Origin of the sequence: Arthrobacter sp. cf158 (assembly GCF_900106835.1) — a bacterium.
GTDB lineage: Bacteria > Actinomycetota > Actinomycetes > Actinomycetales > Micrococcaceae > Arthrobacter.
Map to the genome: position 1 here is coordinate 230687 of NZ_FNNR01000007.1, position 57671 is coordinate 288357.

Sequence of the window (57671 nt, forward strand, 5' to 3'; positions counted from 1 at the left end):
ACTCGGTCAACCTGCAGGCGTTCGACCTGGTGATCCTGCTGGTTCTCGGCGCCCTCGGGTTCATGATGCGGCGGTTCGGACTCCCGGTCCTGCCGCTGATCCTCGGCGTGATCCTGGGGCCGCGCATCGAAGGCCAGCTCCGCAAGACGCTGCAGTTGAGCGCGGGCGATCCCGCCGGTCTCTTCAGCGAGCCCATCGCGATTGTGGTCTACATCATCGTGGCGATCATCCTGGCGTGGCCGTTCATCTTCAAGCTCATCCGCCGCAATGGTCCTGCGAAGAAACCCCTGCTCCCCGCCAACTCGGGCGCTGCAGACTACAGCGACTGAACCATCCACTTCCAGCACAAACAGGAGAAACCATGACCATCGTGGTGGGATACGTCCCCACACCTGAAGGCGAAGCGGCACTGACGCAGGCCATCGCCGAGGCCAAGAAAAGCAACGACACACTGCTGGTCATCAACTCGTCCAAGGGCGACGCCCTGGTGGATAACCGGTACGCCCAGGAACCGGATATCCAAAGCATCGAGGAGCGCCTCGCCGAGCACGGCATCCAGCACATCATCAAGCAACCGGTCCGCGGGCACGATGCAGCAGCTGAGGTCCTGGACGCCGCCGACGAGAATGAAGCCAACTTGATTGTCATCGGCCTTCGCCGCCGCAGCCCGGTAGGCAAGCTCATCATGGGCAGTGTCTCCCAGCGGATCCTGCTCGAAGCTGACTGCCCGGTGCTCGCGGTCAAAGCGGACTAACTTCCAGAAAGCGCGACGGCGGCTGGTCACCCGGGTGACCAGCCGCCGTCGTACGTTTTGTCCGGGTCAGCTGGCGGGCAGCTGGTTGTCACGGAGCCAACTTTCGACGGCGGCCCCTCCTTGGTTGACTTCCTCACCACGTACGGCGAGCCCCTGCCCCACCGTGGCTCCCCGGCACGATTCGGCATAGTCCCGCTCCGTGGAGCCCAGGCCACTCACGGCGTACGTCACCACAGGGTGGACCGTCTTACCTGCGAAATCCAGCCCCTCCGTGAACGTGGCCATGATCATCGGGGCACGGCTGCCCCAGATGCCGCTTGCCAGAAGTACGGTGTCGTATTGATCAATGGAGGGAAGGGCATTGGCGATGGCGGGGCGTGCGTCGGAGTCCTGTTCCAGCGAATTCCGCGCGACGGTTTCCCCGTAGTCAAACGGATAAGGGTCAGTGGCTTCGATCCGGTAGACGTCACAGGAGATGCGGGACCTGATCATCCCGGCCAGGACTTCGGTGTTGCCGACCTCGAGGTTGATTCGGTCGCCGTAGTAATAGTTCTCGCCGGCCCGCGAGAAGAAGGCGAGCAGGACCCGCTTGCCTGTGGTTCCCTGCTGCGACGTTCCCTGCTGCGACGGCTGACATCCGGCGGCTCCGGTGGCAAGCACGCCGCCTGCCGCTCCCGCAAGGGCGGTGCGCATGAGAGTGCGACGGTCCAGGGCTGGAATTGGGCTAATGACTCGGTGCACTCGTGTCCTTTCGCAGATGGGTCCTGGTTCAAGGGAACCAGCCACGTCATCGCCGCGGGAGTGCCTGCTGTGAGGTGTACTGCCAGTTCCTGCTTCGCCGTGAACCAGTTTTCGTCCAGCTAATGCCCTTAAGATTCGTTCTTAGGGGCATTACCTGTACAAAAACTCGCAAGGGGACCACGTGACTGAGACCATACGCACCGCAACAACGCACGACGCCGGGAAGCTGGCTGAGCTTGCCGCCGTCACCTTCCCGCTGGCCTGCCCGCCGGGTGCCTCTCCTGCTGATATCCAGGCCCACATCGGGAAAACGCTGAGCGAGGCCAACTTTGTGGACTACCTCGCCGACGCGAACATCACCATCCTGGTGCTCGACGACGACGGGCAGCTGAACGGGTACACGCTCCTGGTTGCCAAGCCGGCAAGCGATCCCGACGTCGCCTCCGTCCTCTCGGCACTCCCCTCAACGGAGCTCAGCAAATGCTACGTCCACCCCGAGCACCACGGACAAGGGGCAGCATCGCGGCTCATGCAGGCTTCACTGGCCCATGCAGCGGACAAGGGCGCGGCCGGGGTATGGCTCGGCGTGAACAGCGAGAATGCCAAGGCCATCCGCTTCTACGAGAAGAGCGGCTTCCAGCGGGTAGGAACAAAGTCGTTCAAGCTCGGCAACACGGTGGAACACGACTTCGTCATGGAGTACGAGCTCTAAGACGCTAGCCGAACAGGTCTCCCGTCAGCGGCGGCCGGGGGTCACTCCGCAGCTCCAGTCCGGCAGGAAGTCCGGTGACTGTCCCGGACGAACCGGAGGCCTGAAGGGTGATCCTCGAGCGCCCCAACAGCACGTTGTCGGCGCGGAAGGACCCATAAGCATCGGGCAGGATTGGCGCCAAGTGCAGGACGTTCCGAGTGAAGTCGGGGTCGAACCTGAGCAGGATCCTGGCGAGTTGGATCGGCGCCGCAGCAGCCCACGCCTGGGGGGAACACGCCGTCGGGTACGGAACCGGCTCCGAAAAGTCTGAACGGTCAAAGCCGCAGAAGAGCTCAGGGAGCTGACCGCCAAAGTGTTCGGCGGCGTCGAACAATCCGCTCGCAACCCGGCTGGCTTCCTTGACGAAGCCGTACCGCATGAGTCCTGTGGCCACCAGGGCAGTATCGTGCGGCCAGACCGAGCCGTTGTGATAGCTGACGGGGTTGTACGCCCCCATGTCCGACCCCAGGGTGCGGATGCCCCAGCCGGTGAACATCTCCGGTGACATGAGCCGCTCCGCCACCAGCGGCGCCTTGTCCTCGTCCACAATGCCCACCCACAGGCAGTGCCCCATGTTGGAGGTGCAGGAGTCCACTGGCTTCTTGTCCTTATCCAGCGCCAGCGCGAAATAGCCCTTGTCCGGGAGCCAGAACGCCTCGTTGAAGGCGGCTTTCAGCGCTGCGGCGCGGTCTGCGCAACGGCGTTCGACGGCGGTATCACCCGCCGCCCGCGCCAGCAGCGACCGTCCCACGTAGGCCGCGTAAGCGTAGGCCTGCACCTCGCAGAGTGCCATGGGGGTCTCCGCCATGCGGCCGTCAGCGAAGTTGATGCCGTCCCAGGAGTCCTTCCATCCCTGGTTCACCAGCCCGTGCTTGTTGGACCGTTGGTACTCAATGAATCCATCGCCGTCCCGGTCGCCGTATTTCTCCATCCACTCGATGGCCCGGTCCGCGTGCGGGAGAAGGGAGTCGATGATGTCCGCACCGAGCCCCCACCTGCTGAGCTCGCCGAGCGTGGACACGAACAAGGGTGTCGCGTCAGCGGTCCCGTAGTAAGCGGTGCCGCCCAAGGCAAGTCCTGCGGTGACTCCAAGCCGCACTTCGTGGGGGATGCGTCCGGGTTCTTCTTCAGAGTTGGCATCTACCTTGGTCCCTTGCAGCGCTGCCAACGTCTGCAAGGTTCCGGCGGCCAGATTGGGATCCACCATGAGTGACATATAGGAGGCCAACAGCGAGTCACGGCCGAACAGTGCCATGAACCAGGGAGCGCCGGCCGCGACGGCGGCACGGCCCGGGTGTGCGGGGTCGAAGATCCGCAGGGAGCCCAGGTCCCGTTGGCTGCGTTCCAGGACGTCCTCCACATTGGTATCCGTCACTGCTATCCGGGGAACGTGCTCTTCCCATTCCACATGGCGGCGGACGCCCGGGGTGTGATGCAGCGGGGTGGTCTCGGTAAAGGGATCGTTGGGTCCCTCGCCGTTGGTCAGCGGGAGGGCGATGATGCTGGTGGACCATTGGCTGCGCGCCGGGATGATGACGTGGAATGCCAATCCGTCCTTGGACACCTTGGCACCGGAGGCCCGGAATGACACTCCCCTGCGTTGACCCGTGGCGTGGACCGACTCGATGTGCAGTTCTTTCTTGTGCGCCGTTGTTACCGCTGGCGAAGATTTGCCCGTCCTGCCGCCCTTGACGTCGAAGAGGTCCGCCAGGTCGGCATCGAGCAACAACTCAAGGTGGCAGGGAGCTTCCTGCGATGAGTAGTTCCTGATGGTGATGTCGTCCCGCAGCCCTGACCCGACGTGCCGTTGGTGCTGAACCACCAGCGGGCTGTCGAACCTGCCATCAGTGGAGCACGCCCGGCCCACGTATTCGGCTTGGAATGCCGTGGGGTTGCGGGCCACCAGCGGTTCCCGCAACGCCCCGTTGACCCGCAGGATCCAACGGGACACTATCCGGGTGTCCTGGTAGTAGGCACCCTGGGAACCGCCGCCGTGGATGTCGCCGGAATGCGAGGAGATACAGAAGGAGGAACCTTCGACGACGGTGACGGCACCCAGTTCTGACGCGCCGGCTTCGGTGTCTTCATTCCAGGCGGTCATGTCACACTGAACCTTCTTCCACCAGCGTCCCGGCTGGTTGTCTCGGGTTGTTCAATCACAGGTTGTTCGATCACTAGTTGTTTGATCACAGGTTGATGGGAGCTTGCCTCTGATTCTGGTGCACGTCGGCGTCGTCGGAAAGGCCTTTGACGTTGAACTGATCGATGACCGCGGAATAGAGCCTGAGGTGGTCTGCGGCCATTCGTGCAGCGTTGAAGTATTCGTCCACTGATCGCCGGCAGTCAGCACGGTTGAGGGTGCGGGCCGCGTTGACAAGATGGGCGAGTTGGTCCGTCCCACCCAGGTATCCGGTGACGCCATCGGTGATGATTTCCGGCGCCGCTCCCATGCGGGTGGCTACCACCGGTGTGCCGGTGGCCAAGGCCTCGATCATCACCAGCCCGAACGGTTCATGCCATTGGAGGGGGTTGAGCAAAACGGTCGCTTCACCCATCAGCTGGAACTTCTCCGGATCGGACAGTTCACCCAGGAACTCCTCGTTGGGGCCCAGCATCGGTTCAATCACCTCACCGAAGAACTGCTTCTCCTCGGGGGCGTGCATCTTGGCTGCAATCCGCAGGGGCATTCCGGCCGCCCGGGCAACATCGATCGCTTCAAGGAGCCCTTTGTCGGGACACATCCGGCCCACAAAGCACGCATATCCACCCTGTCCTGCACCTACGGAGACGGTGGAAGGATCAAGGCCGTGGTGGATCACCGCTGCTATGGGCAGCTCGGGGACCCGGCTGTGCTGGTCGTGGGAGATGGCAAGCACAGCAGTGTCCGGGGCCATGTCGCGGTACAGCTCAATGGCCCGCGGAAACAGCGGTCCATGGATGGTGGTAACCACTGGCACGCAGGGTGGTCTATGCGCGTAGAGGGGACCCACAAGAGTGTGGTCGTGGATGATGTCAACGTCATGAAGTCCCCGGTAGGCCTTGATCACGTGGGCCAGCTCGCTGAGGCTGCTCCCCAGTTCTTCGGGTCTGCTGGCTTCGAAGCCTGGAAGGTGTGGAACGGGGCAGCTGCTGTCCGCGGTGGTGGCCAGGAGAACCTCATGTCCCGCGTCCACCAATGCCCGCGCCAGGGCGTCCACAACGCGTTCGGTTCCGCCGTATCGTTCCGGTGGGACGGTAAACCAGGGTCCAACAATGAGTCCTATGCGCACGTTGTCAGCCTCCGCGCAAAACCCCCAGTCCGAGGGCTGGCTTCATAACCCTTTCCAAGGGTATGGGGCTGTCCCCGGGAGGGCAACGGGTGATGAAAATAACAGCCGTGTAAGGAATGGCCGGCCCGCTCACCCGGTTGGAGAAAGCATGAAGATTGAGATCTGGTCAGACGTCGCGTGTCCTTGGTGCTACATCGGCAAGCGCCGTTTCGAGACCGCCCTGGCACAGTTCCCGCACCGCGATTCCGTGGAGATCGAGTGGAAGAGTTACCAGCTGGACCCCACCGTCCCGGAGCACTATGACGGCACGGAGCTGGACTACCTGAGCAACCGCAAGGGCATGGCTCCGGAGCAGGTCAAGCAGATGTTCGCCCACGTCACGGAGACGGCAAAGGGCGAAGGCCTGGACTACCACTTCGACAAGGTGGTGGTGGCCAACAGCTTCACCGCTCACCGCCTCATCCACCTCGCCGCTGCCCACGGCCGCCAGGACGCCGTCAAGGAGCAGCTGCTCAGCGACCACTTTGAGCACGGCAAGGACATCGGCAACCAGGACTACCTCACCGGACTCGGCGCCGCACTGGACCTCCCGGAAGATGAAGTGGCTGAACTCTTCACCTCGGACAAATACACCGAGGAGGTCAACCAGGACATCAACGAGGCCCGCGCCATCGGCGTCACCGGCGTCCCGTTCTTCGTCATTGACCGCAAGTACGGCATCTCCGGCGCCCAGCCCGCAGATCTCTTCAGCGAGGCCCTGAACCAGGCATGGCAGGAAGCAAACCCGCTGATCCCGGTGGGCGCCTCTGACGCTGAGGCCTGCGGCCCTGACGGCTGCGCGGTCTAAGCAGCCCCCGCCGTCGGGCCTTCCCGATTGCAGGCATAAAGCACGCCAAAGGCGGGCAGCTTCCCCAGCTGCCCGCCTTTCGCGTACGGCGTTAGCCCTTCACCACGTCAAGCTCGACGACGGCCCAGGACAATGCGGGAAGCGTCAGGCGGAGTTCGGAGCCAGTCACCTTCACACCGTCCAGAGCGGTCAGGCCAACGCGGCCCGGCTGACCCTGGCTGTTGATGGTCAAACGGTCGCCACCCTCGGGGATTTCCAGGACCTCGGCGCGGATCACCTGGCGGGCGTCGAAACCACGCAAGGCAACCTCGACGTCGGCGGCTTCTTCCAGCCCGCGGTTGGCAAAGAACAGTGCCAGCCTGCCCGTTTCTTCATTCCAGGTTGCGCTGACGTCCACCAGATCGGTGTCTCCAAAGCGGCTGTTCGAGTACTTGTCCGAGTCCACCGAGAGCCGCAGGATCTGGCCCTTGGCGAGCTCGGCCATGCGCGCGAACGGGTGGAAAATGGTCTGCTTCCACGCCGGGCCGTTCTCCTCGGACAAGATGGGCGCAATGACGTTGACCAGCTGCGCCTGGTTGGCGATTTTCACGCGGTCACCGTGGCGCAGCAGCGAGTTGAGCAGCGTTCCCACCACCACGGCGTCGGTCACGTTGTACTTGTCCTCGATCACGCGGGGGTGCTCACGCCAGCCGGCCTTGGCCACGTTGTGCGGCTGATCCTCGGTATCCAGGCCGCGCTGGTACCAAACGTTCCACTCATCGAAGGACAGGTTGATGTGCTTCTTGTGCTTGCCCTTGGCCCGGACGGCGTCCGCGGTGGCGATCACTGACTCAATGAAGTAGTCGGTGTCGACGGCGGAGGCCAGGAAGCTGCCGACGTCGCCGTCGTGCTCCTGGTAGTAGGCGTGGAGGGACACGTAATCCACTTCGTCATAGGTGTGGGTGAGGACGGTCTGCTCCCACGCACCGAACGTTGGCATCGAAGAGCTGGAACTGCCGCAGGCCACCAACTCCAGCGTGGGGTCAACGAACCGCATGGCCTTGGCAGCTTCCTGTGCCAGGCGTCCGTATTCGTCGGCGGTTTTGTGGCCGATCTGCCACGGCCCGTCCAACTCGTTGCCCAAGCACCAGAGCTTGATGTTGAACGGGTCCTTGTGGCCGTTCTTGGCACGGAGGTCTGACAGATAGGTTCCGCCGGGGTGGTTGGCGTACTCCACGATCTCGCGGGCAGCGTCCACTCCCCTGGTGCCCAGGTTGATGGCTTCCATGATTTCCGTGCCGGCCTGCTTGGACCAGTCCACAAACTCGTGCAGGCCAAAGGCGTTGGTCTCCACGGTGTGCCAGGCCCCGTCCAAGCGGCGCGGCCGGTTTTCCACGGGGCCAATCCCGTCTTCCCAGTTGTAGCCGGAGACGAAGTTGCCGCCGGGGTACCGGATCACGGTGGCGCCGAGTTCCTTCACGAGCTTCATGACGTCCTGCCGGAAACCGTTCTCGTCGGCCTCCGGGTGCCCGGGTTCGTAGATGCCGGTGTAAACACAGCGGCCCATGTGCTCCACGAAGGAGCCGAAGAGTCGTCGGGGTACCTCGCCAATGGTGAAGTCGCGGTCGAGGGTGATGCGTGCGCGGGACATGTATCTCCTTGGTTGTGTTCTGAAACTTTGGTTGACAAAAGAGGCGGCCGGTCAGGTTCCGGCAAGTCCCGTCGTCGCGACGCCTTTGATGATTTGGCGCTGGAAGAACAGGAAGACGACAATCAGCGGCAGTGCCGCAAGCAGGGCGGACGCCATGTTCTGCGCGTACTGGATGCCGTAGGCGCTCTTGATGGTCTGCAATCCGACCGGGAGGGTCAGCAGGTTGCCGTCGTTGGTGGCGATGAACGGCCAGAGGAAGTTGTTCCAGGCGCCGATGAACACAAAGATCGCGACGGCGGCCAGGATGGGCCGGGACAACGGCAGGATGATTTGGGTGAAGATCCGCAAGCGGCTGGCACCGTCCATCACGGCGGCTTCCTCGAGTTCACGCGGGATCTGGTCGAAGAACTTCTTCAGCACGAACACCATGGCCGGGTGGATGACCTGCGGCAGGATGATGGCCCACGAGGTATCGATCAGGTTCAGCGCCAGCATTTGGTAGAACAACGGGATGATCATCACGGGCGGCGGGATGATGATGGACGCGATGATCACCGTCATCAGCACCTTCTTGCCCTTGAAGTCGATCCTGGAGAGCGCGTACGCAACCAGCGCCGAAATCACCAGCGTGATGGCCGTGATAGCTGCCGAGGTGTAGAGCGAGTTCCACGTCCAGAGCGGGATGTTGCCGTCCTGGAACACCTTGACGAACGCTTCAGGTGTGAAGCCCGACGGCGGCAGCCAGGTGACGTCCGGGGCCGCGGCATCCGTCTCGGTCTTGAAAGCGGTGGCCGTGGCCCACGCGAACGGGATCAGCCAGAGCACGGCAATGAAGGCTGCGACGGCGATGGCCGCGATCCGGCCTACCGTCAGCTTCTTGCGAGGTTGGCGGATCGTGAGGCTATCTGCTGTGGTGGCATGTGGTGCGGGACGGGTCAGGGTAGGGATTGCCATGGTTATGCACTCCTGCGGCGGGTGATGACGAACTGCATGACCGAGATGACCACGATCAGTCCGAAGAAGATGTAGGAGATGGCTGCCGAGTAACCCAGCCGGTAACCGGTGAACCCGGTTTCGAAGATGTACTGGACCACGGGCCGGGTGGATCCCCCGGGGCCGCCTGCGGTCATCTGGTACACCTGATCGAAGATCTTCAAGGACGCCAGGATCTGCAGCAGCACGATCATGACGGTGGTGGGGGTGAGCTGCGGCAGGGTGATGGAGAAGAACTGCCGCCAGGCGCCTGCGCCATCGAGAGATGCTGCCTCATAGTGCTGGGCCGGAATGTTCTGCATCGCGGCCAGGTAGAGCAGGAAGTTGAAGCCCACGGTCCACCAGAGCGTGGCGATGACGATCGCCCACATGGCCACGTTGGGATCATTGAGCCAGGCAACCCTTGGGAGGCCGATTCCTGTCAGGAACTCATTGATCAGGCCAAGCTGAGGGTTGTACATCCAGGTGAAGAACAAGGAAACCACCGTGGAAGCCAGCAGGTACGGCGCAAAGTAGGACAGTCGCCACAGCCACTGGGCCGGCAGCCCGATATTGAGCAGCGCGGCCATGACCAACGCGACGAGGACCAACGGGACCGTGCTGATCACCGTGAAGTAGAGGGTGTTGCCCAGGGAACGCCACATATCGGCGTCGGCCAGGGCTTCGGCATAGTTCGCGAAGCCGATCAGGCTGTCGTTTGCGCCGGTGAGGGACTTGCCCTTGAGGCTCATGTAGAAGCCGTAGACGATGGGCCACACCAGGAAAACAAGGAAGAAGGCAAGGAACGGGGCGGCGAATCCCCAGCCGCTCAGGTTGCTCCGGGTGCGGCTGGTGGGTTTGCGGAGAGTCTCCGGCCTGGGCCGGGACAGCGTAGAGGTACTCATTCAAGAACTCCTTTGGTCACTCGGTACAAGGGCCGGTTAGACCGGGTTGGGACGGGAGAGGAGGGTGTTGGTGCGTTGTTCGAAGGCATCCCATCCTGCAGCTGCCTTGTCCCTTCCCAGAAGGACGTTCTGGACGTTCTCCGCGAAGTAGGTTTGCCAGTCCGAGCCCGAACCGCTGAACCAGGATTCGGGATCGTAGGCGATGATGTCCGCCGCGTTGGCGTAGTGAATCTGGGGCGTGAGTTCGCGGTAGGCCTGTGACTGGACCACGGGCTGGTATCCGGGGATGTGTCCGGCCTCAGCCCAGGACAGCGATCCTTTGAGGACATCGGTGACGAACTTGTAGACGTCCCTGCGTTTGTCCTCGTTCAGCGTCAGTTGGCGCGGGAGGACAAAGGAATGCGAGTCCGCATAGGAGGCAGGTGTCCCGTACAGCGTGGGAATGGTGGCCGCATCAACGGGTATTCCGGCCTTCTTCATGGTGGGCAGTTCCCACACCCCGCTGAACAGCATGCCCGATCCGCCGCGGGCAAACTCCGCGATGCCCGTACTGATATCCCCCGCCTGGGCGGCGATGGTGTCATCAAAGAGGGAGGCCATGAACTCCAGCGACTCAATGGCCGCTTCCCGGTCCACCTTCATGGGCTGTCCCGGCGTCAGCTCCATGTCAACACCGTGCTGCTTGTAAAGGGTGTAGAACAGGCGCCACATTTGCGAACCGCTGCCGAGGTACCCGAAGGAGAGTCCGTGGGCCTTGGTGACCTTCTGCATTTCCAAAGCCATGGCTTTGAACTCTTCCGGCGAGCCCACCTCCTGAAGCTGACCGTTGGTCCCCAGGACACCCGCTTTGCCGGCCACGTCAGTGTTGTAGAACATGACGAACGGGTGGGAATCCAGTGCGATGGAGAAGACCTTGCCGTTGTGCTGGCTTTTCTCCCAAATTCTGGGGGCAAAGTCCGCAGCGGTGACTCCGTTTTCCGCCAGCAAATCAAGGTCCCACGGCTCAATGAGTCCTCCCGGCGCGTAGCCAGGGACCCGGCTGGCGTGCATGATGGCCACCTCCGGCGGGCGGCCTCCCGCCGATGCCATGGCCAGTTTGGTGTAGTACGGCGGCCCCCAGGCGAGCACTGTGGGGTGCACCTTGAATCCGGGGGTGGCCTGGTTGGCTGCGTTGATCATGGCCTGCATCTTGATGCCATCGCCGCCGGACAGGAGGTGCCAAAAATCAATATCCTGCACGGAGGCAGCCTGCGCGGCGCCTCCGCAGCCGGTGAGGCCTGCGGCCAGGAGTCCTCCTCCAAGGAGGGCTGATCCTGTCATTAACTGTCTCCGGGACAACTGTTTCCCGGTCAAAGATTCAAACTGCTTCACCCGTCACTCCTTTGGATGGGTCCGCTGAAAGGTCACTGCTGTGTTGCTCAAATCCGGCTCCGGCGCGTCCCGCACTGGGGCTGATGGTGGGCCCTGGGGTGACGCAGGTCTCACATTACATCGATGTAATAGGCGGAGCAAGAGAAAATTGTTAGCGCACACAATTTGATCGATGACTCTCGGCTCAAGCTTTCGGCCGCAACAAGCTAAGCCCGCGTGCTGTCCCGTTCAACGATGCTGAAATCAACGCTGACTACCCGCTGGGCGGAGCCCCTGTCCCCCATGCGTTCGGTCAGCAGGCGCAGAGCCTCCCTGGCGATGGTGCGTTTGTCGAAAGAGACAGTGGTCAGGGATGGAACCGCATAACGACCATCCGCAATGTCGTCAAAACCTGCCACTGCAATGTCCTCAGGAACGCGCAAGCCCCGCTTCCAGAGCACACTGAGGGCACCAATAGCCATGGAATCGGTGAAGCAGAACAAGGCCTCGGGAACAGGGTTCTTGTCCAGGAAGGCACCCAGCGCTGTGGCCGCGGTTTCCGGGGTCCACTTCTCACACGGAATCAGCAGCGACTCATCCCGGGGAAGGCCCAGGATCTTTAGCGCATCTTCATACCCCTGGGTGCGCTGAATGGCTGCCGCAGATCCGCGCCCCTGAGTGGTGCCCAGCACGGCGATGCGCCGGCGTCCGGACCTGGCCAGAGCCAGGGTCATCTCCCGCGCGGCCGCAAAGCTGTCCACAAACACGCGGTCAGCCAACTGCTGCGAGACCTCGCCCAGCAGGACCACTGGCGGCAGCGCCACGCCAACCTTCACGGCACTCTCGTCCAGGACCACGGGGTTGAGGATCAGTCCGTCAATGAGGTTGGACCTCGCCCGGGTCATCAGCTCCTGTTCGCGCTGTGGATCCGATCCCGTCTCTTCGATCTGGACGCTCCATCCTTGCTGGTGCGCCACCTCCACAATGTGGTGGGCCACCTCTGCCGAGAAGGGAGTTGCCAGGTCCGGCAGGGCCAGGCCAATGACACCGGAGCGGCCATTGCGCAGGCCTCGGGCGGACAGATTGGGGACGTAATCCAATTCGGCCATGGCCTGCTCCACCCGCTCCCGGGTAGGGCCACTGACTGGCACAATTCCATTCATGACGTTGGAGACCGTCTTGGGCGATACCCCTGCGCGGCGCGCTACGTCCTTGACCGTTGCGCGCAACACGCCCCCTCAATGCACTTGACCGATTTTCCTTGATGCTACGCGAGTTTTTGTCCAGATAATGCCCTCGAAGAGCCCCCTTAAGGGCGTCAGGTGTACAAAAACCCGCGATACTTGGTGACAGATCGCTGTAAAGTGTCTATATGCCCAGGATCACGGCCGCCACGAACGCTGCCCAACGCGCCGAGACCCAACGTCGGATTTTGACCGCGTTTGGAGAGCTCCTCTTCACCCACGGCCTTCCCGGCCTCACCATGACGGACGTCGCCCGCCACGCCGGTGTTGGCCGGACAGCGGTCTACAACTATTACGCAGACATGGAACAGCTGCTCATCGCGTACGCCCTGGATGAGACCGAACGCTTCATTGTTGACCTCCGGGACTCGCTGGCCGCGCTGGGGAATCCTGTAGACCGGTTGGCGCTGTACGTCCGCACCCAGGTAGAGGACCTGAGCCGCCGGCACCTGCCTCCAGGACCGGCAATGGCCGCCGTCCTCTCTCCCGGCTCCTTCGCGAAGCTCGCGGACCACGTTGGCGACCTCAACGTCCTGCTCCAGGACATCCTGCAGGACGGCGTCCAGCAGGGCTACCTTCCGGACATCGACGTCGCCCAGTTGGCGCGGCTCATTCACGGAACGCTCTCGGCCAGTGCCGCACGACGCAACAAAACGCCCGACGGCGAGACTCCCCCGCCTGCCCCGGCCTCCGACGTCGAGGCCCGCACAGAACAAACAGTGCGCTTCATCCAGTTGGGCGCGGGGGCCAGGTTCGATGAGGCGGGCCGGCCTGTCCGGCTGGACGCGCCGGCCCACGACGCGCCGGCCCACGACGCACCGGCACAGGACGCCCCTCACCAAGAAGCCCTGGCCAGCTAGCGTTGCTGCCCTGCCGGGAGCGTGGGAACGATGGGCCACTTGGAGTTGTCCGCGATCCGCAGGTCTTCGCGCGGGCACAGCAGCTTGCCCGGGGTCTGGTCCACCAATTGGGGTTCCACCAAGCCCTCATAGCCCGGCGTGAGGATGACATCCACGGATTCGTCCTCACGGTTGTCCTGGAAGTAATCCGTGCCGGCAAGGTTGCGCTGGACGTTGAACGCTGCAGCCTGCCCCTTGACTCCGGAAACCACCACACCCACTCCCGAGTAGGCAGTATCACTGTTGTCCACCGAGCCCACCTTGAAGCCGCGGGCCGTGAACTGCTCTGCAACGGTGCCTGCCAGTCCCCCTCGGGACGTGGCGTTGAAAACGTTCAGGGCCACGGTCTCGTTGGGGACGTAGTCGAACGTGGTGGTGGGGCAAAGGCTGATGGGGGCCTTGCTGGCGATCGCGGTGGGCACCTTGATCACGCCGTTCATGATGGCCCAGGCACCTACGGCGCCGGCGGCGATCACGCCAACCAGCAGCACCAGGACAATTCCGTGGAACAAGCGGCGCCCGAACCGGCCCTTCGGGGCCCGGGCGTCCTCGGCAAACGTTGCCCTCAGTTCCGGCCCTGTGACCACATGGTGGCCGTGGAGCTGCGTCACATCCTTGGGACGCTTACGTTTTTTTGGCGTGGCCGCGTCCTGCTCCGGACCGGCCAGCCTAGCCATCGATCACCAATACACGTGCGTGGATCGCAGTCCTCTGGTGGAGTGCTGTGCGGACGGCCCGGTGGAGCCCGTCCTCGAGGTACATGACCCCCTGGTACTGGACCACGTGCGGAAACAGATCGCCAAAGAATGTTGAGTCTTCTGCCAACAGTGCCTCCAAATCCAGGGTCCTTTTGGTGGTGACAAGTTCGTCGAGGCGGACAGGGCGCGGGGGCAGGGAAGCCCAGTCCCGCGGCGCGGAGTATCCATGGTCAGGGTACGGGCGTCCCTCGCCCACAGCTTTGAAGATCACCCTGCAAGCCTAGGGAAGATGCCGCGCTAACGGAACTTGTGACCCGCGGCACAGGCAGGTTGTAGCCAAAAGGTGACTTACCTTCCTATGGCGTCACAGGCGTCATAGCTGTGAAGGGAACCGCAGGGACTGACAGAATAGGGGCATGACTCAACCGCTCCAAGGTTCCGCCCGGACCTCTGCCCACTCCACGCCCGCGTTGGCGTTGCTGCTGGACGTCGATGGCCCCATCGCCAGCCCTGTGACGCGGGACGTCAAACCGGACATCATTACGGACCTGGTGGCCTTGGCTTCGGCCGGCATCCCCGTCATCTTCAATACGGGCCGCTCGGATGCGTTCATCAGCGAGCAGGTCATGGAACCCATGATTGCCGCCGGAATGCCGGCAAACACCGTCATCCACGCCATTTGCGAGAAGGGCGCGGTCTGGTTCAGCTATACAGCGGAAGGCCCCGGCCCCATCCACGTGGACCACGATCTCGCCGTGCCCACGGCCTATGGGGACGATATCCGCCGGTTGGTTGCCGAGGATTACTCCGCCCACATGTTCTTCGATGAGACCAAGCGCGCCATGGTCTCCGTGGAGCAGCACCTGGAAGTGGCCAGCGCGGACTACCTTGCGGAGCAGAAGCTCTTCGACGCCGATGCCCTGGAGATCATGGGCCGCCACGGCCTGAATGCCGCCATCCTGGACCACCACGTGCCCGAATCCGACGACGCCGCAGACTACCGCCTGGACCCCACCATCATCTCCACGGACATCGAGTCTGTCCGCCTCGGTAAGGACCTCGGCGCCAGCCGCGCGGTTGAACTTCTGGCCGCCCAGGGCATCACCCCGCTCGCTTGGCGGACGGTGGGTGATTCCCGCACGGACTACGCCATGGCAGACTGGCTTCACCACAACGACCACGATGTGAAGCATGTGGACGTCCGGCCCGCAGACGGCGTACCGGTGAAGCCCTACACCATCCTGACGGCAGCTGACCTGGAACTGGCGGACGACGTCATCCATGACGACGCCGGCGGGGCCTTCCTCCGCAGCTGGCGCGAGGCCCTGTCCATCTAAGTTCCTGACCATCCGCACCCCACGATCCCGGAGAAAAAGCCATCACTCAAGCACAGGTCGATCCGATTTACCACGGCAGCCCATCCGTTGAAGAGGACACAATTGCCGAGGCAGTCTCGCCTGCCGTCGTTGCGCATCTTAAGCACAGGTCCGACGTCGTCCGTCACCGCGGGCGCTACGCCCTGGTCAACGCTGATCTCACCCCGCAACAGGCCATGGTGTCCGATCTCCTGGCTGTCCGGGCCGCGTTGGACGCCGCAGGTGTCGATTTCATCCTGGTGCGCGGTAATGACGAGAGGCCGGTCATCGCCGTCGACTGGGAGTCGCGGAAGGTCGTCCGGGAGGCGCTGGTGTCAGCGTTCCGGAATGAGCCCTTCTACTCCATGACCGTGGACGCGAAGAAGAAAACCTCAGTACTGGTGGCTGACGGTGAGCTGAGCGCCAACCGGAAATCCCGCATCTTCCGCCTGTACCGTCCCCGCGTGGAGACCGGTGGCGGACTCTGGTACGGGCCGGCCCTGGGTGTGCAGCTTGAGCTGTGGAGGTTCGAGGGCGATCACCTCGAGCTCCCTGTAGAGAACTCCCTCACCCGCCGCACCATGCTGCGGCAGGATGCGGTGCGCGGCACGGTCCAGCGGCACGGCCTGACATGGCCCACCATCGAGAATATGTTTGCCGATCATGCCAGCGACATCGACTTCGACGTGGATATTGTATTTTCCTGGGTGGATGGCAGCGACCCCGAGTACATCGCCAGACGGCGCGCCCAGCAGGCAGAAACCGTGCTCGGCGAGGGCGACGACCATGAGGCCCGCTTCCGCCAGATCAACGAGCTGAAGTACGCCCTGCGATCAGTCCACATGTTTGCGCCGTGGATCCGGCGGATCTTCATCGCCACGGACTCACCCGCACCTTCCTGGCTGGCTGACCACCCCTCCGTGACCATCGTGCGCAGCGAGGAGTTCTTCGCGGATCCGTCGGTGCTGCCCACCCACAATTCGCAGGCCGTTGAATGCCAGCTCCACCACATCGACGGGCTCTCCGAACACTTCCTGTACTCCAATGACGACATGTTCTTTGGCCGTCCCGTGGGTCCGGATATGTTCTTCACGCCCGGCGGCATCACCAAGTTCATCGAAGCTGATACCCGCATTGGCTTGGGCGACAACGACGCCGAGCGGAGCGGCTTCGAGAATGCGGCGCGCGTCAACCGCAAGCTGCTCTGGGAGCGATTTGGCCGGATCACCACACGGCACCTCGAACACACCGCGGCTCCCCTGCGGCGCAGCGTGGTGGCACGGATGGAAAAGGAGTTCCCGGCAGAATTCGCCAAGACCGCCGGCAGCCGCTTCCGTGCGGCCGACAACATCTCGGTGACCAACTCCTTCTACCACTATTACGCGCTGCTCACCGGGCGTGCCGTCACGCAAACCACCGCCAAGGTCAGGTACGTGGACACCACCATGTGGGCGGGACTTCATTACCTGCCCAAGCTTTTGGCCAAGCGTCACATGGACTTCTTCTGCCTCAATGACGGCAGCTTCCCTGAGGTGGAGTCCAACGAACGCGCCGAGCTGGTGACCGACTTCCTGGAGAAGTACTTCCCGGTGAAAGCTCCCTGGGAGAAGTAGTCAGGGCACCCGGGGCGAGGTAAGCGGCAGGGAAGAAGTATGGGTTCCCGGGGACGTGTGGGCCCCCACGCGGGACTCGTGCGGGATGCGGATGCCGGCTTCTGCCAACCGTCGCTGAACCTCGGCTGCGTCCAGGGGCTCGCCCACGGTGACTCCGCCGGACATTGGAACCACCGAATGCACAATCGTGTGCTCGTATACGTGGATCATGTTGTACGACTGCGCGCCGTCCCGCCCCCGCTGTCCGCCTGCGCGGACCCCAAGGTCCTGTGTGTAACACGTTGCCGAGGCGACCGATACCGGGATGCCGGCGAAGCCCGCCGTCGTGGAGTAATGCAGGTGGCCGCCCAGGATGGTGCGGACGTCCGTATTACGGACGACGGCGGCCAATGCGGCTTGGCCGCGCAACTCCACCAGGACAGCGAGGTCCTGAACGCACGGGACCGGTGGGTGGTGCAGCGCCAGGATGGTGCCGTCCGGGGCAGGGGTGGCCAGTTCCGAGGCCAGCCACTCAAGCTGGGCCTCCGACAACTCACCGTAGTGGTGGCCCGGAACGGTGGTGTCCAGGGTGATGATGCGCAATCCGTTGACGAAGTAGCTGCGGTCCACGGGGTCATGCGGCCTGCTGGCCTCCGATGCGTCCACGAAAGCGGACCGGAAGTTGGCACGGTTGTCGTGGTTGCCCATGGCCCAGATTGCCTTGGCTCCGAGGGCGTCGCAGACGGGTTCGATCATTTCGCGGAGCCGCTTGTACGCTTCGAGTTCGCCCTTGTCAGCCAGGTCTCCGGTGAAGATGATGGCCTCGGGCCTGATCCGGGAGGCGATGATCTGGTCGCAGATCTCCTGGAGCCTGGTTGCGCTGTCCACAGAACCATAGAGCGTTCCCGGACCACCCACCAGGTGAAGATCACTCAAGTGCAAAAGCACATGACCTGGTTTGGGGTACTCGGCCTCGATGAGCTCCATGGCTGCCTTAGCGTTTGGTGGGAGACGGCGTCTCCCGTATCAATCCAGTAGGGCCAATCCAACCAGACAACAAGCCAACAACTGGCGAATTTCCGGCGGAATGTTGGAAAATTACTTTCCTCCCTTCGAAATCGATGGCTTTAGGCAAGCGCCTTTTCCACTGCTTCTACCAAGTCTTCGGAGTCAGGCTCCACTGCGGATGGGAACCTTGCGACGAGTTCACCGCCCCGGTTGATGACGAACTTCTCAAAGTTCCATTTCACCTTGGCGGGCTGCCCGTCGCCGTCCTGGGTCAGCTCGGCGAAGAGGGGATGCTGCTGCTTGCCCAGAACATTCGCCTTGGTGGTCAGCGGGAAGGACACCCCAAAGTTCCGTTCACAGAATTCGGCGATTTCCTGGTCAGCTCCGGGCTCTTGCCCACCGAATTGGTTGCAGGGCACACCAAGGATCTCAAACCCCTGCTCGCGGTACTTGCCGTACAACTCTTCCAGGCCTGCGTATTGGCGCGTGTAACCGCATTCGGAAGCGACGTTGACCACCAGGACCGCTTTGCCCTCGAAGCGGCCGAAATCAGCTTCGGAGCCATCGTTGAACGTGAGGGGAATGCTGTACAGGCTGGTCATGGGATCGCTTCCTGACGACGTCGGCTGGCGGGGTTGCCGCCATCGAGCTTACGGGAGCTGGCGTGGGCCGCGAAACCTAGGGCGAAGGAATGATGAGCGTGGACAACGGCACGATCACACCGTCCGGACGCTTGACCAGGTCCGGGGCTATCAGGATGTATCCGGGCGGAAGAACCACGGCTGGGAGCGTTGAGGCCAGGACGGCCGCGGGCGTGGTTGGCAACGCCGGGGCCACGGGCGCCGCCGGAGTCGTCGCCGGAGCAACCGCCTGCGTGACGGCCGGTGCCGGCGCGGGTGCCACTACCGCCGGAGCAGGTGCCGCAGGTGCTGGAGCCACCACGGCGGGAGCAGGAGCGGCGGGAGCAGGTGCCGCAGGTGCTGGAGCGACGGGAGGCACGACGACGGCGGCCGGCGCCGGTGCGGACGGCGTCGTTACGGTTGGTGCAACGGTAGTCGCTGCCGGGGTCGTGGCCGTCGGAGTTGGCGTGGAGGTGGCTGTTGGCGTAGGCGTTGGTGTCGCTGTGGCCGATGGCGAGGGCGTAGCGGTCTGCGTCGGCGAGGGCGTCGGCGTGACAGTTGGAGTGGCCGTTGCTGTCGGAGTGGGCGTTGCAGTCGGGGTGGGCGTCGCCGTAACGGAAGGTGAGGGCGACGCCGTCGGGCTCTGTGGTGGCGTCTGCGTGGCAGGCGGTGTGGTGGTGGTCGGGGTGCTTCCCGGCGTGGCCGGCGGAACCACCACGGGCAAGGCCACGGGTTCCTCGTGTTCGCCACCGATGACGGCGCGGTTGGTGCCGTCGGCCACCGGCACGGCCCACTGTGGCGCTGCCGAGGTCCCGGATCCGACGCCCGGCTGGTAGTTCACCATGGCGATGGTCTGCAGCGGATCAACCTGCCGCATGGGCAGGTAGGTCCAGCCGTTGGGATTGGTGTGCAGGCCGTTCACGATCGTCTCGAAGTGCAGGTGGCAGCCCGTGGACCAGCCAGTGGTCCCAACCTCGGCAATGACCTCGCCTACGCGAACGGATTGGCCCTGCGTGACGCCGATGGCCTGGAGGTGGTTGTAGGTGGTGACCAGGCCGTTGCCGTGTTCAATTTCCACCCTGTTGCCGCCGCCCCAGATGTGCCAGCCGACTGCCCTGACCACGCCGGCGTCGGCAGCGTAGACGCGCGTTCCGCAGGCGGCGGCGTAATCCTGGCCCCAGTGGAATTCGCCGGCGAGGCCCGTCAATGGGCTGTAGCGGTAGCCGTACGGCGAGCTCGGGTTCAGGACCTCAAGAGGTGCGTAGAGGCTTCCAGCCGGCGGCCTGGACAGGCCGGCGGACGCTACGGTGAGACCAGTGGAGCCGTCTTTGCTGACACTGCGCACCATGGCGCGGTCGAAGTAGACCATGGGGGTGCCGGCGGTTTGTTCCGGTGGTTCCAGGGTGGGGTCAATCACCAGGGTTTCAGCCTCGGGTGGCACCAATGTGCCCAGGGAGGTTGGCCCTACGAAGCCCTGCGCCAAAGCTCCGTTGATCGATCCAGTGGACGCGGCGTTGAGGGGCTGGAAGCCAAACGCGAAGAAAGCCAGAACGGCGAGGCCTCCCGCGATGAAAACGCGTCGGAAACCTTCGGTGCGGATAAGGTCAACTACCCGGTCTGATTCATGATGCTTGCCCACAAAACACTCCCCAAAGCCAGCGGCACCAAACCCCAGCCTGGCGTGCAAGCACCATTGTTGCGGGAATCAGATCAGAAATAAAGTCCTCCCGGGTGCCATCTGCCGAAAGGTTGGCTCAGTATTGGATCAAGATTCTTGAGGAAAATTCCGGGTCGCCTAACATCGGCAAAGTTACTCGACGGTAACCATCACTGACTGCCAGCCCGAGGCTCCGTCAGGTACGGGGTCGGCGCGCTTGTCCGTCTGGACTTCCCCGGTACTGTCGGTGGCGCGGGCCTTGACGTAGTGCATGCCTGGAGTGGCATCCCATTCATAGGACCACTGGCGCCATGTAACCGTGGATGCTTCATCGGAAAGGGTTGCTTCCACCCACTCGCCGTCGTCGATCTGGACTTCCACCTTGGTGATTCCTCGCGTCTGCGCCCAAGCGGTTCCGCCCACGGCAACCTTCCCTGCCTTCAACTTCGCGAAGGACCCGGGCACGTCCACACGAGCCATGGTCTTGATGGGGCCGCGTTCTGACCAGCCGCGCTCGGTCCAGTAAGCCTTGCTGTCCGCGAAGCGGGTGACTTCCAGGTCCACCACCCATTTGGTGGCGGAGACGAAGCCGTACAGTCCCGGAACCACCATCCGTACGGGGTATCCGTGTTCTATGGGAAGGGGCTCCCCGTTCATGCCGATCGCCAGCATGGCATCACGGTCATCCTGCAAGACCTCCAGTGGCGTGGAGGCGCTGAAGCCGTCGATGGACCGTGAGAGGACCATGTCCGCGCCGTCCTTCGGTTTGGCCCTGGCCAGGACATCGCGGATGGGCATTCCCAACCACTTGGCGTTTCCGGCCAGCTTTCCGCCCACCGGGTTGGAGACGCAGGTGAGAGTGACGTGCGATTCGATCAGATCCGCGTCCAGCAGGTCCTGGAACGTGAGGGTGACTTCCTCCTCAACCATTCCATGCACCCGCAGTACCCAGTCTTCGACGTTGATTTCCGGGACACTCAGGGCGGTATCAATGCGGTAGAACTCGTTGTTAGGCGTCAGCCAAGAGGAGACTCCTGCCACCGGGGACTGGACGCCGGCTGGAACAGGGGGCGCAGCCTTCACAGGCGACGGCAGTGTGAGGGCGTCGCGGGCCTGCGCTATGTTGTTGCGCGCCGCTCCGAGCAGCCGCCCGCCGGTCGCCGCGATTCCGGCAGCTACCGCTGTGATCCCAGCGGCAGCGAAGAAACGACGGCGGCTGGTGCCGGCGCCCCCAACCTGGGAGTCGGCGTCGGCTGCTACGTCGGCGGGGGCTTCGGGCCACGCTTTCATCCTCCACAACGGCCGCATGAGACGACGCAGGACAATGAGGCCTGCAATGGTTCCCAGCACGGAGGGGATGGCGTCGGCGGGCCCAACCCCGGCACGGGTCAGAACGGCGGCAACAATCACCGCACCCATGAACAGCACACCAAGGACGCCAAGGGCCCACTTCTTGTAAGCCACTACCCCCAGAACGCAGGCCAGCACAGCGATCGTCAGGCCCATGCCCACAAACAGCGCAGCCTTGTCGTTCGTGCCGAACGTGGCGATCGCAAAGTCCTTCATCCAAGGCGGCGTGAAATCGATGAACGTGGATCCCAGCGCGAACACCGGGGTTGCCCTGGCGGTGAAGAATGCGCCTACAAGTTCCGCAACGGCGAGCACGACGGCAGCCGACACCACGCCTGCCAGTGCGGCCATGCTGTGGGTGCCTTTGGTCCGGAGTCCGAGCTTTTTCATGTCAGTGATTCGGAGCGGGCGGGAGCGGGGATGGGTGCAATCTCCCTCACGGCCCGGCGCTTTGATGGTCGCGGAAGCCAGAGCACCCTACGCAGTCCCGCAGCGGGCGCTCCACGGTTCCTGAAACGGTCTGCGCTTGTCCGGCAGGTAGCCTGAGGACACTGCGCGAGCGACCGGGGAACTCCCCGGTCAGCCCAGGTTTTCCTTGAGCAGCGCGCGGTGCTCCACGGCGGCGCTGGAGTGCAGCGCCCGTCCCGCTTCGGTGAGTTCCAGGAAGAGGGAGCGGCGGTCATCCACGCAGGTTTGGCGGGACACCAGGCCGGCCTTTTCCAGGCGGTCAACCACCTTGGAAACAGCGCTTTGGGTCATGGGTGTGCGCTCCCCCAGGGCCTTCATACGGCACGCCGACTCTTCACTGTCAGCCACAAGATCAAGGATTTCGAACTCGTTCAGGCCAATGTCGAATTTAGCTTCCAAGGCGCGGTCGATCGCTCCTGCGGTACGGAAGTAGGAGTCCTGGATGCTGCGCCACTGCTCAACCAATTCGCGGTCATGCAGCTGGCGGTCACGCGTCGTTGCCATGTCCCGATTCTAGTTCATGACGCCGTTGGAATCCATGTCATAAGATGACGCGTCATATTCCTTGTCATTGAATGACGCGTCATATACATTGATGACCATGACATCACCCACCACCCTCAAAACGCCTGTCGAGCCTTTGGTCTCAGCCGTCCGCTGGACGCGGGCCCAGTGGCTGCTGCTCATGGTTGTGTGCACCGTCCTGGCTTTGGACGGACTGGACGTCTCCATGGTCGGTGTTGCATTGCCTTCCATCGGACAGGAACTCAACCTCGGCACCGATTCCCTGCAGTGGATCGTCTCCGCCTATGTTCTCGGCTACGGGAGCCTGCTGCTCCTGGGCGGCCGACTCGCGGACCTGTTGGGCCGCCGTCGAATCTTCCTCATTGCTCTCACAGTGTTCGCTGCGGCGTCACTTCTTGGCGGGTTGGTGGACGACCCCGCCATCCTGATTGCCACCCGTTTCATCAAGGGCCTGGCCGCCGCGTTCACGGCACCCACCGGCTTCTCCATCATCACCACCAACTTCGCGGAGGGACGCGAGCGCAACAAGGCGCTGTCCATCTTCACCACGTTCGGTGCCAGCGGCTTCTCACTGGGCCTGGTGGTGGGCGGCTTGATGACCAGCCTGAGCTGGCGCTGGACGTTCCTGGTCTCGGTGCCGATCGCCGTGATCGTTGTCCTTCTGGGCCTCAAGTTCATTCCCAAGGACAAGCCGTCCGTTGAAGACAGTGGGCACGACTTCTGGGGAGCGGTCACGCTCGCGCTGGGCATGCTGGGTCTGGTGTACACCTTGGTTTCAGCACCTGAGCAGGGCTGGGGATCTGTGGCAACAATCGCCGGGTTCGCAGTTTCTGTTGCCGTGCTGGCAGCCTTCGCCGTGATCGAAAACAAGGTGAAGCACCCGCTGATCCGCTTCAGCATCCTCAAGGAGGGCTGGGTAGCCAGGGCAAACCTCAGTGCCGTTGGATTGTTCGGCTCCTACCTGAGCTTCCAGTTCATCGTCACTATGTTCCTGCAGTCGGTGCTCGGTTGGACACCTCTGGGAATGGCGTTGGCCCTGCTGCCGGCAGGCTTGCTGGTGGCCACCAGCGCACCCTTTGCGGACAGGCTGATTGAGAAGTTCGGTGCCACGCAACTCATTCTCACCGGCCTCACCGCGCTGGGGCTGGGCTACGTCCTGTTCCTCCGGGTTGGCACCACGCCCAATTACGCGCTGGACATCCTGCCATCGGTGGTCCTGCTGGGCATCGGCTTCGCGCTGGCCTTCCCGTCCATCAACGTCCAGGCCACTGCCGGAATCAAGGACTCCGAGCAGGGTTTGGCCGCCGGTTTGATCCAGACCAGCACGCAGGTTGGAGCCGCCCTGGTTCTGGCCGTCACCACGGCGCTGGTCAGCGGGCACGGCCAGGGCGCCGGTACGGTCAGCGCCCAAGCCATGCTGGAACAGTACCGTCCGGGACTCATCCTGAGTGCCGCCGTCGCCATTGCTGCCTTGCTGGTAGCAGCGGCGCCGTCCCGACGCCGAATCCGAGCCTAATCCCCCGGGTTTTTGTACAGATAATGCCCTTGAGCGCTCGCCTTAGGGGCATTACCTGTACAAAATCTCCCCTGTACACGGGCGCAATTGCGGGGTCTCATGGGATGCATGAGGAATTACCTCACCGAGTACAGGCACGAGCTGCAGCGCACCTTCACGGGCACGTCGGGCACCCCGCCGGAATGGGTGCCACGCCTCGCTGAAGGGAACGACGCCGGATATCACCTTCCGGGGTCGGCGGTCTGGGCGGTGCATGGGCATGTGGCCACCATCGTGGCCGGGATCAGGGTGCTGTTGATGCAGGCCCTCCATCCCGGCGCGCTGGCCGGGGTGTACGAGCACTCGGGATTCCAGAAGGATCCGCTGGGCCGCCTGGCCAACACTGTCCGGTGGATCTTCACGGTGACCTACGGTTCAACCGAAGCCGCGGAGGCGGCGACGGCCCGCGTCCGGAAGATCCACGAGCGAGTCCGCGGGTCCTACGTGGATGGCAATGGAGTCCATCGCGACTATGCCGCCAATGATCCCGAACTCCTCCGCTGGGTCCATGTCACCTATGCAGACTCATTTATTACCGCCAATCGCATATGGGGCAGGCCCATTCCTGGCGGCGCGGACGCCTATGTCCAGGAGTGGGCAGCCGCGGGCAGGCTCATGGGGGTGGAGAATCCGCCCCTCACCGAGTCGCAGGTCCGGGACGAACTGGAGCAGTGGTACCACTCGGGGATCCTGCGCGCCGACGAACGCCTCGCTGAGACCGTTTCCTTCATTCGCTATCCGCCCCTGAGCCCATTGCTCCAGCCTGGGTACCGCATCCTGTTCGCGGCCGCCGTCGCCAGCCTTGAACCCAAGTACCGCGAGCTCCTCGGACTCCGGGCAGCACGGTTCGGCCCTCTTCCGTTGCCCGTGATCACCGCGGCGAGAGCCGTGTTGGGCATGGTCCGCTTTGCTCTGGGTGCCCGTGGTCCAAGTGAGCTGGCCGCCCGCAGGAGGTTGCAGAGGCTCGGCTACGCGGCCTGAAGGTTTTTCTCAATCGACAACAAAGGCCGGGCAGATCGGAGCAAATCCGTCCTACCCGGCCTTCGGTGGTCAATCCTTAGATCAGGTGATCCGACAGGTGGTTCGGGGTGCCGAAGCGGTGTGCGGTGATGGATACGGCTTGTTCGCGGAGGAACGGCAGCATCTCGATCCGGCCGGCCTGGGTCACTGCGCCATGGTAGACCGCGACGTCCGGACGGCCACCCATGGCTGCGCTCAGCGCAGCGAAGTCGCCACCGATCAGGCGGATCCGGCCGGCGTCGAACGTGGCAGCGCGGGCCAGCCACGCGGCGTCGTCCTCCACCCGGACGCTGACGCCCAGGTTCGCGAATGCCGTCACCACAGCGTCAGGAAGTACGACGGCGGAGCTCACGGTGAGCTTGGAGCCCGCCACTGCACCGGCTGCTACAACGCGGAGCAGCTCAGCGAGCCGCTCGCCTTCGGAGAGACGGATGGTGACCGGGAGGGAGCGGTAGCGGAAGACGTTGCGCTCAGCGGTCAACGCGGAAACATCCTTCGCGGTGCCGAACTCGGTTTCCCATGCCGCGGCATCGCTGAAGAGTGACTGCTGGAGGGTCTGGAGTTCCTCGGCTGTCACGTCAGCGGACTTGGCAGCAGCGAGGAGCTGGGCGGCTGCACCCTGAAGAACCGTGCCGCGCTTGGCCTTGGCCTCGGCGGGAAGCCAGCTGCCCAGGCCCACCAAGTAGTTCGGTCCCCCGGCCTTGGTTCCGGCGCCAACGGCCGACTTCTTCCAGCCACCGAACGGCTGGCGCTGGACGATCGCGCCGGTGATACCGCGGTTGACGTAAAGGTTTCCGGCCTGGATGCTGTCCAGCCAGACGCCCATTTCGGCGGAGTCCAGGGAGTGGAGCCCGGCAGTGAGGCCGTACTCGATCTCGTTCTGGATGGCGATGGCTTCTTCAAGGGTTTCGGCGGTCATGACACCCAGCACCGGGCCGAAGAACTCGGTGAGGTGGAAGTAGGAGCCACGCTTCACGCCGGAACGGATGCCCGGGGACCACAAACGGCCGGTCTCGTCGAGGCGCTCGGGCTTGATGGCCCAGCTTTCGCCGTCGCCCAGGGTGGTGAGGGCGTTGAGGAGCTTGCCGTTGGCCGCTTCGATGATCGGCCCCATCTGGGTGGTGGCGTCTTCCGGGTAGCCGACGGTCAGCGAGCGTGCGGCGTCGATCAGCTGGTTGTGGAAGCGGGCGCTCTTGGCCACCGAGCCCACCAGGATCACCAGTGATGCGGCGGAGCACTTCTGGCCGGCGTGCCCGAATGCCGAGTACACGACGTCCTTGGCAGCGAGGTCCAGGTCAGCACTCGGGGTGACGATGATGGCGTTCTTGCCGGAGGTCTCCGCGAGCAGCGGCAGGTCCTGGCGGAAGGAACGGAACAGCTCAGCGGTTTCGTAGCCACCGGTGAGGATCACGCGGTCAACGCTCGGGTGCGAGACCAGCTGGGTGCCGAGTTCGCGCTCTTCGAGCTGGACCAGGGCCAGCACTTCGCGCGGCACACCGGCTTCCCAGAGCGCGTCCACCATGACCGAACCGGACCGGCGGGCCTGCTTTGCCGGCTTGATCACGACGGCGGAACCCGAGGCCAGCGCTGCGAGCGTCGAGCCTGCGGGGATCGCCACCGGGAAGTTCCACGGAGGGGTCACCACGGTGAGGTTGGCTGGGACGAACGTGGCGCCGTCGACCGTTTCCAGGTCCTTGGCGCGCTCAGCGTAGTAGTGCGCGAAGTCGATTGCTTCGCTGACCTCGGGGTCACCTTGATCGATGGTCTTGCCGGTTTCGGAAGCCATGACCTCCAGGAGCTCGGCGCGACGGGCCTCAAGCACCTCGCCTGCGCGGTGCAGGATGGCTGCGCGCTCGGCTGCGGGGCGTGCACCCCAGGCCTTGCCTGCGTCCACGGCGGTGGCGATGATCTGGTCCAGCTCGGCAGCGTCGGAGACCTTGGTGGATTCGACGATCTTGTTGCCGGCGGTGGAACCGGGGATCCGGCTCAGGATGTCGCGGCCCCAGGCACGGTTGGCCGGGAGTGCCGGGTCCGTGTCCGGGGTGTTGCTGAAGCCCTCAAGCAGAGCGGGCTCGGCGGGAAGGCGGCGGTCCTGCTTGCGGTTGGGGCCCGGGACCTCCGCGGTCATGCCGGCCAGGGAGTCCAGGAAGCGCTGCTGTTCGCGCTTGAACAGGGCCTCGTTCTCGCTCAGTTCGAAGACTGCGGACATGAAGTTTTCCTGGCTGGCTCCCTCTTCGAGCCGGCGGATCAGGTAGGCGATGGCGACGTCGAACTCGCCCGGGTGGACCACGGGTGTGTAGAGCAGGAGGCTGCCAACGTCCTTGCGGACCGCGGTGGCCTGGCCCGTTGCCATTCCCAGGAGCATTTCGAATTCAATGCCCTTGGTGACGCCACGTTCCTTGGCGAGCAGCCATGCGAAGGCGACGTCGAACAGGTTGTGGCCCGCGACGCCGATGCGAACAGCATCGATGTGCTCCGGGGTGAGGGCGTAATTGATGACGTTCTTGTAGCTGGTGTCCGAGTCCTGCTTGGTGCCCCAGGTAGCCAACGGCCAGTCGTGCAGGGATGCTTCAACCTGCTCCATGGGAAGGTTGGCGCCCTTGACCACGCGGACCTTGATGGGAGCGCCACCCTGGGCGCGGCGGGCAGACGCCCACTCCTGCAGTTCCTGCATGGCGCCGAGTGCGTCCGGAAGGTACGCCTGAAGGACGATGCCGGCCTCGAGGTTCTTGAACTCGGGCATGTCCAGGATGCGCTTGAACACCGCGATGGTCATGCTGAGGTCCTTGTATTCCTCCATGTCCAGGTTGATGAACTTGGGCTTGGGGAAGGACGCTGCGAGGCGGTAGAGCGGGGTGAGCTTCTCCACGACGTGGTGGACGGCTTCGTCGAAGGCCCACGGAGAGTGCGGTGCCACGGTGGAGGATTCCTTGATGGAGACATAGTCCACATCTTCGCGGGCCAGCAGTTTCAGCGTGCCTTCCAGGCGACGCTGGGCTTCGTGCTGACCCAGGACGGCTTCGCCGAGGAGGTTCACATTCAGGTGCACACCGTCCTGGCGGATCTTGGCGATGGCCGGGCCGAGCTTGGCATCGGTGGCGTCAACAATGAGGTGGCCCACCATTTCGCGGAGCACGCGGCGGGCGATCGGGATGACAACCTGCGGGACGATCGGAGCCATGACGCCGCCTACACGCACGGCGCTGCGCATGTACCACGGGAGGAACTTGGGCACCTTCGGAGCCAGTTCGGCGAGCTTGCGGCCGGCGACCGACAGGTCCTCGGGGCGGATGACGCCGTCGACGAATCCCACGGTGAAGTCCAGGCCGTTCGGGTCCTTCAGGACGCCGGCAAGGCGCTGGGCGGACACGTCCACGGGGATCTTGCTTGCTTCGGTGAGCCAGTGGCGGACCAAGGCGATGGCTTCTTGGGCCAAAGCATCGAACTGCCCGGAATCCTGGATGCGGGGGGCGGTGGCATCCGGGAGTGTGCTGGTCATGGGGGCTCCTTCTGGGACGGAGAAGTTTGTTTGTTTCCATCAGTATGGATCTACAATCACGTTAGGAAAAGCGATGTTTTCTGACGAATATTCATTACCCATCCCGAACCTTTGGAGGCCGCCTTGTTGGACGTTCGCAGGCTGCGTTTGCTGCACGAATTGAAGATCCGCGGGACCCTCGCCGAGGTGGCCGATGCCATGCAGTACAGCCCTTCCTCGGTCTCCCAGCAGCTGACGTTGCTGGAGAAGGAAGCGGGCGTGGAATTGCTCCGCAAGGCCGGGCGGCGGGTACAGCTGACTCCGCAGGCGGAGATCCTGGTAGCCCACACCGCGGCCCTCCTGGAGACTCTGGAGCGCGCCGAAACCGAGCTCGCGGCCTCTCTGTCCATGGTCACCGGAACCGTCCGGCTCGCAGTGTTCCAATCCGCCGCACTGGCCCTGCTCCCGGACTTCCTCAGCATCATGCGCCAGGAGTACCCGGAGGTCCGGGTGGAGATGACCCAGCGCGAGCCGGAGACTGCCCTGTATGAGACATGGGCGCGGGACTTCGATCTTGTGGTGGCCGAGCAATACCCCGGCCACGCGGCTCCGCACCACAGCGGACTGGACCGCGTCACCCTCACCAGCGATGCCATCCGGCTGGCCACTCCCCCGGTGGGACTCGGCGGCGAAACTGTTTCCTCACTCGCTGACACTGCCGCCATGCCCTGGGTTATGGAACCGCGCGGGGCTGCCTCAAGGCATTGGGCTGAGCAGGCGTGCCGCTCGGCGGGCTTCGAGCCGGATGTGCGTTACGAAACCGCGGACCTGCAAGCACAGATCCGGCTCATTGAATCCGGCAACGCAGTGGCCCTCATGCCGGACCTTGTGTGGACCGGCCGCAGCCGCACGGTCCAGCTGCTGGACCTTCCGAGCCTGCCGAAGCGAACCGTCTTCACCTCCACACGCACAGCCGGCCGCATCCACCCCGCAACTGCGGCATGCCGCGAAGTCTTGGAGAGGGTGGCGGCCGCTCATCGTGACAGCGGGCTTGGCTCTGAGGACTAACCCAACCATGCCGGCGCTTCTTCGCGAGGATGACGCTAGCGATCACTGCAGCGACAACCCATGTCGCCAGGAAACCTAGGCTCAGCACCGGGTACTTGCTGCCGGAGACGATCGCGCCAGCCCCGATAGCGATAGCTGCGCACACGATGGTGATGAAAGGCGGATCCTTCAAAGTGGAGTACCGACTACGCGTGCGAGCCACCTGAGGCTGGTCTTTACTGAGTTCAGCGGATCCTCGCAACGGCCATCGTTTCCCCCACTTTGGCTGGGGCTGCCCTCGGTTCCGCGGCAAGGGCCGGACCAAGCCTTCATAGGCACGGTCCGGCCCTGCGCTTCGTAAGAGGCGTCCCTCAACCCGCACTCCCTTAGCTAGCTCCGTCCTCATCCTCTACGTTGCCGGCGGCGATTCGTTCGCTGACTTGCCGGTAGGCGTCCTGGATGAAGTCTTCAAGGTCTTGCCGGCTGATGCGCCAGGCGTTGCGGCCACCGATTTGGATGCCTCTGAGTTGGCCTGTCTTGAGCATGACGCGGATCTGCACCTCACTGGTCGCCAACTCTTCCGCGACCTGCTCAATCGTCAGGAACCGGCGCTTATTGATTTCATCGGGCATTTATCGATTCTAAAGTCGTGCAGTTGGGGAGTCCGTTGGCACGCTTCCACGGGTTATGCTAATCGTTGGATTTATTGTTCGCTTTATGGGGGACGGGCATGAGTTTTACCTTTAATGACAGCGCTGCCGTCGGGATCGTCTTTGATGATGGCGCTGCCGACGCTGTGATCAGTGCTGCTGATTCAGCGGATCAGGTTCTGCGTGGCGAGGGTGTCTTCCTGGACGGGGCCATGGATCATGCCGTGGAGGACTTCAAAGGCGGATACGCGCAGCTATTCACCCAGGCTTGTGCCATCAGGGCTGATGACCGCGCCAGGCTTGCCGGTGTTCTCGCAGCGTTGGCTGAGGACGTCCGGCAAGCAAAGCTCAAAGCGCAGGAGGAGAAGTCCAGGCTAAAAAAACTCACCGCCTGGCGGCAACGCGCCGATATCCGTGAACAACACTTTCAGACTTTCCAGAGCGTGGCGAGCGATCCGATGCCCATGGAATGGCCGATCGCTGCACCGACGATTTCAGCGGTGTTCTCTGCGAGGGACCGGGCCCGGTTCGCCGGCGGAGCGGGGGGCGCAACCAGCTCGGCTGATCCTGGAAAGCTGCGCGAATTTGTAGCCCAGTCCCGCGCCTCCATGAACATCCTGGACGCGGAGCTGGGGAGAATCCGGAACGCGTGGAGCGGTTTCACCTCAGCGTGTTCGTGGGTGAACAGCGGCAGTGTCACGTTCGTGTCCGGCTTCGAGCGACTGCTGACTGAGAACGCCGCTGACGCGGCTTGGCTTGAGCAGATCGCCGCGGCATTCGAAACAGCCGGTAGCGGTTCCATGGCCGACACCATTCTCAACAGCGCCCTCATACAGCACGCATCACCCGGGCAAGTGAGTTTGAACGACGTCGGGGCCCTGAACGCCGATCAACTAAAAGCCTGGCTCGCCGCCCCTGCGAACAAAGACCGACTTCAGGGACTCCTCAGCCAACCGGGGCTTGACCCCCTAGTGACAGCCAAGTGGTGGGCCGGGCTCGGCCACACCGTCACCAAGAACGGAACAATCGAACCCGGCATCAGTCAGAAGCTCCTGATCGAGGCCCTCCCGGGGGTCATTGGGAACCTGAACGGCGTCACAGCGACCGCCCGGAACCTCGCCAACCGGCTACGCCTCGCCACAGAGAAGGAACGCATCAACGCCGAACTCGCCAAAACGCCTCAACTCCTGCGCATCGGCACGGGAGACTCCATAACCAACCCGGCCTGGACAATCCTGCAAACCCAGCAGAAAGCCCTTGACGGTATCGGTCAAGCCCTCGTCAACGCGGGAACGTCAGGAGAAGCTGTCCTGCTCGGCTTCGACCTCACCCACGGCTCACCGAAGGCACAGGTCTCTGCGGGCAACCCCGATACGGCCGACAATGTTACCTACGCAGTGTCCGGCATGCTCATCACACCGCAAAGCGGCTTCAATGATTGGGCATTCAACGCTGCGAACCTCCAGTCGCAACAAAAGCTGATCTCGAGGAAGAAGTCCTTCGCGGTGGTGGCGTGGATCAACTATGAACCGCCCACGGTTCCGACCGTGAACAGCGGCGATGCCGCCGGGGCCGGTGCCGACCGGTTCGTCGCAGACCTTCAGGGGTTCAACGCCGTCAGAGAGGGTTTGGGCAACAGGACCCCGGAGACCCTGCACGTACTGGCCCATTCCTACGGCACCACCGTGACATCCAACGCCCTTGCCGCTGCGGAGTTGGACGTCGCCTCCTTCACGATGGTCGGCTCCGCCGGCATAGAAAAAGAGATCCGAAACACCGGAGACCTCCACGTCCCAGCCGGCCAGGTTTACGCCACCCACGCCGCAGGCGATGGACTGGCCCAAATGGGCCGCTTCCAACGCCAGGATCCGCGCCTGGAATCCTTCGGCGCGAAAGTGTTCTCTTCAGAAGAGGTCACGATCGACGGGACCCAGTATCAAGGCACCACAGAACACAACACACTGGTACATGAAAATGGCGGCGACGGCTACGGGTACCTGGATAAGGGAACCACGGCTCTGTACGAGGCGGCCCTGACAACAACCGGCAACGGAGACCGTATCCGGCCAGGCGCACGACCAGTATCGCCACCGGCCGGATTTGCGGGCCGTTGAACAACTCAGGAAGAGTGAACCGCATGCCCCGTGAACCCAAAGCCCGTCTAAAGACCAGCCGCATACTCGCCGCGTTAGTCTGCGCGACCATTGCACTGAGCGCCTGCACGCCCCCTACCCCGGAGAACCCCATGACCGGCTCAAACAATCCCAGCGACCCCGCAACCGTCAAAGCCCAGGTCGAAGAACTCAAACAAGCCCTCGCAGACCTCCACGCCTTCAAAACGGAAACCCAAAAAGCTATCGGAACCCAAAAATGGGCCGACGAAGGCCTCCGAAACGGTCCCTGCAACACAAGCGACGGCAAAGACGGCGTGAACTACATCGTCCTAAGCCAAACTGCCGATCCCGTCGATCTGCAAGCATCAGTCAAAGTGGTCAAAACGTTCTGGGAATCCAAGGGCTTCACCACCCGCACAGAAACCAACCCCCGGGACCCAGGTCTCATTCGCCTCTACGCTGACAAAAACGGCGGACAATTGGTTTCCTACTACGCAAACATCGAAGGCTCCGGCTTGGAGATGGACAGCGTCTGCGTTGCCGGAGACCAAACCGCAATCTACAAAGAGCTGTATCCCGAAAATTTCGGCCTCCCTGCCAACCCCAGCCCCTCTCCGACCGCAAAGTAGAGCCGTTACAGCACGTTCCTTCTGCCGGCATTGCGACCATAGGCACTTGAAGCTAGCCGACGACCTCCCTTCGGAGGCAATGGACTCTATCTCGCGAACGCCTCCTGCTGATAAATCCACCAATGGTCAAGCAGCCCTCTGAATTGTTCCTCGGCTCGCATTGGGCCTATCGCGCCCGAAAAGGCCAGGACCTTCAAGAAGTTCGAGTGGTCAAGCTTGGCGTGAAGCATCCGAAACGTGCCTACATCGCCTTCGTGGCCATGGAAGAAGAAGGCGAAGAGCTATGGACACCTATCGGCCGACTCAAATGCCGTTGGGAGGACGTCGATCACTTCAATTGCCATTGGCCTCGACCAGGCGCTTGAAGCGTAGGGCCTTATGTTCACTGTCCCATGGGTAGGAGGTTTGCTTGCCCGTGTCAGAATCGCGCCAAAGCACGGCGTGCGAGGTGGTCCCATCTGCCCGTTTGCGCTCTCGAATGCTTGCCATGTGAGCACTGTAGCGCCAACCTCTGTCAACAAAACGGACGGGCGCGTCAACACAAAAACAAAAAGGCCCCTAGATCGTCTAGATCTAGGGGCTCTTTCAGCGGAGAATGGGGGATTTGAACCCCCGAGGGCGTTAACCCAACACGCGTTCCAGGCGTGCGCCATAGGCCGCTAGGCGAATTCTCCTTGCTTCCGATTCGAAAGCAGATACTACTGTACCTGAGAATTTCAGCATCGTGTAATCGGGGTGATTCGCCGGTCCGGAATACCCTCATGAATCACGCTTTAACGGAAAAATGGACGCCCCCAACGCGCCCATTCTTGCGGTACAACGTTGAGCTGCCGGGTCCGACCCCTCGCTCCCAGGCCCCGCAGCTCACAATCTTGAGATTGCCCCAATCGGTGTACATACCCATGGTCCGCTGAGGTGGGGTGTTTTGCAATGGTTGAGACCTGTTTGTAGCCGAACTTTATTGACAGGATGTCCGCATGACACAGCTGCATGCCTTGGTGGTTTACGTTCCGGAGACACACATCGAAGAGGTCCTCCTGGCCATTGGCGACGCAGGAGCCGGGAGGATCGGCGACTACTCCCATTGCGCTTTTACTTCACCAGGCACCGGTCGCTTCACGCCGCTGCCCGGAGCGCGCCCCGTCGTAAGCGAGGTGGGGATTGAGGAGCAGGTGCCCGAAACCCGGGTGGAATGCGTGGTTGAGGAGGACCTGCTCGACGGCGTTGTGCAGGCTCTGCGGGCAGCGCACCCTTACGAGGAGCCGGCTTTCATGACGTGGGCCGTGAATGGGTGGCGGTGAATCCCCACCCGACCAGCCGCCGTCGAGCCTTATCCACAGCCCTTCGAGCCGATTCGAACCCCAACCCAAGTTCGGGTAAGCTTGTCGACGGCCCCTCATGTGGCGTCATCCTGTTGAACTCCCCCAGGACCGGAAGGTAGCAAGGGTAGATGGGCTCTGGCGGGTGCATGAGGGGTCACTTACTTTAACTGTCAGTCCCTATAGGTAGGTTTCACTTGTGACTGTTACAACTGCCCTGTATCGAAGGTACCGCCCGGACTCTTTCGCGGACGTTATCGGGCAGGAACACGTCACGGAGCCGCTGATGACGGCGCTCCGCAAGAACCGCGTGAACCACGCCTACCTCTTCTCCGGCCCCCGTGGCTGTGGCAAGACCACGTCCGCGCGCATCCTGGCCCGATGCCTGAACTGTGCCGAAGGCCCCACCGACACTCCCTGCGGCAAGTGCCCCAGCTGCATCGAGCTTGCCCGCGGCGGATCCGGCTCGCTGGATGTCATCGAGATCGACGCCGCCAGCCACGGTGGCGTGGACGACGCCCGCGATCTCCGCGAACGCGCAACCTTCGCGCCAGTCAGGGACCGCTACAAGATCTTCATCATTGACGAGGCCCACATGGTCACGTCGGCCGGCTTCAACGCGCTCCTGAAGATCGTTGAAGAGCCGCCGGAACACATCAAATTCATCTTCGCCACCACTGAGCCGGACAAGGTGATCGGAACCATCCGCTCCCGCACGCACCACTACCCGTTCCGCTTGGTGCCGCCCGAGCCGTTGATGCAGTACCTTGAACTCCTATGCCAGCAGGAGAACGTTCCGGTAGCCCCGGGCGTGCTCTCCCTGGTTATCCGTGCGGGTGGCGGCTCTGTCCGCGATACGTTGTCCGTTCTGGATCAGCTCATGGCCGGCGCCGGACCCAACGGCCTGGACTACGAGCTCGCTGTTGCCCTGCTCGGCTACACGCACGCCTCGTTGCTCGATGACATCGTGGATGCTGTTGCGGCGTCCGACTCCGCCACCGTTTTCCGGGCAGTTGACCGTGTCATCCAGACAGGCCACGATCCCCGGCGATTCGTTGAGGACCTGCTGGAGCGCTTCCGGGATCTCATCATCGTCCAAGCCATGCCCGAGAGCGCCCAGGCAATCCTCCGTGGAATGCCTGCGGACCAGATCGCCCGCATGCGCAACCAGGCAACCAACCTTGGCGCAGCCGAACTCTCCCGGGCCGCGGATGTCACCAACACCGCGCTCACGGAGATGACCGGCGCCACCTCCCCCCGACTGCACCTTGAACTGTTGTGCGCACGCATTCTGCTGCCCAGCGCTGAACAGACTGAGCGAGGCATCGCGGCGCGCATTGACCGCGTGGAACGTCGCCTGAATTACGCGGGCGACGCCGGCACTTCGGCTGTCGCTCCCGGCGCGTCTGCCGCTGGAGCTTCTTTGCCGTCTGCTGCGCCCGCTCCCCAGCCGGTGCAGGCTGCCCAGCCGGCACCGGTCCCCTCCGCTTCGCCCTCGGTACCGGCCGCCGTAGAGCGCACGCCTGCTGCTCCGGCGCCCGCAACCCAGGCACCCGCGGCTCCCGAGCCCGCCACTGACACTGGTTCACGGGACTCCATCACGGCACCGCGGGTGTCCACCAATGACTGGCCTGTCGAGGATCGTCCGGCTGGGGGTCGCGTTCCGCAGCCTTCCGCCTCCTCAACGGCCGCACCCACCGCGGTTCCTGCTCCGGCTCACCCCGGCCAGGCACCTGTCCAGCAGCAAGAGCCTGCACCTGCATCTTCGCCCACCCCCTCGCACGAGGCGCCGCCGCAAACGCAGCCCGCTCCGGCCGCACAGCAGGCACCTGCCTCAACGCAGCAGCCAACTGCTTCCCCGGTTCCGCCAGCCGCAGGTAGTGGGGACGTCGAGGCTCTTCGCCGGGCATGGCCGGATGTCCTGCAAACCTTGACCAAGATCAAGCGCAGCACGTGGGCGCTCGTAGAACCCAACGCCCAGGTGGCACAGTTCGACGGACAGGTGCTGACCCTGGCCTTCACTACGGGTGGCCTTGCCGGCGCGTTCGGACGAGCCGACCATTCCGAGAACCTTCGCCAGGCAATCCACAAGACCATCGGCATCGACTGCCAGATCGTCGCAGTGGCTGGCGGCAACAGCTCAGCGAGCTCTGAGCCAAACCCAAAAGCGCCTACTAGCCGGGAGACCCCGGCTGCTGAGTCCCCCGTAGCCTCAGGAGCCGTAGCCTCAGGAGCCGTAGCTTCGGCGCCCGCGCCTTCGGCATCCGCACCTTCCGCGCCGGCAGAAACGGCTCCGGCACCTGCCCCCGCCCCTGTTTCGGCAGTCGACTCTGCCTGGGGCCTGGCGCCGGCCGCTCCTGCGGCAACTCCAGAGGCAACAACTTCGGGCTCGGTACCGGCTCGGTCGCAGGCAGACCCGCCCGCCGCGGCAGCGGCCCAAGCCACCGCCCCCGCACGAGCCACCGCCCCAGCAACAACCGAGGCCCCAGCTTTCACGGCGACTGCCCCAGCAGCAGCGCCTGCAGCGGCAGCGCACGCCGCGGGACCTGCATCGCCGCCGCCCGCACTCCCCCCGACCCCGACGACGTCCCAGCCCGCCTCCATGTCGGCAGGCGATTACTCCTACCCTGACGACGATTGGGGTCCTCCGCTGGACGAGGATGCCCCGCCGTTGGACGAGGAGCCCCCGGCAGACTGGGAACCACCCTCCGGATACGGCCGGCAGAGCACAGCTCCGCCCGCACCTGCAGCGTCGCGGACGGGTCAATCGAGCCCTGAACAGGAAACTCCTTCGCGGCAGGCAGCAGTTCCCCCAGTTGCCCCGCCCTCCCCAGCTTCAGCCCACGCTGTGCCAGCCCCAGCTGCCACGCCCTCCCCAGCCCCGGCCGGCACCGTCCCAGCGGGCCGAGCCGCAGCAGCCAGCCCCGCCCCAGCGAGCCGGGCTGCCGCAGCCAACCCAGTCGCGGCATCCGACACCTCTGCCGACCCCTGGTCCAGGGCAGTCGAACAGGCGCCAGGCACGTGGGTGGTCGGCACTGAATCCAATGTAGGCAAGCGAACCCCGGCGGCCCAGGAAGCTGCCGCCTCCGGATCGAATGCCCCGGATTACCAGCCCGCGGCTGCCCAGATTCCGGAGGCAACTGCCGGAGCCTACGGCCACCCAACCAATGCCGAGCAGAACCCGAGCTCCAGCTGGGACGTCGCACCGGCGTCGAGCTGGCCGGGAACGCAGTCCATGCCAGACCCAGCGGCCAGCAACAGTCCAGCAGCCAGCAACAATCCGGCAACCAGCAACAGTCCAGCAGCCAGCAGCGTCCCCGCAACCAGCAGTGCCCCTGCAACGTGGCCGTCCCTGGCGACGCAACCCGAGGAAGCGCACGGTTCCGTGGCCACGCTGGAGGAGGGTCCGGCGTCGGGCAATCCCCACGGACGCCAGAGCCTCTATCAGCGGCTGACCAACAGTCCGGAAGCCCAGGCCGGGCGCGTCCAGGCACCTGTGCGGACCCAGGCTGCGCCGGCCGCGGTGACGGAGGACATCCCCAGCCCTGAGGACGAAACCATCGAGGAATCGAGGGTCTTTGGGCGGGCTGCGGTGGAGCGTATTCTGGGCGGAAAGCTGATCGAAGAGCGCGCCTTGGACGGTTCTCCTCTGCAAACCCGCTGACTCCAGCATTGATTTCAAACAAATGAGGACATTGTGTACGAAGGTGCAGTTCAGGAGCTGATTGACGAGCTCGGCCGGCTTCCCGGTGTGGGACCCAAATCGGCGCAGCGCCTGGCATTCCATATCCTTGAGGCTGATCCGGAGGACATGAAGCGCCTTGTCACGGCCATCACCACGGTGAAGGAGCGCGTTAAGTTCTGCTCTGTCTGCTTCAACGTGACAGAGCAGGAAACGTGCAACATCTGCCGCGACCAGCGCCGGGATCCCTCGGTCATTTGCGTGGTGGAGGAATCCAAGGACGTTCTGGCTGTAGAGCGGACGCGCTCCTTCCGGGGCCGCTATCACGTGCTGGGCGGCGCCATCAATCCCATTGCCGGAGTCGGTCCCGAGCAGCTGCGTATCCGGGAACTCCTCACGCGCCTCAACGATGGCGCCATTCAGGAAATCATCATCGCTACGGACCCCAACCTGGAGGGCGAAGCCACCGCAACATACCTGGCGCGGATGCTGAAGTCGATCGGAATCACTGTGACGCGGCTGGCGTCGGGTCTTCCCGTCGGCGGTGACCTGGAGTATGCGGACGAGGTAACGCTGGGCCGGGCCTTCGAAGGCCGCCGCAACGCGTTGCTGTAGAAAACGCCAACGGAACGCTAGGACGTTCGCAGCCTCCGAGCCGCCAACCGACGCCCCGCAACAGCAAGCAGTGCCGCCGTCGCTGTCTGTGCCGCGAAGCCGGTCAGAGCGACGGGCATGGACGGCGCGAGCCCCTCGCTGGACTCCCCGCCCAGGCACGGCACGTCGCGGGCCGGGCCGTCGGCCGCCCACTGCAGTCCGGCCAACACCCACCCCACCTCGTTGTCCGTGGGCACAAATCCGGCCCCGACGCTGCCCAGCAACAACGCAGGATTGGACGCCGCCAGCCAGGCGACACGGTCCGTATGCGCCACCTCAACGGGATGCAGGCTGCCTATGCATTCGTAGGAGGTGATCCTTCCGGTGTCGTCGCGCTCCACGTTCACGGGCACGGAAGCCTGGTCCGTCCCCGACGTGCCGGGCAGCAGCAGGACCGTGACCACCACGTTGAGTACGCAAAAGAAAACTGTCAGCGCCGCGGCCAATGCCGCTCCCGGTGCACCTTTGGTGAAGCACGCCCGCGAACCGGCGCCCATCAGTCCGAACAGGGCCACTTCAAGAACCATCACGACGACGGCGGCAGCGGCCAGCCCGATGGGCCCGCCAACGCTGATGGCGATCGCCAGCAGAACTGCGAACGCCGGTGCGGACAAAGCCACGCCTCTCATCGCGCCAGCCAACAGCAGCCCGAGGAAGCTTCCTTGAATGTTCCGGAAGCCCCAGATGACTCCAAGCACTGCGGCCATGAGGGCAAGGAATGCCGCCATGATCAGGTACGTGGAGCTGGTCACGGGGGTCTCAAACCAGCCGTTAGCCTCTCCCCAGCCGACCACTGCGGCCGCCATCCCCCATGACAGGGCTATTCCCACGGCACAGGCAAGCCAGAACCACCAGGTTGTGAAGGACCCTCGGGCACTTTGCCAGGCCTCCTGGACGGCAGCTGTGAAGACAGCGGGCGAAGGGGCGCTTCCCGTCCGCTGAGGATCGGCCCCGATTCGCTGGTCATCGATCATTCCGCCACCGATGACCTCATATTCGGGCTCATTCCATCCCGGTCCCGAACGGCCCGGTTGGTCAGGAACGCCGGCCATCGCCCCACTCAATCCTCATGATGTGGATGGTACGCCGGGCATGGCGCGCCGGGTATGCCGCCCTGGCAACCTGGCAGGTTTCCAGTTCAGCGCTGACAGGTTCAGCGCTGGCAGGTTTCCAGTTCAACGCTGACGGTTCAGCGCTTCCGGTTCAGCGCTTCCCAACACCAGGGACGGAGGTGACCTGCTTCATCCACGCCGCGATCTGGGCATGGTCGATGTCATGCGGGGATTCCAGCTCCACCCCACGCGTCGATTTGCCCATCCCCATGGGTGTCACCGGAGGTACGGGATCCAGTGCCGTGCCGTTGATGAACATGAGCTTCACATGGCCGGCGAATCCGCCGCAGCTGAAACACCAGCCATCGCCAACCCCGTAATAGGACATACCCCACTTCACGGAACGCTGCAGGTTGGGCAGGGTGGTGGCTGCCAGCGCATCGATTGTTTCCGCGATGCCGCGCTGCGGCTGCGGCAGGCTGGCGATATAGGCGAACACGGGTTTATCGCCCACTGCCGCTTTCGCCGGGCTGGCCCTTCCCGTCATGGCTGTGGGGAGCGTGCTGTGGACCTCGGCGTGATCCGCCGTGCGCGTTTCCGGCGTGTGGGCTTCCTTCTTTTCAGGCTCCCTGCTGGTCATAGGGATCATTATTCCCCCGCGTTGCACCGGTGGCCGCTATGTGGTCACAATTCCTGCCAGTGCTGTGCACGGCGATAAACTGGGCAAATAAGCTACGCAGGTGTGCCCGAATTCGTGTACGCCGCGTTCGAACCCTATTGATGCAGTGAGGGTGCGCGCATGACTATGCCCACTACCGAAGTGAAGATCGAAGAGCTCTCCAACGAGGCTGCCATTACCAAGCAGCTGATCGTTCAGAAGTTCGGCGGTTCCTCGGTTGCCGATGCTGATGGCATCAAACGGGTCGCACAGCGCGTCGTGGATGCGCAAAAGGCCGGCAACGAGGTTGTGGTTGTTGTTTCCGCAATGGGCGACACCACCGACGAACTCCTGGACCTGGCGAGCCAGGTGACCGACTCCGCTCCCGCGCGCGAGATGGACATGCTGTTGTCCGCCGGCGAGCGAATTTCCATGGCCCTCCTGGCGATGGCCATTAACAAGTTCGGCGCTTCCGCGCAGTCGTTCACGGGTTCGCAGGCCGGCATGATTACCGACGGCATCCACGGCAAGGCCCGGATTATCGACGTCGACCCCCACCGCATCCGCACGGCCCTGGACAAAGGACACATCGCCATTGTGGCCGGGTTCCAGGGCATGAGCCGCATTACCAACGAGATCACCACGTTGGGCCGCGGCGGTTCGGACACCACAGCTGTTGCCTTGGCAGCGGCTCTGGAAGCCGACGTCTGCGAAATCTACACGGACGTGGACGGCATCTACACCGCCGACCCCCGCGTCGTCAGCAGCGCCCAGAAGATCGACCGCATCTCCAGCGAGGAAATGCTGGAACTGGCGGCTTCCGGCGCCAAGATCCTGCACCTGCGGTGCGTTGAATACGCCCGCCGTTTCGGTGTGCCCCTGCACGTCCGTTCTTCATTCAGCCAGCACGAAGGAACCTGGGTCATCCCGGGTGCCGACGAAAAGTTCACGATTCAAGAGGGAGTTGCCTTGGAGCAGCCAATCATCTCCGGCGTTGCACACGACCGGTCCGAAGCCAAGGTCACCGTTGTAGGCGTCCCTGACATCCCCGGCAAGGCTGCTGCGATCTTCCAGGTGATCGCCGATGCCCACTCCAACATCGACATGATCGTCCAGAACGTGTCCACCCACGGCACGGGCCGCACGGACATCTCGTTCACGCTTCCGATTGTCGAGGGCGCCGATGCTTTGGCCGCACTGCGCGCAGCTGAAGGCCAGATCGGTTTCGAGAGCATCGAATACAACGAGCACGTTGGCAAGCTCTCCCTGATCGGTGCCGGCATGCGTTCGCACCCGGGCGTCTCCGCCACGTTCTTCAAGGCGCTCTCCGACGCCGGCATTAACATCGACATGATCTCCACGTCTGAAATCCGCATCTCCGTGGTGACCAGCGCCGACAAGCTGGATGACGCCGTCCGCGCCATCCACAACGCATTCGAGCTCGACGGCGACGCTGAGGCTACCGTTTACGGCGGCACCGGCCGCTAGGGTCACCACGTCTGAGCAGTCCCCACGTCTGAGCAGTCCCCACGTCTGAGCAGTCCCCACGTCTGAGCAGCAGGAAGGACCGGAGCAAGCGCTCCGGTCCTTCCTGCGTAGGGCTGCACTCGCCTACCCGCTGGCATCTCGCCGGCCGGACGGCGCCAACAGCACCTCCACCAACTGCGTCAGACCGTCAGCCATGTCCACGCCCTTGTCGTAGAGCCACTGCAGCTGGAGGCCGTCGAAGGCGGCCACGGTCAACCGTGCCAACATAACGGCGTCGACGTCTGTCCGGACTTCTCCGGAGGCTTGGCGCCGCTCGATGTCAGCGGCCACATCCCGAATCACGGTTTCGTAGCGGTCTTTGAAGTAGGCATGGGAGTCATGTCCGGGATGGTTCGCTGTAGCCGAAGCAACAGCGTAGAGAGTGGTCAGCCCTGGCTCCCTCTCATTGCGCGCGGCTATTGACGGCATGAGGCTTAGGCCGACGTCTTCCTGGCCACTGGCCATCAGCGAACGCCGGTCCCGTTCTGCGAGGACGGCTGTGAGAAGCTCCTGCTTCCCTTTGAAGTAGTGGAAGAGGGTGGCTTCCTTCACCCCCACGAGCTCGGCCACACGCTTGAGGGCTGTCCCCTCGAACCCTTCGGTGGCAAAGACGTCGGTGGCGGTCTGGATGATCTGTTCGCGGCGTTCCGCTCCCTTGGCGTACTGGCCACGGGCCCTCGAAGTAGGCATTGGGTCAGTCTATTTCACACCCCAAAATCGAGTGTTACTCGACTTATTCGCTAAAAACCTAGTCAGACTAGATTTTTGGCGCTACAGTCTTCACCAGAGACCCAACGGTGGGTCACCGTTCACAGGAGGCAATGTGGCCCTCGATATCACCCAACAGGCTCCGGTTATCAGTACCGGGCCAAACGCTGCAGCGGCCGGCCCGGCTTCCCGCGCCTACGTCATCGGCATGCCCATCGCGAGCGCAGGCCTCTGGATGGCTGTCCTCGCCCCGGCCCTGGTGGTCCTCGCCATCAAGGTTTCCGACATCACCACCCCGGACACCCGTGCGGGCGCACTCAGTCTGGTGGCCGGAGTCGGCGCGGCTGTCGCCTTGCTGGCCAACCCGTTCTTTGGCCGCCTCAGCGACCGGACAACCTCCCGCTTCGGGATGCGCAAGCCCTGGATCGTGGGCGGCTCGTTGCTTGGCTTGGCATCCCTTTTCCTGCTGGGTTCAGCCACAGACGTCGGAATCGTCCTGGTCGCCTGGGTTGTAGCACAGCTGGGCTTCAACGCCGCCCTGGCCGCCTTGGTGGCAACGCTGCCGGACCAGGCTGCCCCGGCCGAACGCGGACGACTCTCGGGCCTCATCGGCATGACGCTCCCCATCGGCCTGGTAGCGGCCGCCTTCTTCGCGCAGATGTTCGATAACGCCTTGCAGATGGCCGTTGTCCCCGGAATAGTGGGCACGGCCGTTGCCATCGCCTTCGCGTTCACCTTCAAGGACCGCGTGCTCACGGAAAAGCCGGCGCCGCTGAACGTCAAGGAGATCCTTGGCTCGTTCTACTTCAACCCCAAGGTCTTCCCCGGTTTGGGCTGGGCTTGGTTGACCAAATTCATGGTTTACGTCGGGTACTGCGCAGGGCTGCTCTACCTGCCGTATTTCTTCACGGACCACCTCCACATCGCCGAATCCCAGGTCACCAGCCTGGTGTTCCAAGCAACGTTGGTAAGCTCCGCCGGCACTGTGATCACCAGCCTCGCCGGAGGTTGGATCAGCGACCGCATAGGCAAGCGCAAGAGCATGGTGATCGCTTCCGCGCTCATCATGATGGCGGGCCTGATCGTGATCGCCACCAGCACTGAATCCAACCAGGTACTGGTTGGCCAGGGCATCCTCGGACTCGGCCTGGGCGTCTTCAGTGCCGTTGACGTAGCCCTCATCACGGACCTCCTGCCCGGCAACCAGTCTGAGAATGCCAAGACGTTCGGCGTCTTCAACATCGCACAGGCCCTCCCGCAGTCATTGGTCCCCGCCATCGCGTTCCCGGTGATCGCCTTCGGTGGCTACCCCGCATTGTTCCTCGGTGGTGCGGCAGTCGGCATCATCGGCGCCCTCCTCGTCACCCGTATCAAAGGAGTCAAGTAAATGAATCCCACACTCGCAGCAGCGGTCACGGCACCACAGGACGGTTCGCCGGACGCCGAAGCGCGGATCCGCGAACTCGCCCTGAGCCTGACGCTCGAGCAGCAAGTTCAGCTGCTGACCGGCGCTGATGTCTGGTCCACGCACGCCATCCCGGAGATCGGCCTGTCCCGCGTGGTCATGTCCGACGGACCGGCGGGCGTCCGCGGCGAAGACTTCGATGAGCGCCACGACTCCGTCTCCTTGCCGTCGTCGTCGGCTTTGTCTGCGACGTGGAGCGCCGAGACCGCCAACCGCTACGGGCAGGTCCTGGGCCAGGAAGCCCGCCGCAAAGGCGTCCACGCCGTTCTGGGTCCCACCATCAACCTGCACCGCTCACCCCTGGGCGGCCGCCACTTCGAGTGCATGAGCGAGGACCCCCGGCTCACCGCAACCATGGCGGCCGGGTACGTAGCCGGCGTGCAATCCATGGGCGTGGGCGCCACACCCAAGCATTACTTGGCCAATGAAGCCGAGACAGAGCGCTTCACCGCCGACTCCGTGGTGGACGAACGTCCGCTCCGCGAGCTGTACCTGGCTGCGTTTGAGGACGCCATCACGGAGGCCCGCGCTTGGCTGGTGATGAGCTCTTACAACTCCATCAATGGCACCACCGCGAGCGAAAACAAGCTGCTGGAGACGCCGCTGTCCACCGAGTGGGGCTTCGACGGCGTCGTAGTGTCCGACTGGACCGGTGTTCGCTCTATCGACGCCGCCAACGCCCACCAAGACCTGGAAATGCCCGGCCCGGTAGGCCACTGGGGACCTAAGCTCCTTGCCGCCGTCAGCGATGGCCGCGTCAGCCGCGAGGCGATCCTGGAAAAGGTCACCCGAATCCTGCGCCTGGCCGCCCGCGTCGGTTCACTCGAAGGCTTCGAACCTGCTGTGACCCAGCTCCCCACGCAACTTGACGGTGCCGCCGTCGCACGTGAAGTAGCCGTCCGCGGTGCCGTGCTGGTCCGCAACAAGGGCCTCCTGCCGCTGGACGCCAAGGCGCTCAGCAGCATTGCTGTGATCGGCCACAATGCAGATGAGGCCCGCACGCAGGGCGGCGGAAGCGCCACCGTGATGCCCAAGTACACCGTCTCGCCGCTGGAGGGCCTGCGGAACGCACTGCCCGACGACGTCAAGGTCAGCTACGCGCGGGGCGCCAAGGTTGCCGAGGGCATCCAGCCGTTCCCCCGCACCTCGCTGCACAACCCCGTCTCCAACGTCCCCGGAATCCGCGTCACGTTCCTGGCAGCTGACGGTAGCGAAATTTCCGGCGAAGACCGCTTGGCGTCGCACCTGATTTGGTTCGGCATCGGAATCCCCGACGGCGCTGCCTCCATCCGCATGCAGGCGGACTGGACTGCCGAAACAGCAGGCGTCCACCACCTGGGCGTGGGCACCGTGGGCCGGATCCGCTTTGTCCTGGACGGCACGGAGGTCTTCAACAGCGAGCTTGAGGACGATACCGAAGTCCTGGGCGCGGCGCTGTTCGATCCTCCCAAGACTGTCCACGCCATCGAAACCACGGCCGGTCAGAGCGTACGGATCGAGGCCGAGTACCAGTTGCCCGCGGAACAGGTCATCCCGTTCACCGCCATCCTGCTGGGCGAGGAGACCGTGGTGGAAGATCCGCAGGCCGAGATCGACGCCGCCGTGGAAGCTGCCCTCAACTCCGACGTAGCCGTGGTGGTGGTGGGCACCAATGCGGCCATCGAGTCCGAGGGCTTCGACCGCAAGGATTTGGATCTTCCCGGCTACCAGAATCAGTTGGTGGAAGCTGTGGTGGCAGCGAATCCCCGCACAGTGGTGGTGGTGAACTCGGGTTCGCCTGTGGTGATGCCGTGGCTGGACACAGTGGATGCAGTCCTGCTGGGCTGGTTCGGCGGCCAGGAGTTCGGCAGCGCAATCGCGGACATCCTCCTGGGTGTCGAAGAGCCGGGTGGACGCCTTCCCACCACTTGGCCCGCCGCGCTGGAGGACGTCCCTGTCCTGAGCACCACACCCGTGGACGGCAAGGTGGTCTACTCGGAGGGAATCCACATCGGCTACCGTGCTTGGCTGAAGCAGCAAGCCGAAGGCGGCGCAGCTCCTGCCCTGCCGTTCGGCTTCGGGCTTGGATACACCACCTTTGACCTCGGCACGGCGCACGCGCCCCAAGGGGTGACCGCCGGGAACGATGTTGTGGTCCACGTCCCCGTCAAGAACACCGGTACCCGCACAGGACGGGAAGTAGTCCAGGTTTATCTGGAACGCCCTGAATCAGCCGTGGAGAGGCCTGTGCGCTGGCTCGCCGGCTACGCCGGAACGCACCTCGCCCCCGCCGGCACTGAGAGCGTGGAAATAACCATCCCCGCCAAGGCGTTTGCGCATTACGACGGCGGCTGGCAGTTTGAGCAGGGCACGTTCCGTCTGCTGGTGGGCCGTCACTCGGCCGACGAGTTCCAGTCCATGGACATCGAACTCCGGTAATACAGGTGCGAAATGACGCTGGGTGGCGGCTTTTTTGGCCGTCACCCACGTGGTTTTCGCCACAAGCGGTAGAACTGGGGTATGGTATGGAATTTTCGTGGCATGCTGTACGTTGCATACCCGGTAACCCCCTAACACGAAGAGGCATTAAAAAGTGGCAGCCGATTACGACGAACTCCGTACCGATGTAAAAGAGAACCAGGAGCAGTCCCTCCAGGCTCTCCAGTCCGCCAGCGCTCCCACGGCCAAGAGTGTCGTGCTTGAACTGGACGAAACCGATGGCCTCGATGCCAACGGCCCCGGCGGCGAAATCGTCGCTGAAGAACTGGTCATCCAGGTCATTCCGCAGGCAAACGACGAGTTCACTTGTCACTCCTGCTTCCTGGTCCGCCACCGTTCGCAGATCGCTCGCGAAAAAGATGGCGTCGCCTACTGCACTGACTGCGAAGGCTAGACGACCCACCACCCCGGCGGGCTAAACATCGTCAGGGAGTGCCGCCGTCGGGATTTAATTGCGGAAGGACCGGAGCGAACGCTCCGGTCCTTCCGCAATTAACGCCCAGCGCTAGAGTGGGCCGCCCACGGTCTTGTTCCGGCGGTGGTTGGCGATCCTAAGCTGGAGGATCCGTGCCCCTCCCGCCAAGGCCACCAGGACCCCTCCACCAACGGCGGCGATGAAGAGCGTGGTCCCCAGCGCGAGGGTCCCCTCAAATCCCAGGAAACGGACAGTGATCTCGTCCTGGTTTTGAACGAAGAACACGATCAACATGACCAGGAGGACCAGCCCCACAGCCACCGCGACCCAAACCGCAGCGGTCCGGGTGGGCCTGGACCGACCCGGCACCGGAGGCGCGACTATGCGTTCCTGCGGTTCCGAACCGACAGGGATCCTTGCGGCATCTTCTTGGAAACTCATGGATTGGCCCCTCCCCAGACAGCTGATGCTGTGCCATGAACATCATAAGCATGCTGATGAATTGCACAACAGGGGCGTGACGGCTGGATGACGTTTCCGCCTATTTCATCGAGTAATCCGTGCTTGTCGGTCCCGGATCATTGTTCCGAACGGCGTAGTGATGGCCTTCCGAATCAGTCTCGACATCGAAGTTCTTCAAGTCCTGCTCGGAGGCCGTCTCGAAGTCGTCATGCTTGTGCACCACAGGGGAGTCCGTGTCGCCGTGGGTTGCCGGTCCAAAGACGTACGTCAGCCTTTCGGTCACATGCTGGAAGCCTTCCAACTTGCGTCCCATTGTTCTTCCACCTCCTTTCTTACGGGAGAGAAAAAACGGCAGGGCACTTGCGTGCCGCCCGTGAGGCAATTTTACGCCCGGCAGCCCCAAAAGGCTCCGGCGCCAGAGGCTTGGCGCGGTGTCAGCGCAGGGATTTGTCGTCCGGGTTGCGGGGCACCACATAGGTGCTGCCATCGGGGCGGCGGAGGGTTTCCCATTGCTGCGTCTCAGCCTGGCGCTGGGCAAGCAACTTCCGGTTTGCCTCGGTCATTTCATGATCAAGGGAACTGCTTTGCGCCGGACCAAAAATGACCCGAAACTTCCCAGTGGCGCGCATGAACTTCCGCGTAAGGGATTCCTTTGCCACGCTTGATCGACTCCTCTTTTAGACGGTTCAATAAGTCCATAGTACGCTAATCATTAGTACACTAACTAACTGGGGCATCAAGCAGGAGGAAACCATGACCACCGTCAGCGACACCACCCAGGAGGACGACCTCCTGCTGGAGCGCCAGCTCTGCTTCGCCCTCACCGTGGCGTCCCGAAGCGTGGTGGGCGTCTACAAGCCAGTGCTGGAACGCCTGGGGCTCACCCACCCCCAATACCTGGTGATGCTTGCGCTCTGGGAACGGAGCCCGCGGACCCTCAAGGACATCAGCGACAGCCTCCTCCACGAGCCCGCCACCCTCTCCCCCTTGCTGAAGCGGCTGGAGGAAGCCGAGCTCATCACCCGCGAACGGGTGCCCGGCAACGAGCGCGCATTGGCCATCAAGCTCACAGCCAAGGGCGCAGCGCTCCGCGAGCAGGCAACGGCCGTTCCCGGCGAAATCCGCGAGCGCCTGCAACTCAGCCGCGAAGAAGTGGCCGGGCTCCACCAGGCCATGACGGGCCTGATTGCAGCTACCCAACGCAACAGCTCTTCCTGACCGCCACATCAGCGCGCACTATCCCTAGCCAAGCGCAGGGCCGCGGTGGTCTCCTTGAAGCGAGGACGCGGGCACCACACGTGCCGCGTAAAATGGACGCAACTTAGGAGATTCCATGCGCATGCGATTTGTTCGGCCCCTGTTGGCAGTCCTGGCCCTCGCTGGCCTCGCCGCATGCTCCGGCACCCCCACCCCAGGCTCCACGGGCAGCGCAACCCAAGCACCGTCGTCGGCGGCTCCTTCCAGCAACGCTCCTTCCAGCAGCGCTCCCACCAGCAGCAGCCAGCCGGCCACCCCCGGTCAGGGCAACGCCGAGCTCTCCATCACGCTCCTTGAGACCCCGGAAGCGGCACCTCAGACCTTTACACTCGTGTGTGCCGGCGGCACGCCGGCCGCCGAAAGCAAGCATCCGTCCGCAGCGGAAGCGTGCGCCACCATCAAGAACAGCCCCGCCATCCTGAGCCCGGCACCTCCCCGGACGGACCAGGCGTGCACCATGCAGTACGGCGGTCCCGCCACGGCCACAGTGACCGGAGCCGTGGACGGCAAGGAAGTCACGGCCGCCTTCAGCCGCACGGACGGCTGCCAGATCGCCCTGTGGGACGCCGCGAAGAGCGTCCTCGGTTCAGATGGCGGACTCTAGGCTGCAACACCTCCCCCAGGAGCAATGGCTCGGGCTGGAGGCAGCCCATCATGCGCGGGTCGCCCGGTACGCAGATCCCTATCTGGCACGACGATCGGCAGGTAAGAAGCACCCCGTCGAGGACTTCCTCTTTACGTATTACACCCAGAAACCGGGCCAGCTGCTCCGCTGGCATCCCGGCGACGGAGTGGTCCTCAGCGGGGATCGCGCCCTGGAGCGCGCCGCGTGGAAGTTTTACCGAACGCTCGACGACGACGACCTCGCCTCTGCGGGATTGCCGGCGGGCACCCCTGCGGTCACCTTTGACCGGGACGGCTTCCTGGCGGACCGCGCGGAAGCAGTCCGTTTCGCGGGGATCATCCTGGGCGGCACAGCGAAGCGGCCGGCCCAGTTCGGTTGCTTCGGGCTGCACGAGTGGGCCATGGTGTACCGGCAGGAGAAGTTCGAGCTGCGGCACGAATACTTGAAGCTCCGGCTCGGCGGCGAGGGCACGGACACTGTGGTGGAAGAGAACCGCATCCGCTGCTCCCATTTCGATGCCTTCCGTTTCTACACACCGGATGCCATCCCACTGAACGAGCTCACGCCCACCCGTGAGAACCAGCGGACCATGGAGCAGCCGGGATGCCTGCACGCCAACATGGACCTCTACAAATGGGCCTACAAGCTGACGCCCGCGCTGCCCAGTGGACTGGTGATGGACTGCTTCGAGTTGTCGTGGCGGATCCGGACCATGGACATGCAGGCCTCCCCTTACGATCTCGAAGAATGGGGCTACCCACCCATCAGGATTGAGACACCGCAGGGCAAAGCCGAGTACGTTGAGTACCAGCGGGCTTTCGCGGCCGAATCCCAGGAGCTGCGGGCCCGCGTGCTCCAGGCAGTGGGGCCGCTCCTGAACCAGCTGAGCGGGTTGGCTGCCTAGGCACCCGCCGCCACCAGCGAAAGGTACCCATGGTTTCCCCGCAAGAGAACGACGCAAACAACAGCGACCCAAGCACGAGCGAATACGACGTCGACCTGACAGTCACGCTGACAGAGGCACCTGGCGCTGAGAGCAGGGAGTTCCACCTGCGGTCCGCCGCAGGCATCATGTCCCCGGACCCGGAAACGCTGGACTCGGATTTGCCGGACGCACCTGCGGCGCTTGCCGCCGTCGAGCAATTCGGGGAAGAAATCTTCTTTCCCGAGCCGCGGCCGGACCGAATCTGCACGCAGCAGTACGGCGGCCCCCAAGTGGCCGTGGTCAAGGGCTGGTTCCGTGGCCGCAAAGTACTTAGCCACTTCAGCCGGACGGACGGCTGCGAGATCGCGCGGTGGAAGACGTTGGCGGCCCTGTTGGGGAACACCGGGGGTTCCACCGGCGCTGTGTAGGGCAATTCCCCCACTCAGTTCTGGGAATCACACCCAGCTTTTTGGAAACCCTATACGTACGGGGCCGTCTGAACCACGGCGGGCCTCTGCCCTGTGGGGATAACTCCCCCCACAGGGCAGCGCGGGCCGGGTTTGGATCCGTTCGAGGACCAGGTGCCGCCCATAGCGGACCTGGCCAGCCCTAGCTGACGGCCGGGGCGGGCTTGCGGAGGAACAGTCCCACCACCAGAGCCGTGAGCAGGCACAGGCCCGCATTGACCCAAATAGCTGTGGTGACGCCACTGAGGACGGCCGGGGCATCGTTGTTCCCGATTGCGAGGATCTGTGCAGTGAAGATGGCGCTCATGATCGGGATACCCATGGTGATGCCGATCTGCTGGCTCATGGTTGCCAACCCGGTGGCGAGGCCCTGCTCTTCATCGGGCAGTCCGGAGGTTGCGGTGACCATGAATCCGACGATCACCACGAGGTTGGCGACGCCCCCTACAAACGTGGCAACCAGCAGCAGGACGATGGAGGCGGGGTCCGCACTGAGCACCACGAGGGCACCGGTGGCGACGGCCTGGACGATGAATCCGTAGACAATCGCTTTCTTGTTGCCGATCTTTCCGATGACCTTGGGGCCAAGAACACCACCCAGAACAGTTCCGAGACCCAGGACTGCGAAAGCCAGGCCGGCACCGAGCGGCGTGTACCCGAGGACCTGCTGCAGGTACAGCGTCAACAGGAATACCAAGGATGTTTCGGTGACGAAGGCAAGGATGCCCGCGATGTTGCCCCAAGCGACCGTGGAGCGCTTGAGAATGTCCAGCGGTACCAACGGTGATGCGGCTCGGCGTTCGACGGCCACGAAGGCAACGAACAACACCACGGCTGCTGCGAGGGAGCCCAGCGTCAGCGGGTCAGCCCACGAGTGCTCAGCGGCATTCGTCAGACCAAACACCAGCGCCAGAAGGCCGAGGGTCACCGTGATGGCACCGGGAACGTCCAACCTCAACTTGGTGGCGGGCTTGCTCTCTGCCAAAACAATAGGGGCGATGATGAGCACTGCAATGGCTACGGGAACGTTGATGAAGAAGGCCCATCGCCAGCTGAGCAGGTCCGTCAGCAGTCCACCGAGGATTGCCCCCGTTGTGAACCCGGCAGCCATCAGGGACCCGTTGAGGCCCAAAGCTTTATCACGCAGCGGACCTTCCGGGAACGAAGCCAGCAGCAAAGACAGTGCCGCCGGAACCACGATCGCCGTTGCAACACCCTGGCCGACCCGGGCGATAAGCAACAAAGCAGGATCGGCAGCCAAGCCACCGGCGAGAGATGCTGCGCCGAGCAAGGCCATGCCAATGATGAACATCTTGCGGCGGCCTGCGATGTCCGCCACGCGACCAAACAACAGTGTGAGCCCGGCAGCGCAGAGCGCGAATGCAGTCGCAATCCACTGGAGGTTCTCCAAGCTGAAACCTACATCGGCGCCAATGGCCGGGAGCGCGACGTTGAGGATCGAGAAGTCGACGGCGAGGGTGAAACTCGCCGCGAGCAGAACAATGAGTGCCAGCCTTTGCCGGCCAGACATACGTTTTGTCGGTTCAGCGGGCCGCTGGGCCTCGACTAAGGGTGGAACGCCGGGTCCTGTGGTGACATCCGGTTGCGTGGTCATGGAGTTGTCCTTCTCTGGAGGGGTCGCCGTCCGCGGACGGCATCTTCACAACTCCACACTCACGGAAGGCCTGGGGATCAACCACACCCCCTTCTGCCTACCCCTGGCAGTGACAGGCGGGACAGGCCCCTACCTTGCCTGGACACCATTGTCTTGTCACAAGAACTTGTGCGACGTCGTATCAAGGTGTCACTGGCAGGGACAGGACAGCGCCGCTCAAGACCGGCAGAATGGGCCCATGAGTAATCTAAGTGAACTTGGGGAGTTCCTTCGCGTCCGAAGAGCTGCCTTACAGCCAGAGGACGTTGGCCTTCTGAACTACGGCATCCGCCGCGTACCCGGCCTCCGCAGGGAAGAGCTCGCCATGCTTGCCGGCGTCAGCAACACCTACTACACCCGCTTGGAGCAGGGCCTCAGTAACAACGCCTCCGAAGCGGTCATCGATGCTATTGCCCGGGCGCTTAACCTGAACACCGATGAGCGCGCGCACCTTTTCAATCTTGCCCGGCCCGGGACGACCAAAAGGCGGACACTGACCAAGCCGGACAAGGTAAGGCCCGGCACCTTGCGGCTCATCCAGTCGATGTCCAACACACCCGCCGTCGTCTTGGGACGCCGCAGTGAAGTGCTCGCCTGGAACCGGATTGGTCACAGGCTTGTGGCTGGTCACTTGGACTTCGCCGCGCCCGAGACGCCTTCAACGAGGCCCAACATGACGCGGCTGCTGTTCCTGGACCGCCACACCCGCGAGCTCTACACACGCTGGCTTGAAGAGGCCACCCGTGCGGTGTCATCGCTGCGGCTGGTGGCGGGCCGCGCCACCGACGACCCGGAACTCGCCTCATTGGTTGGTGAGTTGACCATGAACAGTGAAGAGTTCGCCAATTTGTGGGCACGGCACCCTGTGGAGAACTGCATGTCCGGCCTGAAGTACATGCATCACCCTGAGGTAGGCGATATTGAGCTCAACTTCGAGGTCCTGACCCCGCCCGACGAATCGGGACACCGGATCCTGATGTACACCGCCGATCCCGGAACGCCCGCAGCCGAAGCCCTGCAATTGTTGACTTCCAGCGAGGCCGGCGTGACGGAAGAAGCTCCACATCCCGCTACCAGGTAATGTCCTGAGCACTACGGCTTCATACAACGGGAAGGCCCGATCCACCAGGATCGGGCCTTCCGTTCTTCCGCGTCTATGAGGCGGTCACTGTGGCCCGAACGGGCTCAGGCTGGACCTGCTTGGGCCGCGGCCGCGCCCAGCGGTCCATCACTGGCTTCTCCACGAGGGCGTACAGGGCCCATCCGCCCAACAACGTAGCCACAAAGAATCCGGCCACCACCAGCAAGGCGACAGGCGTTGGGTACACCTCGTTACCAAGGAGAATGCGTCCGTAGAAGATCACCACTCCCTGGCACAGGTAGAAGCCAAAGGAGATGTTCCCCAGCCACACCATGGGTTTGGAGCCAAGGAAGCTTGTATGGCCTGCGATGTCCCGGGTTGCAACCGTGCAGATGATCGCCGCGACCGGAATGATGGTGGCCACGTTGAAGGAGTAAACAAACGGGACCACCATTGCGGCGGCGTAGCCGGCGACGCAGAGCACCAGGGTGTGCCACATCTTCAAGGGAACCCAGCGCCCTGACAGGACTATCCGGGCCAGGATGGAGCCAAGGATGAATTCGAACAGCCGTGCGGGCGGAAAAATGTACCCGAACCAGAACTGGGCTTCAGAGATGGGTGTCAGCGCCGATACCGGCGTGGCAGGGATCAGGTACGTGGTGACCAGCTGCACCGCGATCATCGCGCCAACGGTGGCCCATGCCCATACCCACAGCCGGTTGCCGGGAATCTTCCTGATGGGGACCATGAGCAAAGGGAACAGCATGTAGAAGAGCAGTTCGCTGTTCAGCGTCCATGACGGCGGGTTGACCGCAACGTAGACGGAGGCATCCGGGATGAACGAGTTCACCAAAAAGAGGTTGCTGATCCATCCAAGTGGAGGGTTGATTGCAGCTGCGAACAGGATCATGGACAGCGCCCACATCACCAGGTGGTTAGGGAAGATCTTCAACAACCGGCGCCGCCAGAAGTGACGTTTTGCCTCCCCCGGCTTCGACGCCCAGGCCAGCAGGAAGCCGCTCAGGACGAAGAAGAACGAGACCCCCACGTAGCCGGCTTTGCTGACCATCCATTCAAGGGTTGATCCGAGCCCGGCGTCGGCGAACGGGTTGATGGGATCGTTGGGCGGTATGGGTGAGTTGGACAGCGTGATGTGGAAGAAGAACACCAACAGCGCAGCGAAGAAACGCAACCCTGTCAGGGAGGGCAGCTTGCTGAGCCGGGGCCGGGCGGTGGTCGCCTCGGGAACCGGGGCGGTCATGATGCACGTCCTGCCGGGAGCTCGATGCCGAGGCTGTGGGTGAAGAAGTTGCTGGGGTCCCAGCTTGCCTTGGCTCGCTGAAGCCGGGGGTAGTTTCCCTTGAAGTACAGGGTCTGCCAGCCAACACCGGAGCTGTTGTGCTCGCTGGTGGCTACATCAACGTCCGGATAGTTGATGTAGCAGCCGTCCAGCTGCTCGCCTGGGACGGGTACGCCGCCCGTGGTTTTGAACATGCCCTGGTAGGTTTCCCGCTCCCAGCCAAGGTAGAAATCATCATCTGCTGCCTCCGACCAAAACGTTTGGAGGCAGAATTTGAACGCGGATTGGCGCTGCGCGTTTGCTGTGGCGTCAGGAGCCACAGCATTGACCTGTCCGCCGAAGGAGAACAGCACCAGCATGGTGTTGGGGTTGGTGAAGTCCGGCCTGCTCATCTGACGGTAGAGCACCGCAATCTGGTCATCGGTGAACTTCTGGTTGAGATATGCCGATTTATGGGCGCCACGGCTGGTGGGGTTGGTGATAACCGGGTTATCAGTGCCTACCAGGCGGGTAGCCTGCAGCCACGGGATTTCACGGGTCTTGAAGAACCCGGGCATGGCCGGGATCTCGCCGTTGGGTTTCTCCAAGGGCTCGGGAGTGATGGCAACTCCGTCCAGGATCGCTTCCACGTAGCGTTCCATCACGCCCTTGGCGTCCGGAGCCGCCGCGTCGATCTGGGTGAACATTCCCAGGCTTCCATGGGCTTTGGAGCTCACGTTGAAGAGGCTGCTGAGGTGTGATTCCGGGGTCCCTGGCTGCCTGTATTTCTCATGCCAGGTTCCGAAGTTGGTGATGAGGCGCCTGAATTTGATGTCATCCAGCTGGTCCCACGGAATGGAAATGGCACTGACCAAAACGGTGGAGGGAGCCTTGACCAGTTGCTCTGAGGGGTTCTTGCCCTGAGTTCCCGGAGACCGGAACCAGTATTTGGTAACGATGCCCCAGTTGCCCCCGCCTCCGCCGGTGTGTGCCCACCACAGGTCACCGAGCTCGCCTTTGTCGTCGCTAGTCGCGGTGACAGTGCGGACTTTACGGCGCGCGTCCACGGTCACCACTTCGACGGCGTAGAGGTGGTCCACCACCAGTCCGTGCGAGCGGGAGAGCAAGCCGTAGCCGCCTCCGGCTATGTGACCGCCTGCACCGACGCTGTAGCAGATGCCGCCGGGAACGGTGACGCCCCAATTCTTGTACAGCGTTTCGTAGACGTTCATGAGGCGGGCGCCGGGCTCCACTGCGAAGGCCCCCATCTTTTTGTCGTAGTACACCGCGTTCATCGGGGACACATCAAGGATGACCTGGATGGAAGGGTTGCAGACAAAATCAGCAAAGCAGTGGCCGCCGCTTCGTACAGAGACTTTCTTTCCGGTGCGGACTGCTTCGCGGACGGCATCCTCGGCGTCCCTGGTGCTGGTGATCAACCGGACGTAGTCGGGATGGGAGACGAAGCGCTGGTTGTTGCCGGTCATGAGGTCCGCATAGCGGGAGTCCCCGGATTTGATGACCGAGCCATCAGGTACAGTCGCGGATTCCGTTGCGGCCTGCGCCTGCGGGGCATCGGCGGTTCCGAGTGCGGCCAAGGAAGCTGCCGCGATGGTGCCGGCGGACCCTGCCATGAAGAACCGTCTGCCAATGCCGGTCTTTTGGGTGGTTGTCATCAGTTCGATCCTCCACGTTGGACGGTGTTGTTCGGGTGCAGGGTGATTTCGGCTTTGGGGGCAACGAAGTAGTGCTGGACCGAGTAGGAGATGGTGGCGAAATCTTCTGCGCCGTTGCCGGTGAAGTCACCGGCAACGATCCGGGCGATGGACTCCCCGGAGACCTTCCATTTCAGGAACAGGCCCTTCGCCAGATCTACGGCTTTGTAGTAGTACGCGCCCTGCCAGGGGTCCGGACCGCGCAGGCCAATCAGGAATTCGTCGTCGCCGTCTCCATCGAAATCGCGGCACATGACAGTGTGACCGGGGCCCTCACCGTTCTGGTTCGGGTCCCCGTAGATGTCCAGCAGGTGCCGTGTCCATCCCGCAGCCTCCGCGTCTCCCCCGCTGCGCACGTACACAGCGACGGTGTTGCCGTGGAAAGGTTCAATCGCGGCGACGTAGGCCAGAGGATCATCGCCGATGCGGCCGCCGTCGACGTCCCCGCTGCCTTTGAAGGTGGTTTTCTCGAATTGGCTTTCCTCGCCGTCTCCGATGTGCTCCCAAGCCCAGGTGCTGTTGTCCTGGTCGTAGTAAAGCCACGTGACGCCTTCATCGGAGGCCATGAGGATGGAGTCCAGCGGTGAGCCGGGAATCAGTCCACCCTTCTTGGCGACGCCGTGGATCATCCGGAAGTCCGAGTCGCTGATGATTTCCTTGTCCCATTCGGCGCGAGGGTCATCGGTAGGGGTGAACAGCACCACGGGCAGGACAGCGTGGACGTCCTCGACGGCAACGATGGGGAACCCGATGATCTGGATCTTGTCCGTACGCGTGAAGTGGCCGACGCGCAAACGGTGCATGCCGATGGCACGCCCGACGTAATGCCGCTTCCAGTTTTCGGTGGCTTCGGACGGGTTGCCGGGGTTTTCCAGCCAGTCGATCTTGCCGCCTTCGGGGTCAGCGTGGTGGATGGTTCCGCCCGGACCATAAAGCTGGTAGCAAACCACCAGGTCCGTGGTGCCGTCACCAGTGATGTCACCGAAGTCCATGCCGACGGGTTCTTTGATCTTGTCCAGCACCAGCTTCTTTTCCCAGGTGGGGTTTTTGTACCAGTAGATTTCACCGACTTTCAGGCCGTAGCCAACGAGGTCCGGCTTGCCGTCGCCGTCAATATCTG

The 57671-nt window shown here is 63.4% G+C and carries 52 protein-coding genes, 1 tRNA gene and 1 other RNA gene (2 of these 54 running past the window's edge); 26 read left to right on the plus strand and 28 right to left on the minus strand.

All coding sequences use genetic code 11. The features are described from left to right. Together BLW08_RS15715 and BLW08_RS15720 are read left to right on the plus strand one after the other, a co-directional pair. Positions 1–329 carry the end of a tripartite tricarboxylate transporter permease gene (locus BLW08_RS15715; protein ID WP_091326252.1) on the plus strand. It extends 1210 nt beyond the left edge of the window, so the window shows 329 of its 1539 coding nt (coding positions 1211–1539); its start codon lies off the left edge, out of view; its stop codon occupies positions 327–329. A 32-nt stretch (positions 330–361) separates the two neighbouring features. Beyond that, positions 362–754, plus strand: a complete 393-nt coding sequence (locus BLW08_RS15720; RefSeq protein ID WP_090824723.1) for a universal stress protein — start codon at positions 362–364, stop codon at positions 752–754. A 66-nt stretch (positions 755–820) separates the two neighbouring features. On the opposite strand, the gene BLW08_RS15725 is transcribed toward BLW08_RS15720, so the two are convergent. Further along, on the minus strand, positions 821–1447 hold the full coding sequence (locus BLW08_RS15725; RefSeq protein WP_091326254.1) for a flavodoxin: 627 nt from the start codon (positions 1445–1447) through the stop codon (positions 821–823). Between the two features lie 229 nt (positions 1448–1676). Here BLW08_RS15725 and BLW08_RS15730 point away from each other — a divergent pair, with 229 nt between their 5' ends. Further along, positions 1677–2207 carry a GNAT family N-acetyltransferase gene (locus BLW08_RS15730; protein ID WP_091326256.1) on the plus strand — a complete coding sequence of 177 codons (531 nt, stop codon included), beginning with the start codon at positions 1677–1679 and terminating at the stop codon, positions 2205–2207. A gap of 4 nt (positions 2208–2211) precedes the next feature. Here BLW08_RS15730 and BLW08_RS15735 read toward each other — a convergent pair whose 3' ends face one another. Together BLW08_RS15735 and BLW08_RS15740 are read right to left on the minus strand one after the other, a co-directional pair. Continuing rightward, positions 2212–4347 (minus strand): glycogen debranching N-terminal domain-containing protein, encoded by a 2136-nt coding sequence (locus BLW08_RS15735; RefSeq protein WP_091326257.1) that lies wholly within the window; start codon positions 4345–4347, stop codon positions 2212–2214. Between the two features lie 85 nt (positions 4348–4432). Then, positions 4433–5515: a glycosyltransferase family 4 protein gene (locus tag BLW08_RS15740; RefSeq protein ID WP_091326259.1), complete on the minus strand. Its 1083-nt coding sequence runs from the start codon at positions 5513–5515 to the stop codon at positions 4433–4435. A gap of 148 nt (positions 5516–5663) precedes the next feature. On the opposite strand from BLW08_RS15740, the gene BLW08_RS15745 reads away from it, so the two are divergent. Further along, positions 5664–6362: a DsbA family oxidoreductase gene (locus BLW08_RS15745; RefSeq protein WP_090824702.1), complete on the plus strand. Its 699-nt coding sequence runs from the start codon at positions 5664–5666 to the stop codon at positions 6360–6362. Between the two features lie 91 nt (positions 6363–6453). Here BLW08_RS15745 and BLW08_RS15750 read toward each other — a convergent pair whose 3' ends face one another. From BLW08_RS15750 to BLW08_RS15770, 5 genes are all read right to left on the minus strand, one after another. Next, positions 6454–7992 carry an arabinosylfuranosidase ArfA gene (locus BLW08_RS15750; protein WP_091326261.1) on the minus strand — a complete coding sequence of 513 codons (1539 nt, stop codon included), beginning with the start codon at positions 7990–7992 and terminating at the stop codon, positions 6454–6456. A 51-nt stretch (positions 7993–8043) separates the two neighbouring features. Beyond that, positions 8044–8946 carry a carbohydrate ABC transporter permease gene (locus BLW08_RS15755; protein WP_091326263.1) on the minus strand — a complete coding sequence of 301 codons (903 nt, stop codon included), beginning with the start codon at positions 8944–8946 and terminating at the stop codon, positions 8044–8046. A gap of 2 nt (positions 8947–8948) precedes the next feature. Beyond that, positions 8949–9869, minus strand: coding sequence for a carbohydrate ABC transporter permease (locus BLW08_RS15760; RefSeq protein ID WP_091326265.1), 921 nt, complete (start codon positions 9867–9869; stop codon positions 8949–8951). Positions 9870–9905: 36 nt separating this feature from the next. Then, positions 9906–11240 (minus strand): extracellular solute-binding protein, encoded by a 1335-nt coding sequence (locus BLW08_RS15765; protein WP_091326266.1) that lies wholly within the window; start codon positions 11238–11240, stop codon positions 9906–9908. A gap of 206 nt (positions 11241–11446) precedes the next feature. Next, entirely contained in the window at positions 11447–12448 is a 1002-nt protein-coding gene (locus BLW08_RS15770; protein WP_091326391.1) for a LacI family DNA-binding transcriptional regulator, read from the minus strand. A 143-nt stretch (positions 12449–12591) separates the two neighbouring features. On the opposite strand from BLW08_RS15770, the gene BLW08_RS15775 reads away from it, so the two are divergent. After that, positions 12592–13323, plus strand: a complete 732-nt coding sequence (locus BLW08_RS15775; protein ID WP_091326268.1) for a TetR/AcrR family transcriptional regulator — start codon at positions 12592–12594, stop codon at positions 13321–13323. Here BLW08_RS15775 and BLW08_RS15780 read toward each other — a convergent pair. Then, positions 13320–13973, minus strand: coding sequence for a LytR C-terminal domain-containing protein (locus tag BLW08_RS15780; RefSeq protein WP_091326393.1), 654 nt, complete (start codon positions 13971–13973; stop codon positions 13320–13322). The genes BLW08_RS15775 and BLW08_RS15780 overlap by 4 nt on opposite strands. Positions 13974–14031: 58 nt before the next feature. Continuing rightward, the gene (locus BLW08_RS15785; RefSeq protein WP_090824690.1) at positions 14032–14331 is read right to left on the minus strand and encodes a type II toxin-antitoxin system VapB family antitoxin; all 300 of its coding nucleotides are present in this window, start codon (positions 14329–14331) and stop codon (positions 14032–14034) included. Between the two features lie 145 nt (positions 14332–14476). Between BLW08_RS15785 and BLW08_RS15790 the strand changes: the two genes are divergently transcribed. Next, entirely contained in the window at positions 14477–15397 is a 921-nt protein-coding gene (locus BLW08_RS15790) for a Cof-type HAD-IIB family hydrolase (protein WP_090824688.1), read from the plus strand. A gap of 101 nt (positions 15398–15498) precedes the next feature. After that, positions 15499–17028 (plus strand): stealth family protein, encoded by a 1530-nt coding sequence (locus tag BLW08_RS15795; protein ID WP_254779911.1) that lies wholly within the window; start codon positions 15499–15501, stop codon positions 17026–17028. Here the strand turns inward: BLW08_RS15795 and BLW08_RS15800 are convergent, their stop codons facing one another. The 5 genes from BLW08_RS15800 to BLW08_RS15820 form a co-directional block, all read right to left on the minus strand. Continuing rightward, positions 17029–17994 (minus strand): phosphodiesterase, encoded by a 966-nt coding sequence (locus BLW08_RS15800; protein ID WP_091326270.1) that lies wholly within the window; start codon positions 17992–17994, stop codon positions 17029–17031. A gap of 140 nt (positions 17995–18134) precedes the next feature. Beyond that, the gene (locus tag BLW08_RS15805) at positions 18135–18617 is read right to left on the minus strand and encodes a glutathione peroxidase (RefSeq protein WP_091326272.1); all 483 of its coding nucleotides are present in this window, start codon (positions 18615–18617) and stop codon (positions 18135–18137) included. 76 nt (positions 18618–18693) lie between these two features. Beyond that, positions 18694–20274 carry a M23 family metallopeptidase gene (locus BLW08_RS15810; RefSeq protein WP_175538726.1) on the minus strand — a complete coding sequence of 527 codons (1581 nt, stop codon included), beginning with the start codon at positions 20272–20274 and terminating at the stop codon, positions 18694–18696. A gap of 171 nt (positions 20275–20445) precedes the next feature. Beyond that, positions 20446–22032: a molybdopterin-dependent oxidoreductase gene (locus BLW08_RS15815; RefSeq protein WP_254779902.1), complete on the minus strand. Its 1587-nt coding sequence runs from the start codon at positions 22030–22032 to the stop codon at positions 20446–20448. A 189-nt stretch (positions 22033–22221) separates the two neighbouring features. Then, complete coding sequence (locus tag BLW08_RS15820) at positions 22222–22614, minus strand: MarR family winged helix-turn-helix transcriptional regulator (RefSeq protein WP_090824677.1); 393 nt, start codon at positions 22612–22614, stop codon at positions 22222–22224. Positions 22615–22711: 97 nt separating this feature from the next. Here BLW08_RS15820 and BLW08_RS15825 point away from each other — a divergent pair, with 97 nt between their 5' ends. Then, on the plus strand, positions 22712–24151 hold the full coding sequence (locus BLW08_RS15825; protein WP_091326396.1) for an MFS transporter: 1440 nt from the start codon (positions 22712–22714) through the stop codon (positions 24149–24151). Between the two features lie 99 nt (positions 24152–24250). Then, complete coding sequence (locus tag BLW08_RS15830; protein ID WP_091326275.1) at positions 24251–25171, plus strand: oxygenase MpaB family protein; 921 nt, start codon at positions 24251–24253, stop codon at positions 25169–25171. Between the two features lie 76 nt (positions 25172–25247). On the opposite strand, the gene BLW08_RS15835 is transcribed toward BLW08_RS15830, so the two are convergent. After that, positions 25248–28709 (minus strand): proline dehydrogenase family protein, encoded by a 3462-nt coding sequence (locus BLW08_RS15835; protein ID WP_091326276.1) that lies wholly within the window; start codon positions 28707–28709, stop codon positions 25248–25250. A 123-nt stretch (positions 28710–28832) separates the two neighbouring features. Here BLW08_RS15835 and BLW08_RS15840 point away from each other — a divergent pair, with 123 nt between their 5' ends. Next, entirely contained in the window at positions 28833–29756 is a 924-nt protein-coding gene (locus tag BLW08_RS15840; protein ID WP_091326278.1) for a LysR family transcriptional regulator, read from the plus strand. A gap of 365 nt (positions 29757–30121) precedes the next feature. Here the strand turns inward: BLW08_RS15840 and BLW08_RS15845 are convergent, their stop codons facing one another. Next, positions 30122–30367 carry a helix-turn-helix domain-containing protein gene (locus tag BLW08_RS15845; RefSeq protein WP_090824668.1) on the minus strand — a complete coding sequence of 82 codons (246 nt, stop codon included), beginning with the start codon at positions 30365–30367 and terminating at the stop codon, positions 30122–30124. 98 nt (positions 30368–30465) lie between these two features. Between BLW08_RS15845 and BLW08_RS15850 the strand changes: the two genes are divergently transcribed. The 3 genes from BLW08_RS15850 to BLW08_RS23680 all read left to right on the plus strand — a co-directional run bounded on the left by BLW08_RS15850 (position 30466) and on the right by BLW08_RS23680 (position 33493). Further along, positions 30466–32499, plus strand: coding sequence for an alpha/beta hydrolase (locus BLW08_RS15850; protein ID WP_091326280.1), 2034 nt, complete (start codon positions 30466–30468; stop codon positions 32497–32499). A gap of 131 nt (positions 32500–32630) precedes the next feature. Continuing rightward, positions 32631–33128, plus strand: a complete 498-nt coding sequence (locus tag BLW08_RS15855) for a hypothetical protein (protein WP_091326282.1) — start codon at positions 32631–32633, stop codon at positions 33126–33128. A 122-nt stretch (positions 33129–33250) separates the two neighbouring features. Further along, positions 33251–33493, plus strand: coding sequence for a hypothetical protein (locus BLW08_RS23680; protein WP_139244912.1), 243 nt, complete (start codon positions 33251–33253; stop codon positions 33491–33493). A gap of 224 nt (positions 33494–33717) precedes the next feature. Here BLW08_RS23680 and BLW08_RS15860 read toward each other — a convergent pair. Beyond that, positions 33718–33802: transfer RNA gene (locus BLW08_RS15860), tRNA-Ser, on the minus strand. A gap of 303 nt (positions 33803–34105) precedes the next feature. Between BLW08_RS15860 and BLW08_RS15865 the strand changes: the two genes are divergently transcribed. From BLW08_RS15865 to recR, 4 genes are all read left to right on the plus strand, one after another. After that, positions 34106–34429, plus strand: a complete 324-nt coding sequence (locus tag BLW08_RS15865; protein WP_091326284.1) for a YqfO family protein — start codon at positions 34106–34108, stop codon at positions 34427–34429. A gap of 86 nt (positions 34430–34515) precedes the next feature. Continuing rightward, positions 34516–34612: signal recognition particle sRNA small type (gene ffs, locus BLW08_RS15870), an RNA gene on the plus strand. A gap of 34 nt (positions 34613–34646) precedes the next feature. Further along, positions 34647–38111, plus strand: a complete 3465-nt coding sequence (locus tag BLW08_RS15875; protein ID WP_091326286.1) for a DNA polymerase III subunit gamma and tau — start codon at positions 34647–34649, stop codon at positions 38109–38111. Between the two features lie 33 nt (positions 38112–38144). After that, the gene (gene recR / locus BLW08_RS15880) at positions 38145–38744 is read left to right on the plus strand and encodes a recombination mediator RecR (RefSeq protein WP_090824658.1); all 600 of its coding nucleotides are present in this window, start codon (positions 38145–38147) and stop codon (positions 38742–38744) included. A 17-nt stretch (positions 38745–38761) separates the two neighbouring features. Here recR and BLW08_RS15885 read toward each other — a convergent pair whose 3' ends face one another. After that, positions 38762–39835 carry a hypothetical protein gene (locus BLW08_RS15885; RefSeq protein WP_091326288.1) on the minus strand — a complete coding sequence of 358 codons (1074 nt, stop codon included), beginning with the start codon at positions 39833–39835 and terminating at the stop codon, positions 38762–38764. 151 nt (positions 39836–39986) lie between these two features. After that, positions 39987–40475, minus strand: coding sequence for a DUF1801 domain-containing protein (locus tag BLW08_RS15890; RefSeq protein WP_254779903.1), 489 nt, complete (start codon positions 40473–40475; stop codon positions 39987–39989). A 159-nt stretch (positions 40476–40634) separates the two neighbouring features. Here BLW08_RS15890 and BLW08_RS15895 point away from each other — a divergent pair, with 159 nt between their 5' ends. Next, a complete protein-coding gene (locus tag BLW08_RS15895; RefSeq protein WP_091326290.1) occupies positions 40635–41981 on the plus strand; it encodes an aspartate kinase in 1347 nt (448 codons plus the stop codon). Between the two features lie 123 nt (positions 41982–42104). Here the strand turns inward: BLW08_RS15895 and BLW08_RS15900 are convergent, their stop codons facing one another. Further along, a complete protein-coding gene (locus tag BLW08_RS15900) occupies positions 42105–42710 on the minus strand; it encodes a TetR/AcrR family transcriptional regulator (RefSeq protein ID WP_090824652.1) in 606 nt (201 codons plus the stop codon). 133 nt (positions 42711–42843) lie between these two features. On the opposite strand from BLW08_RS15900, the gene BLW08_RS15905 reads away from it, so the two are divergent. From BLW08_RS15905 to BLW08_RS15915, 3 genes are all read left to right on the plus strand, one after another. Beyond that, positions 42844–44115: an MFS transporter gene (locus tag BLW08_RS15905; RefSeq protein ID WP_254779904.1), complete on the plus strand. Its 1272-nt coding sequence runs from the start codon at positions 42844–42846 to the stop codon at positions 44113–44115. Next, positions 44116–46611, plus strand: a complete 2496-nt coding sequence (locus tag BLW08_RS15910) for a beta-glucosidase family protein (RefSeq protein WP_091326293.1) — start codon at positions 44116–44118, stop codon at positions 46609–46611. It abuts the gene before it with no gap. Positions 46612–46765: 154 nt separating this feature from the next. Next, positions 46766–47065, plus strand: a complete 300-nt coding sequence (locus tag BLW08_RS15915) for a DUF4193 domain-containing protein (protein WP_011773410.1) — start codon at positions 46766–46768, stop codon at positions 47063–47065. A 111-nt stretch (positions 47066–47176) separates the two neighbouring features. Here BLW08_RS15915 and BLW08_RS15920 read toward each other — a convergent pair whose 3' ends face one another. From BLW08_RS15920 to BLW08_RS15930, 3 genes are all read right to left on the minus strand, one after another. Then, a complete protein-coding gene (locus BLW08_RS15920; RefSeq protein WP_090824648.1) occupies positions 47177–47527 on the minus strand; it encodes a LapA family protein in 351 nt (116 codons plus the stop codon). Positions 47528–47627: 100 nt separating this feature from the next. Further along, entirely contained in the window at positions 47628–47861 is a 234-nt protein-coding gene (locus tag BLW08_RS15925) for a hypothetical protein (RefSeq protein WP_090824646.1), read from the minus strand. 121 nt (positions 47862–47982) lie between these two features. Beyond that, on the minus strand, positions 47983–48207 hold the full coding sequence (locus tag BLW08_RS15930) for a hypothetical protein (protein WP_091326296.1): 225 nt from the start codon (positions 48205–48207) through the stop codon (positions 47983–47985). A gap of 94 nt (positions 48208–48301) precedes the next feature. Here BLW08_RS15930 and BLW08_RS15935 point away from each other — a divergent pair, with 94 nt between their 5' ends. The 4 genes from BLW08_RS15935 (at position 48302) to BLW08_RS15950 (ending at position 50783) form a co-directional block, all read left to right on the plus strand. Continuing rightward, positions 48302–48766: a MarR family winged helix-turn-helix transcriptional regulator gene (locus BLW08_RS15935; RefSeq protein WP_090824642.1), complete on the plus strand. Its 465-nt coding sequence runs from the start codon at positions 48302–48304 to the stop codon at positions 48764–48766. A 115-nt stretch (positions 48767–48881) separates the two neighbouring features. Continuing rightward, positions 48882–49409: an SSI family serine proteinase inhibitor gene (locus BLW08_RS15940; RefSeq protein WP_091326298.1), complete on the plus strand. Its 528-nt coding sequence runs from the start codon at positions 48882–48884 to the stop codon at positions 49407–49409. Beyond that, on the plus strand, positions 49396–50334 hold the full coding sequence (locus BLW08_RS15945) for a 3-methyladenine DNA glycosylase (protein ID WP_091326300.1): 939 nt from the start codon (positions 49396–49398) through the stop codon (positions 50332–50334). Before BLW08_RS15940 ends, BLW08_RS15945 begins: the two co-directional genes overlap by 14 nt. 29 nt (positions 50335–50363) lie before the next feature. Further along, on the plus strand, positions 50364–50783 hold the full coding sequence (locus BLW08_RS15950; RefSeq protein ID WP_091326301.1) for a serine protease inhibitor: 420 nt from the start codon (positions 50364–50366) through the stop codon (positions 50781–50783). A gap of 181 nt (positions 50784–50964) precedes the next feature. Here BLW08_RS15950 and BLW08_RS15955 read toward each other — a convergent pair whose 3' ends face one another. After that, complete coding sequence (locus BLW08_RS15955; protein WP_091326399.1) at positions 50965–52353, minus strand: MFS transporter; 1389 nt, start codon at positions 52351–52353, stop codon at positions 50965–50967. A gap of 322 nt (positions 52354–52675) precedes the next feature. Between BLW08_RS15955 and BLW08_RS15960 the strand changes: the two genes are divergently transcribed. Beyond that, entirely contained in the window at positions 52676–53557 is an 882-nt protein-coding gene (locus tag BLW08_RS15960; RefSeq protein ID WP_091326303.1) for a helix-turn-helix transcriptional regulator, read from the plus strand. A gap of 73 nt (positions 53558–53630) precedes the next feature. Here the strand turns inward: BLW08_RS15960 and BLW08_RS15965 are convergent, their stop codons facing one another. The 3 genes in view from BLW08_RS15965 to BLW08_RS15975 are tightly spaced (each overlapping or abutting the next) and all read right to left on the minus strand, a layout consistent with a single transcriptional unit that may run on beyond the window. Next, a complete protein-coding gene (locus BLW08_RS15965; protein ID WP_090824632.1) occupies positions 53631–54818 on the minus strand; it encodes an acyltransferase family protein in 1188 nt (395 codons plus the stop codon). Then, positions 54815–56512 (minus strand): FAD-binding oxidoreductase, encoded by a 1698-nt coding sequence (locus BLW08_RS15970; RefSeq protein WP_217639249.1) that lies wholly within the window; start codon positions 56510–56512, stop codon positions 54815–54817. The genes BLW08_RS15965 and BLW08_RS15970 overlap by 4 nt, the downstream gene beginning before the upstream one ends. After that, a protein-coding gene (locus BLW08_RS15975) for an FG-GAP repeat domain-containing protein (protein ID WP_091326305.1) crosses the window boundary here: on the minus strand, positions 56512–57671 show its 3' portion. 112 nt of this gene lie beyond the right edge of the window; 1160 of the gene's 1272 nt are visible here — the last part of the coding sequence; the start codon falls outside the window, past its right edge — the gene reads right to left on this strand; its stop codon occupies positions 56512–56514. The genes BLW08_RS15970 and BLW08_RS15975 overlap by 1 nt, the downstream gene beginning before the upstream one ends.

Coding starts and splice junctions, on each gene's coding strand:
- BLW08_RS23680 (WP_139244912.1), top strand. CDS start 33,251: ATGGTCAAGCAGCCCTCTGAATTGTTCCTCGGCTCGCATTGGGCCTAT.
- BLW08_RS15960 (WP_091326303.1), top strand. CDS start 52,676: ATGAGTAATCTAAGTGAACTTGGGGAGTTCCTTCGCGTCCGAAGAGCT.
- BLW08_RS15815 (WP_254779902.1), bottom strand. CDS start 22,032: ATGAAAAAGCTCGGACTCCGGACCAAAGGCACCCACAGCATGGCCGCA.
- BLW08_RS15805 (WP_091326272.1), bottom strand. CDS start 18,617: ATGACCAGCCTGTACAGCATTCCCCTCACGTTCAACGATGGCTCCGAA.
- BLW08_RS15955 (WP_091326399.1), bottom strand. CDS start 52,353: ATGTCTGGCCGGCAAAGGCTGGCACTCATTGTTCTGCTCGCGGCGAGT.
- BLW08_RS15855 (WP_091326282.1), top strand. CDS start 32,631: ATGACCGGCTCAAACAATCCCAGCGACCCCGCAACCGTCAAAGCCCAG.
- BLW08_RS15735 (WP_091326257.1), bottom strand. CDS start 4,347: ATGACCGCCTGGAATGAAGACACCGAAGCCGGCGCGTCAGAACTGGGT.
- BLW08_RS15865 (WP_091326284.1), top strand. CDS start 34,106: ATGACACAGCTGCATGCCTTGGTGGTTTACGTTCCGGAGACACACATC.
- BLW08_RS15825 (WP_091326396.1), top strand. CDS start 22,712: ATGACATCACCCACCACCCTCAAAACGCCTGTCGAGCCTTTGGTCTCA.
- BLW08_RS15895 (WP_091326290.1), top strand. CDS start 40,635: ATGACTATGCCCACTACCGAAGTGAAGATCGAAGAGCTCTCCAACGAG.
- BLW08_RS15745 (WP_090824702.1), top strand. CDS start 5,664: ATGAAGATTGAGATCTGGTCAGACGTCGCGTGTCCTTGGTGCTACATC.
- BLW08_RS15760 (WP_091326265.1), bottom strand. CDS start 9,869: ATGAGTACCTCTACGCTGTCCCGGCCCAGGCCGGAGACTCTCCGCAAA.
- BLW08_RS15935 (WP_090824642.1), top strand. CDS start 48,302: ATGACCACCGTCAGCGACACCACCCAGGAGGACGACCTCCTGCTGGAG.
- BLW08_RS15790 (WP_090824688.1), top strand. CDS start 14,477: ATGACTCAACCGCTCCAAGGTTCCGCCCGGACCTCTGCCCACTCCACG.
- BLW08_RS15720 (WP_090824723.1), top strand. CDS start 362: ATGACCATCGTGGTGGGATACGTCCCCACACCTGAAGGCGAAGCGGCA.
- BLW08_RS15885 (WP_091326288.1), bottom strand. CDS start 39,835: ATGGCCGGCGTTCCTGACCAACCGGGCCGTTCGGGACCGGGATGGAAT.
- BLW08_RS15725 (WP_091326254.1), bottom strand. CDS start 1,447: ATGCGCACCGCCCTTGCGGGAGCGGCAGGCGGCGTGCTTGCCACCGGA.
- BLW08_RS15925 (WP_090824646.1), bottom strand. CDS start 47,861: ATGGGACGCAAGTTGGAAGGCTTCCAGCATGTGACCGAAAGGCTGACG.
- BLW08_RS15940 (WP_091326298.1), top strand. CDS start 48,882: ATGCGCATGCGATTTGTTCGGCCCCTGTTGGCAGTCCTGGCCCTCGCT.
- BLW08_RS15830 (WP_091326275.1), top strand. CDS start 24,251: ATGGGATGCATGAGGAATTACCTCACCGAGTACAGGCACGAGCTGCAG.
- BLW08_RS15755 (WP_091326263.1), bottom strand. CDS start 8,946: ATGGCAATCCCTACCCTGACCCGTCCCGCACCACATGCCACCACAGCA.
- BLW08_RS15950 (WP_091326301.1), top strand. CDS start 50,364: ATGGTTTCCCCGCAAGAGAACGACGCAAACAACAGCGACCCAAGCACG.
- BLW08_RS15835 (WP_091326276.1), bottom strand. CDS start 28,709: ATGACCAGCACACTCCCGGATGCCACCGCCCCCCGCATCCAGGATTCC.
- BLW08_RS15920 (WP_090824648.1), bottom strand. CDS start 47,527: ATGAGTTTCCAAGAAGATGCCGCAAGGATCCCTGTCGGTTCGGAACCG.
- BLW08_RS15970 (WP_217639249.1), bottom strand. CDS start 56,512: ATGACAACCACCCAAAAGACCGGCATTGGCAGACGGTTCTTCATGGCA.
- BLW08_RS15850 (WP_091326280.1), top strand. CDS start 30,466: ATGAGTTTTACCTTTAATGACAGCGCTGCCGTCGGGATCGTCTTTGAT.
- BLW08_RS15965 (WP_090824632.1), bottom strand. CDS start 54,818: ATGACCGCCCCGGTTCCCGAGGCGACCACCGCCCGGCCCCGGCTCAGC.
- BLW08_RS15775 (WP_091326268.1), top strand. CDS start 12,592: ATGCCCAGGATCACGGCCGCCACGAACGCTGCCCAACGCGCCGAGACC.
- BLW08_RS15900 (WP_090824652.1), bottom strand. CDS start 42,710: ATGCCTACTTCGAGGGCCCGTGGCCAGTACGCCAAGGGAGCGGAACGC.
- BLW08_RS15820 (WP_090824677.1), bottom strand. CDS start 22,614: ATGGCAACGACGCGTGACCGCCAGCTGCATGACCGCGAATTGGTTGAG.
- BLW08_RS15800 (WP_091326270.1), bottom strand. CDS start 17,994: ATGGAGCTCATCGAGGCCGAGTACCCCAAACCAGGTCATGTGCTTTTG.
- BLW08_RS15910 (WP_091326293.1), top strand. CDS start 44,116: ATGAATCCCACACTCGCAGCAGCGGTCACGGCACCACAGGACGGTTCG.
- BLW08_RS15750 (WP_091326261.1), bottom strand. CDS start 7,992: ATGTCCCGCGCACGCATCACCCTCGACCGCGACTTCACCATTGGCGAG.
- BLW08_RS15945 (WP_091326300.1), top strand. CDS start 49,396: ATGGCGGACTCTAGGCTGCAACACCTCCCCCAGGAGCAATGGCTCGGG.
- BLW08_RS15890 (WP_254779903.1), bottom strand. CDS start 40,475: ATGACCAGCAGGGAGCCTGAAAAGAAGGAAGCCCACACGCCGGAAACG.
- BLW08_RS15845 (WP_090824668.1), bottom strand. CDS start 30,367: ATGCCCGATGAAATCAATAAGCGCCGGTTCCTGACGATTGAGCAGGTC.